The sequence below is a fragment of the Rhodopirellula sp. J20-39 genome (assembly GCF_057365095.1).
In genome coordinates this window covers 2,410,548-2,468,218 of the sequence record NZ_CP195123.1, presented here as the reverse complement: position 1 = coordinate 2,468,218, position 57,671 = coordinate 2,410,548, and the positions used below count along the sequence as shown (strand labels likewise).

Sequence of the window (57,671 nt, the reverse complement as noted above, 5' to 3'; positions counted from 1 at the left end):
CTGACGTGGACAGTTTGTCCACATAAATCGTATCCGTCGCAACTTCAAACCAGGACGAATGCACGCCGCCGGGCGTGCCGTCGCCGTCACCATCCAACGGTGTGCCATTCGCGTCGGCCATGTGTTCGATCGGGCCGCCGGGACTTGCTTCAAACGAAAGCTTCACTTCGTATTGACCGTCCGAAGTACCGTCGAAGCCCGAATCCGCAATCGCCGGATCGTACTGGTCGTTGCCTGTGCTGCTTACGCCAAAGAAGTATTCACCTGCTTCGAGTTCGACTTCCAAGAACGAATCACTTCCAAAGTAGCGATCGTTTTGGGCAATCAATTCCGATGTGCCATCGTCGTTGCGACGGAACAATCGCAACACCGTATCAAGCGTGCTGGGTTCGGCACCATTTTCGGCGAGCGTGAGTCGCTCGGCAATGGTTTCGATCTGAACAGTTCCGGCGCTGTTGAGCGCAAAACGATACAGATCAATGTCATTCGCATTGGGCGGCGAGATGCGTTGCAAAGTAACGATGTCGTGATCGCCGGGGAAGACATCGTTGGGAAGCGGCGCCCCCTGAAGCGATGGCAACTCGTACGAGTGCCCCAGTCCCAGAGCGTGGCCCACTTCGTGGAACATCACATCGGTAAAGCTATCACCAAAGAAGCGTTGGCTTTCGGTGAAATCATCTTTGTCCAAGACGACCAAATTGCCGCCACCCTTGCCGGCTACGCCGCCCGGCCCCGATGTGTCTTCAACCGTCGAAGCTTGAAGATCACCCTTGCCAATGATCAGCACTCCAGTCGCCGAACGCGAGTCGGATCGGTCATCCGTTTCAATGAACTGCACCCCCGCCAACCGCGAGTAGATTTCCAAAATCCCGCGAACAATCTGCTTTTCCGACGGGGTGATGAAGTTGTCGTACTCGATCCCCGCTTCATTCGGGAAGAACTTCGATGCAAAAGAGTAGTACCGCTGCTCAATCTCCTGCGGCGCAACCGGACCGACCCCATACAAAGTCGAAGGGAGCCCACCGAGATAGTGATTTTCGAGTTGAATTTCACGATGCCCTGGCTCGTCCAATCCGCCCGGACGTGCGGGAAGTGACACAGATCCCGCCGAGGAGATTTCAGATGCAAATTGGTAGGACGTGCTTGATCCAATGAACCCAAAGTCACCCGAAGCACCACCGCTCAAAAGGTCATCGAATGACGTCCCAATTTCACCGGTGAACGGTGGCGTCGTCGGTGTTGCGGTGAATGGCAACGTGGTATTGGAACCGATATCAAGCCGATAAATTGCTGCCGGAAGATCATTCAAGAAGGTCAGTTCAACTCGGTCTTCACCGGGATAGTACGTAACTGAATCCGGGTTCAGGACAGGAGCCGCCGCGTTGCCAGTATCGACCAAGCGATAGAAGTCAACATCCTCAACCTGGCCGGCTGGCATGGCTTGGTCGAAGTAGACATCCACCCGCTTCAGGTTCTCTTGCAATGCACCGGTCGTCTCGTCACGCGTGACGGGTTGCGGGATCACCGAGATTACTTGCGCACCGCGATCCAAACGGAACGTGGTGAATGAATTATTGCCGTCGTTAAACGCAGCGCCAGAAGTGTCGGCTAGCGGATTGGCGGTGTCACCGAAGATCTCAACCCGATAGAGGTCGTCGGGTAGAGCGATGGAAGGATCCGTCGCGTTGTGGGCTGCGATGCTGGAGGGACGCATCACGATCTTGTGCAAGTTTTCTAGCGAAGTGTCGCCTGGGTTGACGAGTCCGACGTAGCCCAGCGAGACAACAACCTCGTTGCCATCTCCAAACGTCCCGTCACCGCCCGCTCGTACTAAACGAACATTGCCGTCGATGGTCGACTCATCCAGGCTCGCGTTGCCGTTGAACAGCAGGCTGATTTCGCGAGGAGGCGTCTGTAACGTGGTGTCTTCACCGATCAGTGCGCCGGCATCCGGTCGAACGGCCAACAAGTCCGCGGCCAGCAATTCTCGTTTTTCCAACGTCTCATGGTTCAAGCGTCGTTCAGCACGCGACGGGCTCAGCATCTTGCGACGGCGAGCCTGGGCTGAACTGCGAAAACGGGAATGAGCAGAGGAGGGACGACGGGACATCTGTAGCTCTCAACGTTAGAAAAATTAGTCAGCCCAATAGGGGGACAGGCAAGGAATTCGACGAATTCACTCACACCGCCCTTATAGACACACAAGGGGCGAATTTTAGGCGAGATAGGAACCTTTAGGAACCGACAACCGGAATAATGCGCACCTTCCAAACCAACCATAATTAGGAAAAACAATTTCGATTAGAAACGATCCAGTTATTGACGGTAAAATCTCACAAAAGTTCCGCCGCGTTCTGTGAACCACCTAAAACGTGCCCCCCAGCTGCTGTTCCCATCCAGAAACGAGGCGCCCCCCCCTGAATAGCGGAACCAGGTTCGGATCTTGCCAATTGAGAGCGACATCCGTTCTCACACTCTTGGGCGGAACTTACTTGCGTTGTAGGGGTTCCACTTCACAATGGTTAACTTGTTTGAAAACGGTTGCCTCTTGCGATCCAGCTAGCATGCTGGATTCGCTGGACTTTGTGACCTATTTCCTGCGACGAATACTCGCTTCCCGCTCCCAAACCTCCTTGCCCCCATTCGCACGATGCCTGGTACCTCCCTCAATCGCTCCGCACCGTCAGCCCGCCGCATGCCCCGCCAATCTGAATCCATGCAAATCCGTCGCTGTGCTCGCCGCATGACCCAGCGTCAAAATCTCTCTACCGCCAGCCGCAGCGGGTTCACCTTGCTCGAATTGATGCTGGTTCTCTCGATTCTGGTCGTGATCGGCGGGATCGTGGTGGTCAACGTTTCGGGTGCCAAGTCGGATGCAGATATCAAGGCGACCCAAACCCAGCTCAATTCGCTGAAAAGCAACGTTGTGTACTACAAGCTCAAAATGAACGAGCTTCCAGAAACGCTCGACAACCTTCGCGATGGCCCCAGCGATTCGTCCAAGAAAGCCAAATGGGTCGACTCAATCATCGAAACGATCCCGACCGATGCGTGGGGCAACTCGTTCGACATGAGCGTCAAAGGCAACGAATTTGAGATCAAGAGTGCCGGCTTGGACGGTCAAATGAACACCGAAGACGACCTTACGGTCACAGGACGGTAAGCTTTGACAATCTCATCGCAGCGATCTGTGATGCCAGCCGAGAGATCCACGATGCCTCGCCGGACGTCGATCGTCCGCGCGAATCGCTTGTTGAAACCTCAACAGGCGACCGGCTTCACGATTATCGAGCTGTTGCTGGCGATGACGATTTTTGCCGCCGCTGCTGCGCTCGTCCTGCCCACGATCGGTGGGTTGTTGACCGATCGTCGATTGGTCCGAGCAACCGATCAAGTACGTGCGGAAATGATTCGACTACGCGTCTACGCAATGCGCAACGGACGCGTGATGAAACTGTCGACGGAATCGGCTGAAAACCAGCTTACCGTGACACCAGTCTTCTCCGCCGCTGACGCTTTACAGGCCAATGACCAGTCCGGTGCCCAGGCATCCTTGTTATCGGGAGCCGATCAAACCACCGGTGCGATCGCCGGTAACGCAGTCGACGCTCAAGAAGAGGGTTGGACAATCGAGTTGCCCGAAGGCGTTCAAATCAGCTCGATTGTGACCAGCGCTGTTGGCGGTTCCGGTGCGATTGAAGCCGCGACGATGGCAATCGGCGCGACCGGCCTGGATTCCGGCGATTCCACATCGGGGGCGGTGTACTTCTATCCCACTGGGCAAACAAGCAACGCGATATTGACCGTATCCGATTCACAATCGCCAGACGTTTACGTGGTCGTCCGTGGTTTGACCGGTGCCGTTTCCGTTGAGGGGCTCTGATCATGCAAACTTTTTTCAGTTCCCCACGCCCGACGCGAGACGGATTTTCATTGCTGGAAATGATTCTGGCAGTTGGATTGCTCGGTGCATCGCTTGGCATCTTGGCCCAGGTTGCGATGACGGGGACCGATGCGGCGATCGAAGCCGAACACCTTGCCCAGGCCAGGATGATCGCTCAAAGCCAACTCGCCGAAATTCTGGTTAGCGATCAATCGCCTCAGGCCGTCCCGCCATCGCCGACCAGTCCAATGGATTCGACATCAACAACACCCTTTGAATATCAAGTCGACGTAGTTCCCGCACCAATCGATGGCATGCTGGCGATTCGAGTTAGCGTTCAGGCGATCAACAACAACGGTGGCGCACCAACCGCGAGCTATTCCATCACCCGGTGGATGATCGATCCGCTGATGGGACTTGCCGAAGCGGCGGCCGAGGAGAAAGCGTTGCGTGAAGAACAATTGGGGCTGACCGATGCCCTCTAAATCCCATCCCTTCAAAACCGCCTTGCCCCGGAACCATCACGGTGTGCGTTGCATTCGTCTTTCACCTAGCGTGAACCGTGTCAGTAACGCATCAAGAAATCGGCCTCAACGTGTTGCATTCACGTTGCTTGAAATGTTGCTATCACTCGCAATGTGCGTTGTATTGATGGGATTGGTCAGCAGCGCGATGACGTTCTACGTCCGAGACATGGGCACAGCGGAAGCCACCTTTCGCGATTCCCAAATCGCGACGGCCGTTTTGCAGATGATCGAAGACGACGTTCGCATGTCGATCACCACGCGTCCCGTTAGTACGGACGGCCTAGCCGCAATCCTCGAGGCCGCTGCGTCGCCACTCTCGGAGCTGACCGAATCCCTCGACTCCGGTGCAGACAGCGGTATCGTTGGTGCAGAAACGCTGCCCGAAGATCCGGATCTGATCGACGACCAATCGACAACTCTGGATCTAACCGTGGGCGGAACGGTGTTGCAATCTCCAGGAATCATCGGCAGCGAAAGCCAGTTACAAGTGGACACTAGCCGCTTGCCACGTCTCGAAGAAACCGTACTGGACCCGTCGCTTTCGTCCAACGCAAACCAATTGCAAGATCGTCCCAGTGATATCAAAACGGTGACTTATTTTGTCAGCATGGCTGGTTCTGGCATGGGCACAGACCCGCTGGATCAACTCGCGTCCGATAACAACATACCGCTGAACGAAAACAAGCAAGACAACCGTCTGACCGGCGGATTGGTGCGACGCCAAATCGACCGCGTCATCCATTCGCATGCGTCGATGACCGGTGGTCTGTCGAGGCTTCAAAGTGCCGGTGAAGTCATCGCTCCCGAAGTTGCCGCGATCAACTTTGAGTATTACGACGGAGTGAATTGGCTGCCCTACTACAATTCGGATGAGTCCGGTTTCTTGCCGTTGGCCATTCGGGTGCAGTTACAAATCACTGGCGATGAGGGTGCCGAAACTCGCACGTTCACGCACGTAATCTACCTGCCGATGAGTCACCCAGAGGACGCCGAAGAAGAACTGGCCGACGAAACCGGCACAACGACGACCACCAGTGCGGAGACCAGCACCAGTGCGTTCTAAAAACAAAACCGGCTTTACATCTAAATTTGCTCTCCCGACGTCGGCATTCCGATCCAATCGTCGCCCACAACGTGGTGGCTTCTTTTTGGTGCTTGTTTTGGTCGTCCTTGCCGTTGCCACAATGGCGGTTTACTCGTTCACGGAATTGATGCTGGCGGCGGATGAGACTTCCTACTTGCAAGGGGACCTGGTTCAAACGCGTCTGAACGTCGACTCGGGTGTCGAAACCATTCGGTTGCTGTTGAGCCAACCTCGCGAATCACTCGAAGCATCCGGTGGCGTGTTCAACAACCCTTCGCTCTTGCGCGGCATTCAACTCGCTAGCGACTCATCTGACGGTTCGCAGCACTTCACCGTTGTCGCACCGGGACTGACCGAAGAGGGACGCTTGGGAGGGCTCCGGTTTGGATTGCAAAATGAATCGGCGCGACTGAACATCAACGCGTTGCTCGTCCTAGAAGAAAACTCCGAAGCGTTGAATGCTCTGACATTGCTTTCCAGTGGTTCGGTCGACGTTGGCGGGATCCTTGGAACGGGCGAAGAAACGGATGCGTCGCAAGACAGCGCATTGGGCGAAACCGAAGACATTGCGTTGACTTTGCTGATGACCTTACCGGGAATGGACGCTTCCATCGCGGACGCCATCTTGGACTGGATCGATGAAGACACCGACCCGCGACCGCTCGGATGCGAAGACGAATATTACAGCTCCCTACCGACACCGTATGCTGCCGCCAACGGACCGCTGCAAAGCGTCGAAGAACTGCTTCTGGTTCGTGGCGTGACGCCCCAATTGTTGTTTGGTGCGGACGCCAACCGCAACGGCATTCTGGATCTCGATGAGCAACAACGCACGTCCGCCAGCATCGATACGGCTGGTGCACTTGGTTGGGCGTCGTACCTAACGGTCCACGGCGCCGAAACGAATAAGACCGCCGCCGGCGACTTCCGTGTCAACGTGAATCAAGAAGACCTGGAACTTCTGTACGAAGAACTGATGATTGCGTTGGGCGATGAAACCTTTGCATCCTTCATCGTGGCCTACCGCATGTCGGGCAAGTCTTCGATCACGGATTCCGCAGCGTTCCTTAGCGGCGGTGATGAAGTCGACGCTGATGCGGCGGAAGAGGCCAATAGCAGTCCCGAGCCTCTCTTGTGGTCGGCCGAGGTAATGGAGGAATTGGATTTGACCGCCGGCGCAGGCGTGGAACTGAACCAGATCCTCGATTTGATTGATGCGGAAGTCACGATCGGCGATGGCGATAACGCGGAGACGTATTCATCACCTTTTTTCAGCGATCCAGCTTTGATGGCGGAGTACTTGCCGCTGTTAATGGACCAGCTAACCACTCAAGACACGGACGTTTTGCCGGGGCGGATTAACCTTAACGAGGCGCCCGCCGAGATCCTTTCGGGAATCACACTGGTCGACGCTGAAACCATTGCTGCGATCGTCGAAGCCCGAGGCCAAAGTGGCGGAGGCGGCATGCTCAGCGGTGATGGCTCGACCGACCGCACCCACGAAACGTGGCCGCTCACCGAAGGCATCATCACCCTGGATCAGATGCGGGCGTTGTTGCCTTTGGTAACCACGGCAGGCAGTGTTTATCGCGCCCAAATCGTCGGTTTCGATGCATCAAGCGGTCTGGCTAGTCGAGCCGAAGCGATCATCGATGCCACCACGTTGAACCCGCGAGTGGTCGCCTACCGAGACCTAACACACCTCGGCCGCGGCTTCGACATGTCGATCTTAGGCAGCCCCCTGAGTGGAAATTAGCTCTTAGCCTGTAGCCTTTCCCACTTATTCCCCCAACACATCGGCGAGGGTTCGGTCGCCGGCCGCGTCGCGTTCGGCTTGCTTCAAGTCCGCGAGCGTTCGCCAGGCATGATGGTCGTTGGTGACACGGGATTGATGAGCGAGCTCCAGCACGTCTCGAATCGCGATCATTTCCGCAGGCCGGCCAAGTGTTAGCTGATCTTCTTCGCCTGCACTGCCGCTGACCCGGCGTAAACAGCCGCTTTCGATTAATCGGTTCTCCATCTCGTGGACAACCCGGCTGGCCAACCCCAACCGATCGGCCAGCTCTTGTCGTCCGACGGAACGGCCTTCCCCAAACGCGGTTGCCACCTCCGTCATGATCGGCAACATCCAATCGGGATCACCACTCGCCGCTGCATCACGCACATCCAAGGTGCGATGCAAACGACGTCCACGCATCGTTTGCAACGTGTACGTCAACGTCAAACCGAACAAGACGATCAACCACGTTACATAGATCCAAAACAAGAACAACGGAATCAATCCCAGCGAACCGTAGAGTGCTGAATACGGAACCGCCTTGCTGACATAGATTTGGAATCCGTACTTCGCGAACTCCCAAAGCACGGCTGCAACGCCAGCCCCAATCGCGGCGGCGCGGACGGAAACGTGCGTGTTGGGCATCAAGGCAAACAGCAAGAACATCAACACCCAACCCGCCAATAACGACAATGCGTGTTGCAAGAACCACAACGGTTCGGATCCGGCCCCGATCGTGCCCGCCCAAGCAACAACTTGGCCCGACATGTACAAGCTCAACGCCAGCAATCCGCTACCCAGCGTGATGATTGACCAATGGATTGCTAAACGCAAATGAATGGGGCGTTGCCGGGGCGCATCGTAAATGATGTTAAACAAGTGCTCCGTCGAGTCCGCCAACGCGACCGCGGCATAGACGAACAACAGCAATCCGATCACTCCGATCGACGCAAAGTCCAAAGACGCGATCTGGGCGGTCACCTCGCTAAGGGTGCGGCGAATACTCGCCCGGGCCCGAATCTCCGATGCCGTTTCGTCAGCTTTATCCTGCACCGCCTCGGCCAACGCTTCATCGACTTCCGCCGCGTCCACGGTGGCTTCGCTCGTCGTGGCCGCCTCTTCCAGCTTCGCTCGATTGCTGGCGGTTATCTCCACCGCCGGTCCCGATTTGTCCTCTGTTGAATCATCCGACTGTGAGTCGGAATCTTGCGAATCGCCATCAAACGCGAGCCCTGAATCGTCCTCAAAGTCGTAATCCGCGACTTGGTCCGCTTCCGAATCGATCTCCTCGATCTGCTCACGCAAGTACTGCGTCGGAATCTCCGGCACCCCGAAAAACGAGTACAGTTGATTCTCCACTCGCGACTGGACGTCTTCCAAACCACCGACGACGCGGAACATCACCAGCCCTAACACCACGACAGGGATCAGTGAAAAGATCGTTCGGTAGGTCAGCTCCGCAGCCATACCTTCGGCGCGGTGTTGGGTCAATTGCCGGGCACAGTGGACGATCAAGTCCCAGATATATCGAAGCTGGTGTTGACGCCGTGACAGCTCCTCACGGGGGCGACGAATCGCATCGGCGACATAGTTCAACCAAGCACGCAAAATGAGTTCCTTCTTCGGTTAGAATGCTTGAGTGAAAGCCCGCGGGGGATGGTCTGATCAGTGTAGCGTGTGCAAAAGCAACCAACCACAGAAGTTCCATTCCTCGGTCTGCGTACGCCGCAGACCTACCTCACCTTAGAGTCCCGCCAACGCCAACGCGTCTTCATTTCCTACAAACGCTCCTCGCCTCCGCCAATGACCATGCCTCAAATTCAACGATCTATGACTTTTGTCGCGTTCAGTTTCTGCTTCACGATAGCGTCCATTGCGGTCGCAGAACAAACCGCTAGCCCGAGCCAAGCGACTTCCGCTGACACCGCCCAAGCTTCACCCGCGAGCCGGCTCGAACAACAACTAAACACCAAACCCAACGCATCCGATTTCCACGGGTTCACGCAAACGGACTTTGAACTCGATGGTGTGTCTTGCAAATTGGTCAGCCCCGAGTCGCCAGCCCCGACCGCACCGTGGATTTGGCGAGCCCGATTTTGGGGCCATCAACCGCAGCTTGATGTTGCGTTGTTGAATCAAGGGTGGCACGTCTGCTACTGCGACATCAGCGATTTGTTCGGCAACGATGCAGCCGTTTCACGTTGGAACAAGTTCTATGAACTGAGCCAAGAAATCGGCCTCAGCCCCAAGCCGGTTCTGGAAGGGATGAGCCGTGGAGGTTTGATCGTGTTGCGTTGGGCATCGGTCAATCCCAACCAAGTCAGCGGGATTTACGTTGACAACGCAGTCATGAACATTCGGTCGTGGCCCGGCGGGAAAGGAAAAGGAATCGGAGCCCCTCGTGCTTGGACAACCTGCTTGGCAGCCTATCAAATGACTGACCAACAAACCGAAGCAATCGACGACGGTCCACTGGATCGCTTGTCGGGATTGGCCAACGCAGGCGTCCCGATCATTGCGATGATCAACGAAGCGGATAACGTGGTCCCGCCCGCCGAAAACAGCGACCGGCTCGTCAAACGATACCGCGAACTCGGGGGCCAGATCGAAGAGATCCGCCGCCCCGGCCTCGGCCACCACCCGCATTCGCTGAAGGATCCAGCACCGCTAGTCGAGTTCGCTCAAAAAGCGATCGCCTCAAAATAGCCCTGCACTCTCACCACCACGTACGTTGCCGTGCTAGCAAGCCTTAATTCCAACGAACGGTGCCGTACTCGCACGCACCAATTTCAACGTAGGGTGCCGTGCTCGCACGCACCCAAGCCCGACGTAGGGTGCCGTGCTCGCACGCACCCAAGCCCAACGTAGGGTGCCGTGCTCGCACGCACCCAGTGATTCGCACTGGCACAACGCCCCAAAGTAGCACAGGCCCCCAACCCACAACGCCCGCTAAAAACAGCCTCTGTGCGTGCTAGCACGGCACCCTACTGTTTTTCTTTGATCGGATACGTGGGTTCGCCTGACCGATCGCGGCCCAGAGTTGCTGATCAGATATGGGGTCGGGTATCCTTTCGGGCATGGAATCAATTACGAAGAATCTGACCGATGCCCAAGCGGACGCGGTCACGCACATCGATGGACCGTTGCTAATCATCGCAGGGCCGGGCTCGGGGAAAACTCGGGTGGTGACCCACCGCATCGCCCACATGTTGCATCAGGGCGTGCGGCCGTACCAGATCGCGGCATTGACGTTCACCAACAAGGCCGCAGACGAAATGCGGATGCGAGTCAATTTGCTTGCACCCGGCCAGCCAGTTTGGATGGGCACGTTTCACCGCTTTTGTGCACAACAGCTTCGCCGCTACGCCCCGATGGTGGGGCTAAGCGAGAACTACTCGATCTACGACATGTCGGATTCCAAATCGGCAATGAAGCGGGCCATCGCCGCTGCCGGAATCTCGACTTCCCACTCCACCCCTGAACAGATTTCGTCAGCGATCTCGAAGGCCAAGAATCGGCTGATCACGCCCGAAATCATGCAGCAACAAGCCGGGCGTGCTGGCGACACGGTCGCGGCACGGGTTTATCCGGTCTATCAACAACAATTGCTACTTGCCAACGCAGTCGACTTTGACGACCTGCTGTATCACTTCGCTCGTCTGCTGCGTGAGAACCCAGAGGTGCGGGCCGAGCTGGATGCGAAGTTGAAGTACATCATGGTCGACGAATACCAGGACACGAACCTGGCACAGTACGCGATCGTGCGAGCGATGTCGGTGGACCATCCCAACTTGGCCGTCACCGGAGACCCTGACCAATCGATCTACGGTTGGCGCGGAGCCGACCTGAACAACATTCTGGATTTCGAAAAAGATTATCCGAACGTTAAGACCGTGCGTCTGGAACAAAACTACCGCAGCACACCCAATATTTTGGCCGTGGCGGACCAATTGATTCGGCACAACCGGCGACGCAAGGCCAAGGAGCTGTTTACAGAGAACCCCGACGGCGAAAACGTCATCCTGCGTCAGTACGAGGACGGTTATCAAGAGGCCGACGAGATCGCCGACGAGATTGCCGCTCAAATGATCGCGGGCAACGCCGAACCGCGTGACTTTGCAATTTTCTGTCGCATGAATGCGTTGACTCGATCACTGGAACACGCGCTTCGCAACCGTGGTCTGCCCTACCAAATCGTCAACGGGCTAGAGTTTTACCAGCGTAAAGAAGTCAAAGACTTACTCTCCTACTTACACCTGATCAACAATCCGGCCCATGACGTGGCGTTGCAACGCGTCATCAACACGCCAACTCGAGGTATCGGTGCGACCACGATTGGACGGCTACAAAGCTTTGCTGATGCGAACCACATCCCCATGCTGGAAGCCGCTCGCCGGGCCAACGAAATCGATTCGCTATCCAAGCGAGCCGTTACGATGGTCACTCGCTTCGTCACGATCTATGACCGATTGCGAAAGAAGGCCACCGCGTCGCTAGAAGACTTGCTGCGATACTTAGTGGAAGAAACTCACTACGTCGCCTACCTCGAAAAAACCGGCATCGAAAAAGAAGACCACAACCCAGTCGCTAACGTTGACGAGTTGATCTCAGCAGCGGTCGAGTTTGATCGCATGCATCCCGATGACGGATCGCTCGATGCGTTCTTGGAACAGGTTGCCTTGGTCGCCGACACAGACGCCTTCGAAGATTCCAACAACCGCGTCACGTTGATGACCTTGCACGCAGCGAAGGGGCTCGAGTTTCCTCGCGTGTTTGTGATCGCAGTGGAGGACGATCTGTTGCCACACCGCCGCAGCAAGGAAGACGACCAGCAATTGGAAGAGGAGCGTCGGTTGCTGTTTGTCGGCATCACTCGAGCGAAACAATGGTGCCAACTGAGTTACGCGAAGCGACGCAGCGTGCGGGGCGATGTTCGTCCGGTCATCCCCAGCATGTTCCTAAACGAGCTTCCACGCGCGGACATGACGGTCCAAGAATCCCGATCGGACAACGATTTTTTTGACTCGGTGGATCAGGAGTACCCGGAATCCTGGGACATTATCCAAGAGGAACCGGACGGCACGGCGGCTGGCCCCAGTGACCTGACGGCTCTGGACAAAGATCCCTTTGGCCCCGACGAGGTATTCGAAACGGGATCGGAATCTTCGACACCTTCCACGGTCGACCGTTTACCGTCGGCGTCAGTGATCCCCGATGTTTACATTGACGAGGCGAGTGAGCCCACCAAGAAGTCCAAGGCGAAGTCAAAGTCCAAGATCAAAGCTGGCTTGAAAACCGCTAGCGAAATGTTGGAATCAGGACGCACGCCGCTGAACTTGTATCAGGAAGGATCCACCGTTCGGCATCCTGAGTACGGCGAAGGCACGATCACTTCGCTCGTGGGTCGCGGGCCCAAGAAGACCGCAAAGATTCGCTTCGATGGCGACACAGGCGAACAAACTTTTAGACTCGCCTTCGCGAATCTCGAATTGGTGGATTAGAAAACTTATCACCACCCCGCTGGATTCCAGGCTTCAGCCTGTTCCACACAACTTCCGAACTGTCCGACGCCTGAGCAGCCTAAAGGCTGGACTCCAACTTTCGCTCTGGGTGCTGGAGTCCAGGCTTCAGCCTGTTCCACACAACTTCCGAACCGTCCGACGCCTGAGCAGCCTGAAGGCTGGACTCCAACGTTGCTTACGCTTCGCTTTCAGGATCCGCAACTACGACAGTCGTAGCGACTGGTTTGCGTTGACCGAGTTCCGCCATCAGTCCGAAGCCTTCCTTGATGAAGATGCCTGCGGCGACCAAAGCGGCGACGACGGCGATCAACTTCAGCATCATCAGATCGATCATGGCGACGGCAATCAGGCCACATATCAATGCGATCCCGGCGTAAGCGAACTTCAACATCGCTTGGATGCGAGTGGTATGGCTTTGCGAACGATTGCTACGCGTGATGGCACTGCGAGCGGACTCGTTGGCCAATTCACGCATCGCCGACAGGTTGCTGTTGCGTTCAGGTGCTTGAGACCGAGGTACCAAAGGCGCGTCAGGACTAATCTCTGGCTCAGGCGTCTCCACCTTATCCAACGATGCGGCAGCGGCCAGGTAGCTGCTATCCGTTTTCGTTTCAACGACGGTCTCTTTCTTCGCTACTGGTGCTGGGTTCGCAACGGGTGCTGGGGCAGCATCACTTGGCTGGCCTTGAACACGTTGCAACAAGCGGTTCATGTAGGCTTCGATGGAGTCATCATCGACAGGCTCTTCCTCAACAGCCGAAGACTCCGGTGCAGGGACCATTGGCACTTCGTCCAAGACGGGAGCGACCTCTTCCGGTTCGCAAACGACTGGCTCAACAAGCTGCGAAGCGGTTTCCATCGCGAATGCGTCAGGCTCTTCGCCGGCGGTATAAGCATCGACGGTTTTAGCCGTACCGAAGTCACCATCCTCTTCCGTTGGCTGACCGCTTTCGGAAATCATGTCGCCGTACGTCAGGCCGGAATCGGACTCTTCCTCCTTCGAATCAAAACCACCAAACGCGTTGCCCAAAGTTTGTTCTTGGTCGGTCGATACGTCGCTTCGCAATACGTCCGACAATGCCGGTGCATCGGAAGGTTGCCACTGGGCAGTTACGTTTCCAGCTAGCTCATCGCCCGCATCTTCTTCAATCCAAGAGTTAGGAGCAACCTCATCCTCTTCGACTTCCGGAGTCGGTGTCCACATTGGCATGTCTTCGTCGGCGGTTGCCAGCGAAGCTCCCACTTGGCCTTCCGGCTCCAGTTCATCCGACAATGCCGAAGCGGTGTGATCCATCAAACCCATGGGTTCACTTGGATTCTCTTTCGGTTTGTCAGACTTGACTTCCATGCCCATTTCACGAAGCAGCCGTTCGCTGAGCGATTCTTCTGCGGTGTCCATGGGTTCATCGACTGCCGATGTGCTGCTGAAGGCACCTTCGCTTAGCGAATCGTGGTAGGTCGAATCCAAGTATGGCGACTCGGACGATTTCGATTCTTCGGTGAACGCGCCGCTGGTATAAGGTGGCTCGACGGCCTGCGGTTCGTCAGCAGGATCGTTGGCCGGGATCCCGTAAGGTTCGCTAGCCGGCTGAAGACTGGCCGCGGATTCCGGCTCGAACAAACCACCAAAGGCAGGTTCTTCGGTCTCGGATTCTTGCGTTGGTTCCAATTCAGGAGAGGCGACGGAGCTAACCGGTTCGACTTCTTCGCTGGAACGCTCTTCAATGGCTTGTTCTTCGCCGACACGTTCTTCGGGAAGCAGATGGCTGCTGGATTCTTCCGGCCATTCAGGCAGGTCAGGAGTGTACTCGTCCGAGTCAACTTCGGCCAAACCTTCCGTTGCCAGCATATCGGCGTCGGCAACCGAGTCCATCGGCGTCACCGAAACATCGGCCTGATCCAGATCGCTATCGGAATCGCTAGCGACGGTATTCCATACCGGTGCTGGTTCGCTGTCTTCGACCGCATCGAAACCGTCCGCAATCTTCAAAGAAGATGCATCATCTGAAACTGCGGCGTCATCCTCAGCCACAACCGCTTCTGATTCCGCAGGAGTCGAGTAGGTGGGCCAGACGTCTTCGTCCGCGTCGAGTTCGGCAGCAACGGAAGATTCCAATGTTGCATCCGCCGACTGCGATGAGTCAGTGATCACGGCATCGTCAGTCGCAGCGACTTGGTTTTCGACGACTTCCGGTTCATCCGCAACAATGGATTCTTGCGAAACGACTGGTTCGTCGGCTGTTACCAACTCGGCATCATCCGACTCGTCTGTATCGGCGATGTGCAGCATGCTCGGTTCAGAATCATCAACCAACGCATCGAGCTTGGCTTCGGATTCGAGAGCGGCTTCGGATTCCATTTCTGGCTGTGGTTCAATCGTAGCCTCAGGCTCGATGAACGGCTCCGAATCGAGAGACGCTTCGATCTCGCCGGCGGCTTCTGCTTCCGGCGTGTCTTGTTCGGTCGAATCGACTTCCTGGTCGTCACGGATCAGCCCTAAAGCGGGGCCGGCAAGCGAGGCACCTACCGCGAAGGCAGGGCCAGCGAGGTCGTTGGATCGGCTAGCTGCTTTTTTTTTGTCCGCGATCAGTTCACGAGTCTGCTGTTCCAACAACTCGATCTTATCAAGCGTGTCGTCGTGATCACGGTTGGAACGATCGTACAAACGTCGCGTTTCAGCCGCATCATGAACGGCTTCGTCGCGTTGGCGTTTTAAGTTACCGTACTCACCGACCGCTTCATCGCGTTCGGCCTGCATTGCCTCAACATCGCGGTAAGCGTCAGCGAGTTTCTGTTCGGCGACTTCTCGTAACGATTCAGCTTCGTCGCGAGCATGTTCTGCAACCTGCCACTGATCCCGAGCTTCTTCGAGCAGTTTTTGGGCGTCTTCGTAGCGACGTTCAGCGAGTTCGTTACGACGCTGCCAGTCATCACGTTGTTCTTGGGTGGTGCTTAGCTCACGGCTAAGATCGTCTCGCAGTCCTGCGATCTCGTCGCGTTCACGCAGCGCTTGTTCGCAATTGGACAATGCGTCTTGGAGCGTTTGGTGAGCACCTTCGATTTCCACCCGAGCCGCGTCACAAGCTTTGTTGGCGACCTCACACTCGCTAAGTGCAGCGTCTTTTTGCTTGACGGCATCATCGCGTTCTTGTGTAACACCGTTTAGCTGAAGTGCGAGTCGATCGTTCTCCTCACGCAACTTGCTTAGCGTGTTTTGAGCACCAGCCAAATCAAGTGTCAGCTCGTCTACATTCCGACGCAACGATTCGACCTCGGCAGTCCATGACTGACGATCGATTTCGTGACGTTCTTCGTTGATTTGAATGGTCTCTTCCAGCTTCGCGATCGTTTCGCGAGCGGTTTGACAATCAGCATCAAGATTGACCGCCTCTTGACGAGTTTGTGCAATCTCTTCCTGCAGTTGTTGAATCTCGGCACGCAACTGCTCTTCGATGCATTCGAGCTCGTCACGCTGGATGATCGCTCGTTCACGACGTGCGTCACTGTGAGCCTTGCCATCGAGAGCTTCATCGCGTTGGCGAGCGATTTCATCTCGCTGGGCAATTGCTTCATCGCGGGCAAGAGCCAGATGATCGCACTGCGATTGATGTTCACGATTACGTTCGGCTTCCAACTGTTGCAGCACTTCTTGCTGTTGCGTCAACTGTAGAAGCTGCTCATTCAGCGAAGCGAACTTCGCCCGCATTTGCTCGACCGCGTTGGTGGCGGCGTCGGCGCGTTGGTGAGACAAGCGAAGTTGTTCTTCGCTATCGGAGATCATCTTCTGGTGAACGGCTTCCTGCTGGCGGAAGCGTTCCTGTTCTTCCAGCAATTGCTCGATCTGCCGACGGTTCATGCGGTCGCGACCGTCGAGTCGCTCTTGCTGAAGACGCAAGTGTTGACGACCGGCATCGAGTTCCTGCTCTTGCAGCTCAAGATCTTGCTGGCGTTGGATCAGGTCTTCGTAACGGCGATTGAATTCTTCTTGAACTTCAATCGCAGCCGCTTCCTGGCCACCAAGTTCTTCGTGACGTTGTTGCAAGATCTCCATTTGGCGATCCAGCCATTGACGCTGCTCGTGCAACTCACGCTCACGGCTGCTGCACCACTCGGTGCGTTTCTGGACGTCTTGCTTCAGTGAACGCCATTGCTTGGCATCCTCGTGAAAAGATCGCTCCCAATCGTCGTTTTCTCCAGCGTTTACATTTGGTTGCGCACTGGCCGGAGTGCTCACACTGGCCTGAACCGTCGCGGCAGCCGATGGCGTGGTATCGAGATCGGTAGGCTGATATTCAGTTGCCAATCCAGCATCGCTCGACGAGGTGCTGGGCAACTGGTTAGCTGCCGACTGTTTAGCTGCCGGTGGGGTAGTTGCTCGCTCGCTGGCGGATCGTTTTTCGCTAATTGGCAACGGTGAATTGCTAAGCAACTCGAACTCGTAGCTACCCAATCGCAAGCGGTCGCTGATTTCCAACGTACCTTCGGTGACACGAACATCATTGATGTACAAAGGCACCGAGTACGCACGCACCACCACTCGCTCGTGATCGCGAATTAAAACCGCGTGAAGTGGTCGCAGCGTTTCGTCTTCAAGCCGGATCGAACAACCGACGCCACTGCCAAGCGTGTATCGGGCACCGGAAAGTCGCAGACGCCGGGTGGGTTGGCCTTCGCAGCGAACTCGGAATTCCAAGCTGGTGTCTTTTTGCCACGACGAGGGTGTGCTGGCCCACTTCGCTGTATCGGTGCGATCCCTGTCGGTGCGATCCCTGTTTTCGGGGCGTTCGTTCGAGTCACGGCGTTCGCCGGAACTGCGATCCGCATTTTCCCGCTCGACGCGATTCGCATCCCAGCGACTGGCATCCAGCATGGAGGCTTGGTTCACCGCAGATGCTGTCGCCGATGGAGCGTTGAGAACATCGTCCGAAGAGTTGGGTCGCGCCGTGGTTTTCACTGCGTTGCCTATCATTGCTAGTTATTCGAAGGCGGCCAAATACCGCCGAAACGCCTGCAATCGTGGCACCCAATGTATGCACGATCACTTACACAGGTTAAATCGGTTATTCCGGTTGCAACCATGAAGAGAAGTGCCGGAAATTCTGATTAAACGGCAAAGTCTGCCCAAACTACCAACGGTTGGTCGCGGCCGACCGGTTCAGAGTTGGCGTTGGATCGGTATAGTTGCGGATCGCTGGGACGGGCTTGGACTTTCACAAAGAAGCTGGACTCGGCAATTGGACAGGACAAACAGACTCGGGAATCGAGTGAAGAGCATGGAACGCAATAAGAACGACCTTTCGAAGAAGCAGGCTACGCAAACGCCTGAAGATTCCCCGCCCCGACACCAGGCCTCGGCCGGAAGTTGGACGCCGTGGCTGGCGGCGGGAGCTTCGGTGGTGATGCTAGGGCTAACCGGTCCCAGCGGTTTGGAAATCGGTGGAATCGGCCTGAGCCGTTACCTTTGGCCGCTCGCGTTCGTGGCGTTGATACCGCTCTTTGGCATTGTCCGCAGCGAAGCCCGTGTGTGGAAACGGCCGGTTTACCTCGCATTCTTTGCCTACTATTTCGTTTCTCTGCAGGGACTTCGCTACGCTCATCCGTTGATGATTCTGCCGTTGCTGGCCTTGGCTGGCTATCTGGCGATCTACCCGCTGTGGTGCGTGGCCTGCTTGAAACGCTTTCCCGGCGTAAGCGGAAATTCGAAATGGATCGCTAACGCGTGGTGGCCCGCAGTCGTCTGGGTGGGCGGCGAGTGGATTCGCAACTACTTTGCCACCGGAATTTCCGTGCTGATGCTCGGACACACGCTGATCGACATGCCCGGACTTCTGTTGGTGCAAATCGCCGATTTGGGCGGATCGTACGCTGTCAGCTTTTTAGTCGTGATCGTCAACGCTGGACTCGCCGCAGCCTATTTCGCTTGGCGTGAAGCACGAGCGAAAGAAACGTCCGCGAACCGGCTGACGCCTCAATGGAAGTCGTCGCTTGCTCTCGCAGTAATCGCTCTCGTTTTCGCTTCAGTCTATGGCTGGGTTCGGCTCGGCGAAGAACAGAAACCTTCATCGACGACATTCTTGCTGGTCGGTCGTGACGAGCAAACGGAATATCAACAGGACATCCACCGAGAGATCGAGATCTATCAGTCTTATGCCAGGCAAACGATCCAAGCGGTGGCCGATACGGACCAGCCAATCGATGCCGTCGTGTGGCCTGAATCAATGCTCTCGGGCGGGCAACCGTGGTTGATTGCGGAACCCAATTTGGTGGTCCCGGTCCAACCAGGTGAATCGCGAGCAGGTTTCTCCGAAGCTGAGTTCCGGCGTTTGATCGAACAGAACCAGGGCGATTTCACCGCTCGATCGATCGCCTTGCAAAACGCGTTGAAGTCTCCCGGCCAAGCCGCCCCCGCAATGATCGGTGGATGCGGTATCGTTCATTATGGCGATACGCCAAAACAATTCAGCGGCGTGCTGCAAATTGATCCACAAGGACAAGTGGCGGCGACTTACGCGAAAAATCACTTGGTGATGTTTGGCGAGTACATCCCACTAATCAAATCCATCCCTTTACTAAGCGACTACGTGCCGCCCGGGTTGGGGCTTGATGCTGGAACGGGCCCGCAAGTTTTTCAAATCGGGAACCTCACGGTGCTGCCCAACTTGTGCATCGAAACCGCCGTTGAGCGAATCGCGGTGAACCATCTGGCGGAATCGTCGGAAAATCGCCCTAACGTCATCGTGACACTGACCAACGATGCCTGGTTCGACCACTCCGCCGTCGTCGATCACCACCTGCGTTGTGCGCAAATGGTCGCGATTGGATGTCGACGACCCATATTGTCATCGGCGAACGGTGGCCCAACCGCCTGGATCAACAGCACCGGACGGGTCGTGCAAAAACTGCCCTACGATCAAGCGGGCACGATTCTCGCAACGCCCAGAATCGACGAGCGAACCAGTCTCTATTCGACAATAGGATCCTGGCCCGCTGGGCTAGCCGCGATCGCATTAGTGATCGCATCGTTGAAAGCGTGGCGGTCTCGCCGTGCTATTCCCAGTTCAAACCCTGCGGCAACTGATTGAGACTTTGCGGGCCATCTTTGGTGACCACCAGCATGTCCTCAATACGAACACCGCCATCGCGACGGCCATACAGACCGGGCTCGACGGTGAACACTTCACCTTCCAGCATGGCTTCCCCGCCATGGTCCAGCAAAATCGGCTCGTGAACTTCTAAGCCGATTCCGTGCCCGGTTCCATGCTGAATGGATGGCTCATCGGTGAAAGTCCCACGGCTGGTTTTGTAACCGGCTTTGATCAGCGCCGCATCCGAAGCTTCGTGTACCGATGCAGCGGTTCGTCCGGGGAACAACTCCGCTTCCGCAGCCGCTTTGGCGGCCACAACGGCTGCATGCATCCGAAGAACCTCATCGCTGGGGGTGCCGTGCACTACCGTCCGGGTGCAGTCACCGTTGTACCGAGTCAGTTCGTCACGAGGATACAAGTCAACGATGATTGGAACGCCCGACTTCAGCGGTCCGGTACCCGAGTGATGGCAATCGGCGGAATACGGTGCGGAAGCGACGATCGCGCCATGGTTCATGGTGAAACCGCGTTCCATGAAACCTCGCATGGCGTAGTTGACCACCCGCTCGCTGGTCATCAGGCCATCGTCTTGGACCAGATAACCGTCGTCATCTACTGACGCCGTCGCAATGCGGTGGCATACTTCGAACATGATTTGTTCGGTGACGTGCTGGGCATGAGCGAGTGCTTCGATTTCGGTTTTCGTTTTCACGCGTCGGTCGCGAACGCCAAGTTCGTCGTCGTAGTCGATCGCGATTCCGGCTTTGGCGAGATGCCACGAGTAAATCAGCGGAAGCGTGCGGTCGCCGCGAACCCGGTCAATTTTTTGCTGAAGCAAACAGGTCGTCAAAGCTTGAGCAACAGCAGTTTCGCGGTCGCCACTAAGTCCAGTCGGTGGCGTGAAATCGGCCGGACAAGCAATCCGGTACGGCGGCGTGACACCCGAATCTTGGTCGTTTGCCTGCTGGTCAGCCGCCTCGATCACGCGGCCCATTTCGAGATCGCGAACGATGCGGATCGTTTCGCCCGAAGGCAGTTCAATCCAGGCGGTGGGGTCCCCCAGCGGCAATCCAATCCGGCGAAACAGGTTCGGGTTGCGGTCAGCTAAACCGGCGAACACCGTCGCGGTGGGCCGATCCGATGCGGGATCGACGGAGGAAGAAACAGATGGGTCGTTGAGTGCTAGTGATTGATGGATCATCCCTACAATTTACCTGACTGACGCGACCCTGCCGAGGCGAGGTAAACCGATACGACTTATCGAGTCGGTCAAAACGATTGACACGCGATCGCCGATTGTACGGATTGAGACCGTTGTGATCTGTGTCACGTATGAGCCTGTTGAGTGCCCCCCATGACCGCTTTCGAAACTGAATCGTTGCCGACCCGCGTTTGGCTTCAACCCTCAAAATGGTTGCGCGGCCGTAGCGGAATGCAAAGCAAATGCGTCGCGATCGCGTTGACCAGTGGACTGTGGATGGGCGGAATTTTGCCCGGCGGGTTAGGTACCAACGGAATCGCCGTCGCGGGATTTCCTGAAGTCATCGAGCGAGGCGGACGGCTTTGTGGCGTCGGTTACGGCGACGGATACCATGCCTGTCATAGCAGCGGAATGCGACCGTTGGCCAACTTACCGCCGCGAACCTATCCCGCTCGAACCGGCACGGTGAAAGAAAAAATTTACGGCTGCGAAACATGCAAGCCTCGGCCCCTGCCAGGTGTCGACCCAATTCAGGCCCGGCGTCCGGAAACTTTTTACCATCGCTTTGATCGCTATGCCGATCAGGTCAGCCACCGTGAAGCTCACCAGAATTTCAATCGTCCGGTGCAACAGCTTGTTGATCCAGAGGAGCGTTTAGCACCGATGTATTCGCAACTGGATCCGAAGGCCAACATGCGGGAATACGAGCGTTCGCGAACGGGGGACTACCATTCTCCACTGACTCACTTTAACCAGCACTCTGAACAATCAAACGACACCATGACGGCCGACGGTGAACCCGCCGCACCGCCGATCAGCGAAAAGGAACTGGAAGAGTTCCGTGAGTACCAAGAAGCCAAACGCCAACGTAAAAAGTTCGACAAGTACTTGATCGGGCCCGACCGTATTGAGCCCAATCAAATCATCGGTGGACCACCCGTTGGCACGCAGCAGCGGCGGAAAATAGACGAAGCCAAAGTCAACGAGCTGAAAGAGAAAATTCGTCGTGAATTAGCCGAAGACGCGCTCAACGACGCGAACACAAGCCAGTTCGGAAGCGACACGTTCGACATAAATCCAAGCCAAGATGCTGGCAGCGGCCCGAACGCAAGCATTGACCAAGACGAATTAATCAGCCCGAGTGACCGGAAAGCCCCATCGGTGCTGGACCTCGATGGTGACGTGCCATTGTCGATGGAAGAATTGCTTCCTCCTTTCCCGGACGACAACACACAGCCTGAATCGATCCCGGCTCCTGAGCCGACAACCAATGCGGACCTGGATCTGCTTTCGGACCCGAATGTGCCGTCGGATGATTCGCTGAAAAGCAACTGGGGCGATGATCTAGACAGCTCCGATTCCATCAAGCCACTGCCGATGCAGCAAACCCAGGTGGAAATCAACGGTCCGGTTCAGAACAACGATTTCGTCGCGTCTGATGCGACCACGCATCCCGACGGCCCCGCTCATCGCGTCGCCGAAGCACCGCGGAAGAACCGGATTCCTGAATCATGGCGATTCATCAAACAGCCTCACTGATCAACAGCAACCTCAACCGGTTTTCCCGGCGAGATCACGATGGTGGCTTCGTGCTGTTGACGCGTCAGGCCATCCACCAATGGCTGACGAGCTTGGAACATCGCATCGTCGATGTATTCCGCCCGTGCTTGACCGAGCACCATCAATAGGTCCACCGGATCGTTACCGGCTTCGCAGCGCAGCGTTCGGTGTCGGTCACTTGCGTCGTCCGAAGAGCGGATTTCTAAGACCACCGCTGCACCGTTTTGGACCAATGTTTCGATCGCCGACGCCGCGAGACTGAGCGAGTGTTCAAATTCAAGGTCAACGGGCTCCGATTCGCCGGACTCAAGATTCGCTGCATTGTTGACCACCGCATCTTCGCGTTTCGGCTTCCAATGATTCAGCCAACTTCGATTCAGCCAACGTCGCCACCATCTCTGAGGCACCCGCTGGCTATCCGGGGAAGCGGATTGCGGACGGGCATAGTCAATCACGACTCGGACTGACTTTGCAGCAGGCGTGCTGAACTCGCGCAAGATCGGCTTGCCGAGACGGGCCCATGACGAAAAGTCCCAACGTCTGACGGGCACGCCTTCACGATATTCCCGGCTACCGATGTAATGAATCTGATCGCCCTGGGCGGCCTGGGACGCCAAGCCTTTGAGGGTCAGCTCCAATTCTTGCCAGTCCGAATCCTGTTCTCGAGACAACCATTTCGGCGTCACGACAATGGATGCATTGGAGGCGACCCACTGCCGCTCGCGAAATAGATAGAACGGGAAATACGAGTCCACCAAAATCGCCGGCAGTGCATGCTGGCCGCGACGGCTGAAACGCAACGTCGGCGTGATCGGTATCTCTCCTTGCGCCGCGACATAACGACAATGCTGGGTTTGCTCCAAAATCAAATCCATCGCTGGCCAACGGCGTTGATTGACTAGCCGAGTTGGAACGGCCAGATCGCAATCGACGGGCACCGAACGAGCCGCATGCACAAAAGCCACAAATCGCGGCGCCGCGAAATAGTTGACGGCTCGTCCGACCACCAAACATGCAAAGCATGCTGCGAACATGCCTAACCAGGGATATCCCCAAACGATGTTGAGCGAAATGATCCCGATCAGGATCAGTGTGACCGATGCGGACGTTAACGATCGACGCAGGCCCCGCACCCAGCGGATTGGATTGAGCCAACGCATCACACGCGAGGACGCAACGATCAGTTTTCGGCGGGACCGTCCCATGGGAACTTGGCTGCTCTCGTATCGGCTGAGGCGTGCGTGTTGCGAAAGGATCCGATCGGTTCCCAAAAAACGAACGGGCTCCGACTTAACGACGGAACCCGAAAAACTTTAGCGAAGCGTCATCATACGGCGTCAGCATGCCCCATGTTTCCAACCGGATCCGATTTCCGATGGAATGCATCTTCAGGGCGAATCTGGATTCAACACAAAACGATACCCAGCGTCACGCAACGTCAGCAGGTGCACGGGTTCGGCGGGTGCCGGTTCGATCGTCTTACGCAACCTAGCGATAAACTGATCGACAGCCCGCGTTTGCATGTTGCCCGATGTTTCCCAAACGTTGACCAGCAATTCCGAACGACTGATTACTCGCTCCGGATTCTCGACAAAATAACGCAATAATCGCAATTCCTTGGGAGTCATCCGGACGGACTTCCCATCGACGAAAACCTGGTGAGTTTGAAAATCGACTGACACGTGGCCAAACTCAATCGAATCGACCGACTGAGAACTCAGATTGGTCTTCGCATTGGCCGACGAATTGCCGCCGTGCAGATGCTGGCCGGTTTGTTGTGAAATTTGCAGTAAGTTTTTCACTCGGCTGAGCAACTCGTCCAATTCGAACGGCTTGTTCATGTACTGATTCGCGCCGACGTCGAAACCACGCGTGCGATCTTCCGGCAATGTTCGAGCTGACAGCATTAAAATCGGCAGTGCCAGCCCTTCGCTGCGGACTCGTTGACAAACCGAGTACCCGCTCATGCCAGGCAGCATCAAATCCAGAATCATCAGATCGATGCTTTGCGGCGAATGGTCGATCAGCTTCAGTGCTGAGGGGCCATCTTCGACCAGCGAGACGCGGTAGCCCTCCGCCTCGAGGTTGTACTTGATACCGACGCCGAGATGCTGTTCATCCTCGACGACCAGAATATGCGCTCGCATTTAATTTGTTTCTCAGGACCGAAAAGCAGGAATTAAGTAGGTTACCGCGCCAACCGGACCAACGGAACGGTCTTCTGCAGTGCAACGATTCGCCACAGATTGCCCCTCGGATGCCACAGGGCTACACTAGGCGGACCCCACAACGAAGTCTCCATTTCCCGCCTCTCTGACCCGCTGCATTTGCATCAATCATGAAGCCCTCTGCCAATTTAGAATTGCAACAAGTCGATACGGCCCGCGTCCAGTGGGGTAGCGAATCGTGTGACTTACCCCTCCTCGAAGGCACGGAAGGTGAACGCGGCTTAGATATCAGTCGTCTGCGTTCGCAAACGAATCTGATTACGCTCGACGAAGGGTTTGTAAACACGGGAAGCACCCGAAGTGCGGTCACATTCCTGGACGGCGAAAAAGGGATCCTGCGGTACCGCGGATATCCCATCGAACAACTCGCCGCAAATTGCGACTTCATCGAAACCGCTTACCTGTTGATGTACGGTGAATTGCCGTCGGCGAAGGAAATTGAAACCTTCCGCTCGGGCATCCGCGAACACACGATGATCCACGAGGACATGAAGTCGTTCTACAACGGCTTCCCACGTGATGCTCACCCAATGGCCATCCTCAGCAGCGTGGTCGGCGCGTTGTCGACGTTCTATCAAGACTCGCTTGATATTACGGACCACCGGCAAGTTGAAATTTCGATCTACCGTTTGCTAGCCAAGTTGCCCACGATCGCAGCTTACGCTTACAAGAAGTCGATCGGCCAACCGTTCATGTACCCCAAGAATGACCTGGGTTACTGTGACAATTTCCTTCACATGATGTTCGCGACCCCAGCGGCGGACTACGAAGTTGATCCCGATTTCGCTGAAGCGTTGAACTTGCTGTTCATCGTGCACGCGGACCACGAACAAAACTGCAGCACCTCGACCGTGCGAATGGTCGGCAGCAGTAACGCCAACCTGTTCGCTTCGATCAGTGCTGGCATCAGTGCTCTGTGGGGTCCTCTGCACGGCGGAGCCAACGAAGCCTGTGTGAACATGCTTGAGCAAATTGCTCAGGACGGCGGCAACGTCAAGAAGTATGTCGACATGGCCAAAGACAAGGAAAACAATTTCCGTCTTATGGGCTTCGGTCACCGGGTTTACAAGAACTTTGACCCGCGAGCGACCATCATCCGAGCGTGCTGCGACAAGTTGCTCGCCAAGCTGAACCTGGACGACCCATTGTTCGAAGTCGCCCAAAAGCTGGAAGAAGTCGCTCTGAAAGACGAGTACTTCATCGAACGTCAACTTTACCCCAACGTCGACTTCTATTCCGGCGTGATCTACCGAGCGTTGGGCATCCCCGTCCAAATGTTCACAGTGCTGTTCGCGATCGGACGCTTGCCTGGATGGATCGCTCACTGGCGTGAAATGCACGCAAACCCAGCGTTCCGAATCAACCGTCCTCGTCAGCTTTACACCGGTTGCACTGAACGAGACGTGGTTCCCGTGGAAGCTCGCTAACCACGTCGCTAGCCACGGACACAAAAAAACGGCACGTCTCACCATGGAAACGTGCCGCTTGGAAATTAGACGTGAAATAGGGCCGGTCTCTCGGAGACCGGCCCTATTTCGTAAGCGATGCGAACGAATGCGATCGGTGCGTCAAGGCAATCAGTGCACCAACACGATCAATGCGCGAAGACGATCAGTGTGACGGTGCACCGCGGCGCAACTCAATTTGGTCGAACGCGTCCATATCATCGAACGACCCAATACCGATCCGCCCCTTTCCAAACGTCTTATCGTGCGTGGAAAGGAAGGGTGTTGTCATGTCATCGAAATACAGATCGATCGAACCGTGGTCGAAGTCACGCACCACTTTGACGTCATGCCAATCGTCTGACCAAGGCACCTTTTTCTCGTTCTTGGTCAACGCTAAACGTGGCTCGTCGTTGACGATAAAGATTTGGCCGCTGTGCGGGTCAGGCTTCGCCCCCGTGTGAATGTAATAGAAATGGCTTGGATCTTGGTAATTGAAAAACACACAACAATCCCGATGGTTGCCTGTGTTTTTCGTGCTCTTAACCTTGAACGTCAGCACGAAGCTTTCTAGCTCGACATCTTTAATCAATGCGATGTGCAGTGGACTGCGTACCTTCGGTGAGTACTCACTTTCCCGCTGGGTGATTGCGAGGCTTTTACCGAGACCGTGTTCTTGGATCGCCCATGATTTTGGGTCGACGATTTCCCACCGCTCGGTGCCGTTCTCGAAATCTTCTTCGAAAACAACGGGATACTGAGCTTCGGAAGTCGCCGCCTCGTCAGCGAAAGCAACCGGGGCAAATCCGAGAATGCCTGCCAGCGGAACCGCGGCGAAGGTGGAAACCAGTGGGGCGAAAATGCGAAAGTGTTTCGAACGCATGGATACCATTCAAAAGTGGGGAGGGGAGATTGGGAATGCAAAATTGAAAATGCAAACGGGCAGGTGCACTGGCGGCTGATCTTTCCGACTGCTCGACCGATTGGGTCCAGCGATGTCGATTCAGTTCCGTTCGGGTGCCTAAGACGACACCCGGTCAGTACGCAGGTGACATTTATACCTAAGTGCGAGACTCCACGTATCGGATTCCAGCCGCCTGACTATATTAACTGCGACGATCACTGGGATGGCGACCACCGGGGGCTCTCAGCAGTGTCTTTGCGTCGATTCCCTCGCTTTGCTACCCTTGGCTTCCCTGATTCACTTGGGTTGCCAAGCGGTCTGAAGCGTCCGCTGGGTGCCCGAGCGGCAGCCTGATTCCTGCGACGACCTACTTTGTGTTAGCCAAAAGGCTGGCCTCCAACGGTCGAAAGCCACTTCCTTCACCTGTTCAAGCTACCCCCCTGCTTGGCCAGTTGTTCTTGTTTTCAATTGAGACCCTCGATGCCTGCCAATCCGCCGTACGACCTCATCGCGGCTTGCGCCTTCGGACTCGAAGCGATCGTCAAACGCGAACTCGCGGCCCTGGGGATCGAAGCCACGATCGGCGAATCCGGCCGAGTGCATTTCCAAGGCGACTTTACAACCATCGCCAAGGCGAACTTGTGGCTGCGTTGTGCCGACCGAGTCCTGGTCCGTATCGCTGAATTCCCCGCCGCCGATTTCGACGCATTGTTCGAAACGACCAAAGCCATTTCGTGGGGACAATGGATCCCAGTCGATGGCGAATTTCCCGTCACCGGTCGCAGCGTCAAATCGACTTTGACCAGCGTTCCGGCGTGCCAGCGGGCGGTCAAGCGAGCCGTTGTTGATGCCCTGCAACGCGATCACGCGACAACCGAGCTTCCCGAAACGGGATCGCAAGTCAAAGTCGACATCGCAATTTTAAAAGATGTCGCCACGCTTACACTGGACACAACCGGTCGCAGCCTGCACCGCCGCGGCTACCGCACGGATATTTCATCGGCGCCGCTAAAGGAAACACTGGCCGCGGCGATGGTTAGTCTTTCGTATTGGCGTCGCGATCGCCCGCTCTTGGATCCGTTTTGTGGCAGTGGCACGATCCCAATCGAAGCCGCGATGATGGGCCGCAATATCGCCCCGGGCCAAAACCGAAACTTTGCATTCGAAGCCTGGCCGGACGTTTCGCCCGAGATTCTTTTCAGTCTACGCAGCGAAGCACTGCAAGGCGTGCTGGAACCGCTGCCGCAACGATTGCTGGGGACCGATATTGATCCGCGTATCTTGCGTGCCGCCCGAGACAACGCCGAACGCGCCGGCGTCGCCGCCGACGTTCATTTCGAACCAGGCGACGTTCGGGACTTACAAAGCAAACGTCGCTTCGGTTGCTTGATCACCAACCCACCTTACGGGATGCGGTTGGGACGAGACTGGGAAATTGAAGAACTGTATGCGTCGCTCCCGCAAGTTTTGCGTCACCTGCCGACTTGGTCGTTCTATTTCCTAACGGCATTTGGCGGCTTCGAAAACTCATTCGGCCGCAAAGCAGACCGTCGGCGGAAACTATACAACGGGCGTATCGAATGCACCTACTTCCAATTCCAAGGCCCCAAACCGGTCGCATCGGCCCCGGTCGTAAAAGATCCAGAAGCAGCAACCTCGGAAGCAAACACGCCGGACTTAGCCGCGTCTGAACCATTCTCGACACCGCCAATCACGGTGACGCCGCCGGCCGCTGAACCGATCGAAGTGACACCATCTGCATCTGTACCGCCGGTCCAGACTGCTGAAGAAGCTCAAATCGAGCCAGTTTCCAGCGAGGCAACTCCCCGCGAGAAATCGTCCAGCGAAAGACCTTCTAGCGAAGCTATCGCAAGCAGAGCGGTCACAACCGAACCGCCCGCTCCCAATTCCCCTTGGGCGAAGGCGGCGGCAAATATCACGAACTCCAGTGAAACAAGTGCTAACGCGACCGATGCCACCCCAACCGAAACCGGCGGGAGCAACAGCAGCAGCGAATCCAGCACAGACACGCCCAACGCTGACACAGCCAGTACAGAAATAGCCAGCGCCCCGGTCCCGCAACCGAAGGCTGCGCCGCAACCGGCACAGTACATACACGCCGTTGGCGAGGCCGCATTCGGAGCGTTGACCGACAAGGCTCAACATCAAGCGGAACTGTTTGCAACCCGACTTAAAAAGCGAGCCAAACACCTCCGCCGCTGGCCCACCAAACGCGGCATCACCTGTTTCCGGTTGTACGAGCGAGACGTACCGGAAATCCCGCTGGTGGTTGATCAGTATGAAAACCATCTGCACCTGAGCGAGTTTGAGCGACCGCACGATCGCGATCCCGCCCAACATGCCAACTGGCTCGACCTGATGGCCCGCACCGCCGGCGAGGCTCTCAATGTGCCCAAGCAAAACGTTTACCTGAAGAAACGGATTCGCCAACGCGGAAAAACCCAGCACCAAAAGGTCGACGAAACCGAACAGCGGATCCCAGTCCAAGAGGGCGGTTTGACCTTCTTGGTCAACCTGGCCGACTATGTCGATACCGGTTTGTTTTTAGATCACCGCGTCACGCGTTCGATGGTGCGTGATCAAGCCGCCGGAAAAAATTTCCTGAACCTGTTTTCCTACACCGGTTCGTTCACGACCTACGCCGCCAGCGGTGGTGCCGCTTCGACGACAAGCGTCGACCTGTCGGCGAACTATTCCCAGTGGGCTCAAGAAAACCTGCAAGCCAACAAGCTCGATGGTCCGCAGCATCAATTCGTCACGATGGATATCAGCGAGTTCATCCGCCGGCACAAACCGGGCGAGATCTATGACCTCGTGGTTTGCGATCCGCCAACGTTTTCCAATTCCAAGCGGACCGACCAAGACTGGAACGTGCAAACCGATGCCATTCCGCTGTTGTTGGATGTGATGAAATTGGTGAAGCCAGGCGGCGTGATCTTTTTCTCGACCAACTTCCGCCGCTTCAAGATGGACGCCGATGCATTAGCGGCCGCGGAAGTCCGCGAGATCTCAAGCCAGACCGTCCCGGAAGATTACCGCAATCGCCGCATCCACCGATGCTGGCGAATCGTGAAGTAAGTTTTCGGCAACCGCGCTCGCTGCTGTACGCACAGTTGCCAAAGCCACCATCAACGCACAGAGCGACCATCAATGCTAACGGTAGGTGCGTAGCGTGAGGTTCTTGTAGCGAACGACCATCGGTGGGCCCTGGTGAAGTTGCAATGCAATCACGCCAGCGTCGCGAGCCTTGCCGGTTTCCATGTCGTTGATCTTGACCATCATGGTTTCGTTGATGAACTGCTCAAGTTGGCCACCGCGAGCAACGATGCGGTAGTCATTCCATTCGCCCGAATGAATGGTTGCGGCCATCTCTTCATGCGGCGCGAACGTCTCAACTTCCTTGGTGCCATCTTCCTTGATCGTGACGTGCTGGCCCCGCTTGCAAAGGATTCCGCGTCCTCGTTCTTCGTACAGGATGCCTGCGAATTTGTTGGTGGTGTCGATGTCCGCTTGATAGCCTTTGACGATGAACTTCTCTTCGTCGACCACTTCACTGCGGTACTGAATTCCGGAATTACCACTTTCGATTTTGAACTGCAGCGTCAACTCGAAATCGCCTTCGGTTGGCTCATCTAAGATCAAAAATGTGTTTTGCTTGATCGGATCGTCCTTGCTAGTCCGGCCCACGATCATGCCATCTTCAACCGACCAAAGGTCCTCGCGACCACGCCATCCGTCCAGAGATTTCCCGTCGAACAAGACCTTCACTTCGCCACCCTGAAGTGAGGCGACTGGCTTATCCGCATTGGCGGGAACCGTGCAAAGCAGAGATACAGACAACAGGAAAAGCGTACGAAGGATTCGTGGCGTGGCGTTCATGGTTGTTCCAGGAGGGAAGGGCTAATGCGGGGTGGCTAGTTTAGCAGGAAATTTTGGCAACTGAATACTTCCCAGCGAAGTCTTAATACGCCGCTTCAACTGACCAATGCCACTCGCACGTCGCAAACATTAGTGCCGGTGGGCCCGGTCATCAGCAGCCCCCCTGTTTGCTCGAAAAAGGAGTATGCATCGTTGCGATCGAGATAGTCCTGGGGATCCAGCCGCAACTCTTTCGCCGCCGCGTGAACTTGCCCATCAACCCACGCCCCAGCCGCATCGGTAGGGCCGTCTTCCCCGTCCGTCCCGCCGGACAAGATCGCCAGCTGATCCCATTCTTGATCGGTCAAGTCCATCGTCAGCAAATGTGCGTAAGCGGCAAGCACCAGTTGCTGGTTCCGGCCGCCACGCCCACGAGTCCCGGCTTCGGCGAGATGCACCACCGGTTCTCCTCCTGTAATTAAAGCATCGTGGCGGTGCTGTTGCGGATCGCTGCGTAGCATCGCCACAGCCATATCGGCTAGATGCTGCCCAACAGATTCCGCCGTCCCTTCACTCGATCGCGCACACTGCATGATGTGGTTGTAACCGAGCGATTCGGCTCGGATCCCGCCGGCATCCACAGCGACCGCGTTATTGCCCAAAACCAACGTCACGGCCTTTTCAGTCAGCGTGTCTTGGCAACCGGAGCTTTCGCTTTCACCATGCAGGTGTTCGTAAACCGACGCAGGCAACGTTTGATCGGGATCAAATTTCTTCAGCAAGTTCAGTGCGTCGGTCACGGTTGACGTGTCCGGCACAGTGGGGCCGGACGCGATCAAGTCCAGCGGATCGCCCAACACATCCGACAAAATTAGAGAGATCATCGGTGCCGCCTGGCACGCCAGTGCCAGCCGGCCACCCTTGACCGCACTGAGGTGCTTGCGAACGGTGTTCAGTTCCGTAATGTCCGCACCACCGGAGCTGAGATGCCGAATTACGGTCAACAGGTTGTCCAGCGACAGGTTCCCAGCGGGTCGAACAAGTAAAGCGCTACCTCCGCCAGAAATCAGCACGACGACCAAGTCACGCGGCCCCGCGTTGCGGACCAATTCAAGAATCCGATCGGTCCCCTGGATCGCCGCTGGCGTCGGCTCGTTGACGCCCATCGGCCGGGCTGCGTGCAGCTTCACACCGTCAGGCCAATCCAGATTTTCAGGAACAGAATCGCATCCCGCAGGCACGTTCACATGACCAATCCACTCCAGATCGGGATTCGCGTCTGAGCGATTGGGGAGACCGCCTGAGGACATCCACTCCGTTCGATCGGCTTGATATCGCTCGATCATGCCGATCGCCATCGCCCCGGACGCCTTCCCGGCTCCGACCAAAACAATCCGATCCACATCCGATCGCTGGACCATTTGGTCGCCGATTCGAATGGCATCAGCATCAAAACTCACATTTTCTCGCATCAAAGCTTCGCCTCGGACCGAGTCCACGGCGGCACCAAAAATGGCCTGAGCGTGTATTGTCAGTTGATTTGGCATGAATGCAGGTCTGGCAGTCGGTCGGAAAGGGACGGTCTAGCTTCCGCGGCCATTCGCGGGCCGCTCGAGCGATACTATACATATTTGAGGGACCGACTATTTTGTTGCATGCGATGATTATTCCGGTGACGTTTCGCCCGGCACGGCCACAAGCCGGCCCATCGGGCGATTCGTGAAACGAACGAGGAAAACGCTCTCGATCACAACAATGGGTTGATTCTTGAGGGCAATTGCTCCGGCATTCCCGGTCGCCCCAATTCCTCAGCCACGTTTCGCCGACCGCAGATTGCGTTATCGCCGCATCGCTTATTCGTTCTCCATCCCCACATTCTGGTCCAACGTGTCCGCCACCAACGCCCCCACCGTTGAACCCGCCGCGCCGAACCGACGCGGACGGCTGATTGCCAGCCTGCTGATCGCCGCTCATATGGCCGCCGTGATCGCTCCGCCCTTAGCATTTCAGTGCCGCGGTGTCCGCGGGCTCTCGCCTTCGGTCGCTTCGATCATGAATTCCCTGGCCGTCTATTCTCAAATGCTGTACCTGGATCGAGGCTACGCATTTTTCGCTCCCGATCCTGGCCCGAGCCACCTCTTTGACGTCACCGTTGGGGATAGCCCCCGCGACGCGTCAATCGATTCCAGCGAAGCGTCAACGGATTCCGGCGAAACTCCAACGCAACCACCTATTGCAACCAACACGCCTACGCGGCGGGTACCGAACCTGGACGACCAGTGGCCACGACTTTTGTATCACCGGCACTTTATGCTGGCCGAGTTCTTGCATGATGCCTACCAACCGGCCTTGCCACCCGAAGCCGCGACCTTGGTGGGCCCCGATTTGTCAGCCAGCGAACTGCAAGCATGGCGTTTAGGCCGACAGCGATACGAACAGATTCTCAATTCGATGATCCAGCATGTCGCAGCCGAAGAGGGCGGACAGCCAGTTCGCATCGAGCGGGTCGAACATGTCATCCCAGACTTCGTTGGCTTCTCCACCGCTGGCAATGCGCTGAACGATCCATCCACCTACATCCCACTCAACGACATTCCGATCACTTTGGACACACTCCTCGGCGCGCGGCCTCAAGCATTGCCGCAACCCGGATTGGCGCAACCTGATCCCGAGGCTAGCGAACCGGTTCCCGTGCCGGATGGCGAAAAGGTGAACCAGGATCGCCAACCCAACGACGCCACACAAGAAGAAGTAACGGAAGAAATCGACGAGGCAGAGACAGACACTGAAAAATCAGACGTTACCGAAAAACCAGACGTCAACGAAGAGTCGGGCGTCACAGCGACCAGCGAGGTGACCTCATGATCGCTGCCATCAAAGAACAACTCGGTCAGGGTGTCGATGCACTCGTCGATGCTTGGGACTGGTTTTGGTTCACACCCCGCCACGTCGACACGCTCGCCGTGCTGCGAATCTTGACCGGAGCGATGCTGCTGTACTCGCACTTGGTTCTCGCGATTGACCTAAGTTCGTTCCTCGGAACCGAAGCCTGGATCAACAACGAAACCGCTCGCGCCCTTCACAATGGAACCTTTGGCGAATCCACTGCCGCATGGTCGTACTTGTGGTACATCGACAGCCCGATGTTCATTTGGCTGCACCACATTCTTGCGATCGTTGCGTCGGCCGCTTTCATGGTCGGGTTTCTAACCCGGATCAGTGGGCCGCTGGCGTGGTTCCTGCAACTGATGATCTTGCATCGTTTGCTAGGTAGCCTGTTCGGGCTGGACCAAATTGTCACGTACTGTGCGATGTACTTGGCGTTCACGCCTTGCGGTGCCGTCTTTTCAGTCGACGCTTGGTTGCGACAACGCCGCGATGAAGCTCGCAAGTTAAACAACAACGAAAAAAGCAGCAAAGCAACTGACAAATCAACCGGTGAGTCATCCAGTTGGCTGTTCCCGGCCGACGTGCCAAGCACCGCCGCCAACGTGGCGACACGCATGTTGCAGCTGCACCTTTGCGTGATCTATTTGTTCGGCGGACTCGCTAAAGGCCGCGGCCAATTGTGGTGGGATGGTACCGCGTTCTGGTATGCCATCGGCAACTACGAATACCAGTCCATCGACGTCACGTTCCTATCGGAATACCCGACCTTCTTCACCGGGCTGACCCACATCACCCTGTTCTGGGAAATCTTTTACTGTGCATTGATTTGGCCCAAGCTAACACGTCCGCTCACGATCGCGATGGCCGTCGCGGTGCACGGCGGGATCGCCTTGTTTCTTGGCATGGCAACCTTTGGACTGATGATGATCGCCGCCAACGGCATTTTCTTGAGCCCTTGGATTTTTCGAAAATGGCGTGGGCTGAAACCGGATCTACAGTCCGCAACGCAGGCCACTGGCCAACTTCCGCACCGCACCGCTGCAAGCGGAGTCTCGGGCAGCACCGGAGTCTCAGGCAGCACCGGCGTCTCGGGTTCCAGTTCGTCGCAACCGAGCGAAGAAGAGCTACAACGAATTGCGAACCTCGAAAAGGCCGAGGTCGCGTTCAAGAAACGCTACGTCAAACTAAAACGGCGTGAAGCCAAGGTGGAAGAACGCAACGAGAGAATTCGGGCAACGAAAGCCAAACTACGTCAAAAGTTGCAAGACGGCACCCTCACCGCCGCCGATAGCCAACTCGATCACTTAGACGACGACGCCAGCGACCGGTTACAAGATGGCGAGTCGGGGATCGATCTAAACCTATCCGACCCTGATTTTTTGAACCCCGATGGCGGCAACAGCTGATCCGTGGAAACAAGCTAGTTTCCGTTTTGGCGAGGCAGTTCCCTCGTAGGCTTTGCTGCAGGTATGGGTTCGCTGATATAGTGACAAGCCCCTTCCGCGCGATCGCCTGCTTCCCCACCTGCGTTCGCCTGACTTGGCCCCTCCGCTAGATGAGTTGTTTGCATGGTAACGCCTCCCCCACTTCCCAACGAATCCAGCAACAACGCTGCACTCAATCCTGGCAATAATCCAAACGACGAAGCCGCTCTTGCCAGCGATGTGGAAGCCGCCGCCGCTTTGATCCAAAGCATCAATCAAGTCAAGCAACAAGTTAGCCGCGTCGTCGTCGGCCAAGACGAAGTCGTGGAGCAGCTACTAATCGCGATCCTCGCTCGCGGTCATTGTCTTTTGGAAGGGGTTCCTGGTTTAGCGAAGACATTGATGGTGCGAACACTGGCATCGTCAATGAGCCTGGACTTTCGCCGCATCCAATTCACGCCGGACTTGATGCCGGGCGACATTACGGGCACCGACATCATCCAAGAGGACCACGAAACCGGTCGCCGGGAAATGGTCTTCCGCAAAGGACCAATCTTCACGCAGATGCTGTTGGCCGATGAGATCAACCGTACGCCGCCCAAGACACAAGCGGCACTGCTAGAAGCGATGCAGGAACACGAGGTCACCGCCGGCGGCCAAACCTTCCCGCTCGCCGAACCGTTCTTTGTACTCGCAACCCAAAACCCCATTGAACAAGAAGGCACCTACCCGCTGCCCGAAGCCCAACGAGACCGGTTCCTGTTTCATGTCGTTGTCTCTTACCCCAGCCGGGATGAAGAGTCCGAAATCATCGACCGGACAACCTCAGGCCAACCGCTCGACGTGCAGCACGTGGTGACTGGCGAGCAAATCGTGCAGTTCCAATCGCTCGTCCGCCGCGTTCCTCTGCCACCACACGTCAAAGAATGGGTGATCGACTTGGTGCGAGACGCTCGCCCCAACCAACCCGAAGCCAAAGACTGGGTGCGTGAATGGATCCAGTGGGGACCTGGCCCGCGAGCCAGCCAACAACTGGTCCTGGCGGCGAAAGCCCGAGCACTGCTGTACGGCCGCACTCACGTGTCGATCGATGACGTGCTGGCACTCGCCTTGCCAGTGCTGCGCCACCGCATCGTGCCAACGTTCGCTGCCGAAGCGGATGGCGTTGAGGTGCAAGACCTGATCAGTCGCCTGATTAAAGAACACGCCGTTGCACCGGCCAGCATTCTCTAAAATGCCGGCTCTTACACTGAAAAACCCGCACTCAATACGAGTGCAGTGACAACGTTGATCGCTAAAGAGAAACGGTTGCCGGCGCGACGCATCGGCCGGCAACGTTAGGGCTAAGCCGGCTTAGCTATAGAAGCACAAGTACGCGGTCGGCTCTTTGATTTGAACCTGAAACTTGACGTTTGCTTCGACTTCAAACTGTTGGCCAGTCGCGAAAGTTTCAAACGAATCACTACCAGGCAACTTGGCGGCAATCGCGCCGCTGACGACCTTCATCAATTCGTGCTCACTGGTACCGAATTCGTATTCGCCGACCGCCATCACGCCGGATGTAACGCGACCTTCGGAGTTTTCGAATCCAATTGATTTGACTTTACCGTCGAAATATTCATTCACTTGCATGGATATGCCTGCAGGGTTTTGTAAAGGTGTATGGATTGAGATTCAAAGTCGAAGCGATCTTACTCGCCCGACTCAGGCTCGATACCAAAATCGCGAATCGTGGTCAGGGTGTGAAGCTTCAGTCCCTTTTCGGCAAACGCAGCCTCGCCCCCGGCCAAACGGTCGATGATGGCCAGCACATAAAGCACGTTCAGCCCGAATGCCTGAGCAGCCTCGACAGCCTTGATTGCACTGCCACCGCTGGTGATCACGTCTTCGACGATCACAACATTTTGTCCAGCGGTAACAGGGCCTTCGACCTGTTGTCCCATGCCGTGGCCCTTGGGTTCTTTGCGGACCATGAACCCTGACAATTCAATGTCTTCCATGCCAGCCAGCGTGACGATCGACGCCGTGATCGGATCGGCACCAATTGCCATCCCACCGACGGCGTCAGGGATTCCTGCATTAGCTGCATTGGTGGAAATGAAGTCCAGCATCGCTCGCCCAACCAAGCCGGCACCCTTGGGGTGTAGCGTCACGCGGCGGCAATCCAGGTAGTAGTTCGCTGTCTTTCCACTGGCGAGAGTGAAGGTTCCGCGTTGAAGAGCTTCACGCTCCATCAATTCAATTAAAGGCGTTCGGTCAGCCGAAGCAGTCATGGCAGGTACTCGCGAAAATGCGAACTAATGGGGGAGGACGATGTCGTCAAACGACGCCCCGTTTTAATATCACAAACCGGTCAGTTCAGGCACCCGGCAGCCGGTTACTTTCCGGGCGGAGGGGCAGGGCCACAGGGCCACAGGACCACAGGACCACAGGACTAAGGGCTAAGGGCTAAGGGCTAAGGGCTAAGGGCTAAGGGCTAAGGGCTAAGAGGCAGGCCAAATGCGTGGCCGGCGTCCACTTCTTGGATCATCGCTTCGAACTGTTCCGCATTGAGTGCTTCGTCGACATAACCTTTCGCGCCCACCGAAGCCGCCGCTGATCGACAGGACTCGGGCAACTGACTCGCCAATAGCACCCACTTCGTGAAAGGGTGTCGGGCGACCAACAACGATAACTCCCTAAACATCGTCGGCACCGGAACGCTTGAAGCCATCCCGAACAAGCCCACTCGGGCCCCAGACACTGAACCAATTGCCCCCAACTCCGCCCCACTGGCCACGACTTCCCGAACCTGAATCACCGTCGAAGTCGACCACAGGTAATGCAGCCCCAACCGATACACCGTGCAGGGATGTACCAAGGAGACCGATATCCGATTCGGCTGGCGTTTTTTCACAGGCAAACATTCGGCCGGAGACAAGGACGACGACGAGGGTGCAACCGGCGAGACTGAATGCGAGTCTAGCGGGGCTGCCGACTCCGAAACTAAGTCGGCATCAGGGATGAGCCCACCTCCGACACGTGGACTCACCCCTGATTCACCGATCCTAGAGTCTGACTCTCCGGTGCCAGACTCCTTCAGACTGAATTCTCTCAGTGCATATTCTTTTAAGTAGTGAATTTCCAGCGGCGTCATCATCCGGCCAGACGGAACTTCCGGCCATGACGAGCGGTTAGTTACCCGCAATCGACGATTTTGATGTGAGCCCGGTTTGGAAGGAGCATCCAAGGACACCCCAAGCACAGAATTTGTGGGGCAAACAGTCGATTTTGCAGAGGAATTCATCGGGAACCAGCTAGTTTGAAACCATTGGAGTACCCGGCAACGCGAATGACCTTGGCGGCCACACCCCCTCTACCTTGCCGGTATATTTGTTCAGTTCAATTGCATGCCCGAGTAAGTGTTTGCACCGCTTTGGCGCAATGCATGTAAGAATGGCGAAGATGCGGGGGTTGTTTTGACAGCTCGATTCCGTTTTTTCCGATTCAGACGGTTAACCGTAGGGCTAGCAATTCCAGCAGTCGATCGCTACTCTTTGGGACCGACTCGTCGGGCTCCCCGTTTCCAATTCAATCCCTCGAACACTCTTTTTGACCATGTATGCCATCTTTGTTGACGGTGGACGCCAGTACCGCGTTGAGCCAGGTATGGAAATCGATGTTGATTTCCGTGAAATTGCTGAAGGTGAAAGCCTTCAGTTCGGTACCGTTTTGGCAGTTGGTGGCGACGACGGGCTCAAGCTCGGCACGCCCACTTTAAACGGCGTTTCGGTGAACGCTTCGGTTCTGGGAACTAAGATGGACAAAAAGATTTACGTCCAGAAGTTCCGTCGCCGTAAGCACAGCAAGAAACGAACTGGGCACCGTCAAAGCAACACACGCGTGCGTATCGAAGAAATCGCTGGCGTTTGACTCTCGTAGAATGGTAGCCAATGCCTCACTTGGACCTTGCCGATTTTGAACTGGGCGCAGTTCTTGGTGTGGGGACCGTTGGCACGATCTATAACGGCAAAGTCCGTGTCGACCGAGAGGTATCTCCGGCGGCGTGGGCTCTAGCCGGCGAAGATATCGCGATCAAAAAGCTGCACCCGTCCGTTAGCTCGGACGAGTTGATCCAGGCGAGATTTCGCCGCGAGATGCTCATTCTGGAACGCCTGCAGCACCCAAACATCATCGGCTACTTCGGCGGCGGAAGTCACGAAGACCAATTGTTCTATGTGATGGAACGGGTCGACGGCGGAACCATCAAGGACCTGATCGAATCCACCGGTGCGTTTTCATGGCCGATGGTCGTGGACGTGGCTCGCCAGGTCAGCTCCGCTTTACAGTGCGCTCACAACCACAGCGTCATCCACCGCGATTTGAAACCGGGCAACCTGTTCCTGACTCGGGACGCCCAAGTCAAACTCGGCGACTTTGGCATCGCACGTGACCTGCACTCGTCGGACCTAACCAACCAAGGCCTGACCGTCGGCACGCACGCCTACATGGCACCGGAACAAATCACGGGCGACGCGTCCATCTCCGGCAAAGCGGATTTGTATGCTCTGGGATGCTGCCTGTTTGAAATGCTGAGCGGTCGCAAGGTGTTCCTGGGCGAGAACTTTGCCCAGTTGTTCGAACAACACCTGCGTTCGAAGCCACCGCTGATCAGCACGTTGGTGGGCGATGTCCCCAAAGAACTCGACGCGATCATCGACCAGTGCTTGGCGAAGTCGCCTGAAGATCGACCGTTCAATGCTCGGGCAATCCAAGGCGTGATGCTAGAGATCGGCGAGAACTACAACCTTGCCCAAACGCTCGGACTCGAAGACGCCGAACAAGACCCAGCCCATCCCACCGGTCCGCGTGCTCTGCGTGACGTGGGTGCCAGCCAGGCAACAGAAAAGGGACGCTTGATGCTTGAAAAACAAATTCAAGCTCGACTCGGCGGCATCCCTCGCGAGCCCATCCCGATGTGGCGGCTCGCCATCATCTTTGCCGTCATCGTGATTGCGATCCTAATCGCGATGCTGGCCACTCAAGCGGCTTAGCCCCGACTCGGCGATCAGGCCACGCTCGGCGATCAGGCTTTCGAAGGGCCAATCCCCGCAAAGTATCGGGACCGCAGCCGGTTACAAAACAGCTATCTTCCCGCGATTCTTGCTTCTGCGACCCGGCAGAGTCCCCCGCGATCCCTACGACAAGCCTGTAGCACCTCTCAACTCAGCTTTTCCCGCTCTCGCAGCCGTTGCCACCCACGACAGGGGAGTGCAAAACAGCAGTAAAGTGCTATCCTGGCTCACCAACTCAACCACCACAGGGTACTCGCGAGCGTTTGTAGTCTTGCGCCTTGGTGTTTGATTCCCACCTAGGACAACCTTCGCATGTCTTTCACTCGACGTACCGCACTCACACTGGCCTTTTTAGCAAGTCTTACCATGTCCCATAGCTCGCTGACTCAATCCGCGTCTGCTCAAGAAAATGAAGCCGGCACCGACGACTCCGTCGGCTACTTCCTAGGATTTTCGGTTGGACAATCTTTCGCCCAACAAGGCTTCGAGGCCGGTGACTTCACTGCCGAAGGCATGCAAAAAGGACTCGCCGACGCACTCGCTGGCAAGGTTCCTGGACTGACCCAAGACGAACTCACCGAAGTCCAAGGCAAGATCCAAGCCATGCTTCAAAAACGCCAAGCCGCGGCCAACGCTGAAGTTGAAAAGCAGGCCATCATGAATCAAGAAAAGAGCGACGTCTGGATGACGCAAAACGCGACCGCGGAAGGCGTCAAAACGCTCGACAAGGGCATCCAATACAAAGTCATCACCGAAGGTGACGGCAGTTCACCCGGTGCCGAAGACACCGTTTCGGTTCACTACACCGGCAAGCTGACCAACGGCGAAGTCTTCGACAGCAGCGTTCAACGCGGCGAACCTGCCCAATTCCCCGTCAATCGCGTGATCCAAGGCTGGCAGTTGGCCCTACAAAAGATGAAGGTCGGATCAAAGTGGATGCTCTACATCCCACCGGCGATGGCATACGGCGCCGATGGTGCTCCACCTAAGATCGGCCCCAACGAAGTGCTCGTCTTTGAAGTTGAGTTGTTGGAAATTCTGTAGGCACCCGACCTCCTCGGTTTACCGACCTGGTTTGAGCATCTCGCTCGAACCGGTCGCCCAGTCAGACAAGCAGCCCCAGCCCATCGCGGGCTTGACCTCGTTGCCGCTGACCCGGCCGCCGCCGCCCATCGATCCAGCACCGCTCGTCAATCAGCACCGCTCGCAAACGCGGGCGTGCCGAAAAAGACCGACTGCCCCCAAACACAACGCGCCCCTGTCATGGCTGAAAAGCCTTACCAACATTCGCTACTTCGCCAAGCTTTCCCGAAGTCGCCTTGACCGCAAAATCGCTCCGGCGATACCCTTTGCGGCTTGGTAATGACCCCTTCTTGCTATCCCTTTCAACCCTTTCCGTAGCAGCCTCCCTTGAGATCGCTGCCGCATCACGGATGTTTTTAGGCTTCTCTGATGAGTTCGAGTCCGTTCGAGATTTTTCGACGCAACCTCAAACCACTGATGGTTTTGTTGACGTTGCTGGCACTTTTTTCCTTCGTTGTCCTGCCCGCGCTGGACACCTATTTGCGACGAGGAGGCGGGATCAATGCCGACCCCGTGGCCGCAACGTTTGACGGCGTTGAATTGACCCGTGGCCATGTTGCACGCACCACCCAAAACCACGCCTCGGTTGTCCGCTTCCTAAGCGAACTGGCAACCCAGACGATGGACAAGGGCGGCATGCCGCAAACACCCGGTTTCCAGTACGACGAACAAAATCAACAGATCCGATCACTCGGGATCGATACCAATCCAAGCGAAGAAGCCACCATTAACACGCTCCGCTTTTACAGCGAAGCAAAGAAGGCGGGCTTCGAATTGGATGACACTGCCGTCCGCAACTGGCTGGCTCGATACGTCGATGGCACGATGACCGATGGCGAAATCATCGCCTTGCTGATGCGAAGCAGCGGCAATCAACTCGGCCAACAACACCTCTACGAACAACTTCGCATGCACTTGCTGGCGGACTTGTACCAACGCGGCGCACTTGTCGGTTTGACCAACGGGCAAATCCCTGTAGTCACTCCTTTGGGCCAATGGGAAAACTTCCTGAAGACCAATCAACAAGCTTCCGTAGATGCCTACGGTGTCCTGGTCAGCGAGTACCTCGACAAGACCAACGAAAGCCCCAGCCAATCGGAGATCAAAGAGGTCTACGAAGAAGGCAAGAACCGAATCAATTACCCCAACGACCTTTCGCCGGATCCGCGATTCCGTCGCCCCGATTCCGCCAAGGTGGAGTACGTTTCGGCGGACTTGAACAAGTTCCTGGAAATCGAAAAGGCGAAACTCACCGAAGAACAACTTCGTGCCGAATACGAACGACGCTTGGCCGGTGGAGATTTCCAATTGCCAGTCGAACCGGCGTTGGGCGAAGAAGAACTTGCGGAAGCCAGCAAGCAACTCGAAGCCGCAATCAAGGAAGCCTCAGCTCAAGACAAAGCTGAAATGGAGGCCGAAGCCGCTGAAGCAGAAGCCAAGGCTGACGGAGCCGATACTGAAACGACCACTGAAACCGAAGCGGAAGCTGAGCCAGCAACCGAAGATTCTTCCATGAACGTTGGCGACCAGTCAGCGGTTCGCTTGGTGATGTTCCAAGACGAAGAAGCCCCAGCCGCTGAAGACGCGGCCGAAGCAGTCGAAGAAGCTGCCAAGGATGCAAAGGAAGCGGTTGAAGAAGCAACGGAAGAAACTCCTGCAGAAGAACCAGCATCCGAAGAGCCTGCTCAAACAGCCGACTCGGAAGAAATGGCTGCTGAGGAAACTCCCGCGGAGGAAGCTCCTGCCGAAGAGAAGGCTGCAGAGGAAACTCCCGAAGAAGCCGAAGGCGACAAAACGCCCGAAGCTGCTGAGACGAGTGAACCGGAAATGACATCTCCGGCCGCAACTGAGCCTGCATCGGAAGAAGCAGCCGAAACCGACGAAGCGGAATCCGACAGCCTCGACCTGGACGATGAACCAGCTCCGACGAAGCCACAAACTTTTGAAGAGGTTCGTGACCAAATCGCAACCGAATTGGCTTCGCAACCAGCTCGCCGGGCACTGGATCTTGCGGTTACCGAAGCGAACAAACGCATGCGTCGCTACTTCAGCGAAAAAGCGGTTCACGAGAGCAATGTTTCCGTTGGCGTGCAAACCGAAGAAGACGCTCCGGAACGTCTCGACCTGAAGGCGATGGCAGAAGAACTCGGCCTTGGCTACGGCAAGACCGACGAACTGATCAACCGCGTGACCGCTGCTGAGATCGCTCCCGGCACCTCGTTCGGGCTTGGTGCCAACTTCAATCGCCGTGGACCTCCGTTCAACGCGATCTTGTTCGGTGCTCAAATGCAAGACGGATCGCTGATCCCACCACAAGCGCTGTACTCACCGATGCGGACCGTCGACCTGGAAGCGGCCGTAACCTACATCACGTGGAAGACGGAAGACGTTGAATCGTACCTTCCGGAACTGGATGAAGTCCGCGACGAAGTGATCAACGTGATTCGTACCCGCGAAGCTCGCACGCTCGCCCGTGCCGCTGCCGAGGAACTGGCGAAAGCCGCTTCGGTCGAAGGAAAGACGCTCGCCGACGTGGTACCGGAATCGCAAAAGGAAAACCTGATCACTGGCGTCGGCCCATTCTCTTGGCTTGATCAAGTAGGGTTCATGGAAACCGTTGTCGCCAACGTTCCTGAACTTGATGCGGTCGGTGAAGAGTTCATGCGAGCCGTGTTCTCGTCCCAAGTTGGCGAGCACGCAGTCGCCTCCAACGATCCCCAAAGCGTGTTCTACGTTGTGACTCCAACCGAGTTTCAACCGGACGTTGAAACGCTTCGTGAGCAGTTCCGCCAACCGCAACAACGGTTCATGGCTCAATTGCTTGGTAACGGAGACGCTCGTAACATCGTTCGCGGGTTCTATGAATCCGTCGACGAGCGAACCGGCTTCGAGATGAACATTGCCAACGACGAGTAGTCGTTAAAAATTCAGCAATCCCCGTCACGCTTCAAGTGTGGCGGGGATTTTTTTTGGACTGACTCAGCGACTAGTTCGAAGTGCCCGGCATCCACACTTCACCGATGCCGCCAATACTGCGGTCACCACGCCGAACTTGCCAAAGCATTGGATTCGCTTCCTGGCTTATCCCCGCTAACACCGTGTACGGACTACGCAAGTCAACCGGCTCAGAAAAACGGGCCTCGGGCAGATCAACCGCTCGGTCGAGAATTAAGGTTCCACGCCGCATCCCGTAACCAACGTTCTCGCCCACGTTACCGCCCACACGAATCGTGCCCGCGATCTGCCACGACGCCAGTCCGTTCCCCGCATCGCCTTGAACCTCGATCTCACCGCGACGCATTCGGTGACCAGCCAGATCCCCGGCGTTACCCTGAACGGAAATCCGGCCACCATTCATGCCAACGCCGCGAGTCCCCAACGCAGCACCCAGGGCGTCACCAGCGTTTCCTAGCACGGTAATCTGTCCACCGGTCATACACGATCCACAATGATGACCGACGCTGCCTTCAATCCATAAATGCCCAAACCGATGCTGATGCCCCAGGCAATCCAATTGCGATGTATTGCCTTCAACTCGCAACTCCGGCGTGGAAGCACTTCCTGCAACCCGAACGTCAAACACATCGCCAACGCAATTCTCCAGTGCATTACAACCGGAGAACGAGACTAGCGGGCGGCGGCAAATCTCATCAACCGAAGACTCGCACCATTCGTCTAGCCGAATACTGGAACAGTCGACCTGGAAATCGACATCATCACGAAGCTGAATCTCGATTCTGGTCATCATGCACCTCCATTCAAAACATCATGCAATTGAAAGTGGTGCCGCCCAAGCTTACCGCCGTAATTCCCCGCTGACACACCAGTCAGCCCGGCGTCCCCCACCGACATGCATGCCGCTCGGATTCCTGCGTTCATCGCACTGGCAATCGAATCGGTATCGATGCCATCAAGGACCACCTCCAAAACCGCTTCGGTGCCCTCCGGAAGTTGCGTGTCCACCAGATTACGAAGCGTTGGGCAGAAGGCCTCATTCGTCGAGGCGAACAACGCGGGATACTTCGAACCGACCTTCGAACCACTTCGCGTCGCACCACCGGGAAAGGGTGCGATCACACCGGGCAATGGCCGAATCGCGTCAACCGCTGCACGACACGCTTGAGAAACCGCCTTCATGGACCGTCCGAACAAGATAAAATTGCCTCCGCCGATCGCGTCGATGCGAGCCACATCGTGTTCGCACACAAACTCGCCATCCATGACGGGAATTCGCCAATAACGCACCGCTTGCTCTACTTCGTTCTGGTTCAGGTCACGCCGTGTTTGATGAATGACCTTGCTGATTTGCATGCCATCGCCGAAGTAGCGAAGCGTCTTGCCAAGCGGGACTCGCTTGGAATGCACGTCCGAGCCACCGACGATTCCCGCGTAGGCCGCCGTCGTGGGACACGTTAAAAGGCATTGACCGGCCCGTCGCGGGATTTGCTTTTCGAGCTCTTTACCTGACACAGCGAACGCCAAGATCGCCGCCCCTGGACGCCCGTCCGGCGTGACATTGGGCGATAACTCTTGTTCCACCGCGATCTCGATTCCACACGCAATCACACTGGTCCCGAAACCACACATCGCTGCGCACGCATCGCGGCACCACTGGCGATCGTCCGCAGTGACGATCAACCGAGTCGCCTTCATATCGAACGCTTCCGCAAAAGTCGCTTCGATCGGAACCCCGGATAGCCGCAAGGAAGCTTCACTCATACCGATTCTCCTTTTGCAGAATCGGAATCGCCTGCGAGTCGCATCCCACTGGCCGCCAATCGACTGCCGATAACCTCCGGCATTTCGTCTTCATGAATCCACAATCGATCAAACTGGAACGTGCCACTGGTCGCGTAACGATGACGAAAATCAGCAAGGTGTTTCCGGTCAATCTCCACATGCTCATTCGCCAAACCAGCGGCCAAGGTATGATCCTGCGGTTCCGTTCCCGGTTCGATCACGCTGACACCTTCCCGACGCACCAATCGGCCTGATTTGAAAACCAACTTGGGCTGGCGGAACATCGCCTCGACGTTGTCTTGCGATTGATAGATCACCACATCCGCAACTCCGCCGGGGTCAAGCGTGCCACGATCCTGCAAACCGAGGATCGCTGCCGGAGCCTTTCGAGTCATCGTGGCAATATCGTCCAGCGAATACTCACGGCTAATACCGCTCAGCGAACTGCTGGCCGCCGCATCCGCATGAATTTCAGCCAACGCCGTTTCTCGCAATGATTTATCCGATAGCAGTGCGAGCAAATGCGGATAGGCCGTAAACGGAGCCCCGTTGGGATGATCTGTTGTCAAAAAAACACGCGACGGGTCGTCGACCATCAAGAACAGTTCGAGCCCGATCGCCCACTGCAGCGAATTCACAAACTCCTTGCGGCGATAGCGAAATGGAACCACACCACACCCGGCTTCCAATTCAATGTCCACCAGCACCGACTTCCTCGGCTTAGCGTGAGCACTGTTGGCGTGCTGGTGCATCGCATCGGCACTGATCGTGACGGTTTGACCGAACATGACTTGGCCCACGTCAATGGTCACATTGGGATGCTCCCGCATCGCCGCAACCAATTTTTCCGATGCAGACGAAAACTTGTACGGCCCCTCCGTCCCATAGCAGTGGAATTGCGCGTGGGTCAGATGAATCGGATAGCCATCAGCGGCTTTGATCGTCGCCAGCGTGGACTCGATATTGCCCGGCACACCAAGATTGCTGCAGTGCACGTGCAGTGGATGGGCGAGACCAATTTCATGTACCGCTCGGCACAGCGTGCGAATGATCTTGCCGGGCGTGAGATTGTAATGCGGGTGGGGCGTGTCGACGTCAAAAGTTCGTTTATTGAACTTGAACGCGTTGATTCCGCCTGGGTTGACTACTTTAACGGCAATGCAGCGAGTGGCCGTTACCATCCAAGCGACATACGCGTTAATGATCTCCTGCGGAACACCCTCGGAGATCATCTGCAACAACACATCGTCGTTGCCAAGCAAACAATAGCCGCCCGTGTCCAGCCCGCGCACATCGGCCATCTCCGCATGCGCCGAACGCGCGTTGCAGGGAATCACCGCCGGTTCCAAACAAGTCGTGTAACCCATATCGAGATACCGCTGGGCCGTGACTGCTGCGGACGGCAAGAACGCGGACTCAGCGGGTGAAAGATCTCCGATTCCCGCACCACCGGCTTCTCGCCAAGGTGGCATCTGATCTCGCAACAACATCCGAGCGAGCGTGAGCTTTCCGCCGCCGATATGCGTGTGCAAATCAATGCCACCCGCCATCGCCAGGCATCCGGTGGCGTCGAATTCACGATCAGCCGCGGTCCCTTGCGGCGGGGCTTCGATCAATCGGTCGCCACGCATCCAAATATCGTGATTGGCATCCGCTTTGAAATTAGCGGTGCCGCCAGAACGCCCCTCGCTCGAAATCTTCGCACCGGGATCGATCCGTCGACAGCCGTGAATTCGGGTCAGCATCAGTTCAAGCGAGGGAAACGGTAGGCGGTCGACGCAAGGTCGTGGCAGCCGAGGGTTCGTCTGCACCACGATTATCACACAGATTGCAGCGGAAGGCCACGCGTGACTTCACGACAGATAACAGCACGATGCATAACTTCAAACGACGCTGCGGCATCGAACAACGCTGCGACCTGACACACACGTCGCTACATGCGAGTGCTAGTGCCTTTGGTCAACGCCATGAAGGCTGATTCCAGATCGAGTTCCTCTTCTGCAAATCGCTTCAGGTTGATTCCGTTCTCGATCAACAGCTTCGGCAGCACGCTGTAGTCATCCGTATCGCTATTCAGAATCACACGCACGGCATCGTCGCCAGGGGCAGTCGATTTCACCAACGGATGCCCAGCGAACAAATCTTCGATCGCCTGCATTTGGTCACGTTGACTCGGCTGGATGATCAAAACCGTATGCTCGCGAACCATCCGAATCACTTCGGTAACCTTCGCGTTTTGCTTCAGCTCACCGCGATCAATGATGCCCACTTTGTTACACACGTCGGCCAACTCAGGAAGAATGTGGCTACTAACAATCACGGTTTTCCCCATCTCACCAAGCCGGCGAAGCAGGTTCCGCATTTCAATCCGGGCACGTGGGTCCAAGCCCGACAACGGCTCGTCGAGCAACAAAACCTGTGGATCATGCAGCAGTGTTCGGGCAAGTCCCAATCGTTGCGTTTGTCCTCGCGAAAGCGTGTTCGCGAACGCGTCCCGCTTGAAATCCAAGTCGACGATTTCCAGCATCTCGTTGACGCGTTTACGACGTGCTTCGCCGGAGATGCGATACGCCGCGGCGAAGAACTCCAGGTACTCAACCACGGTCATGTCGTCATAGACGCCAAAAAAGTCAGGCATGTAACCTACCAACCGGCGAATCTCCTTGGGCTGGGTATGCACACTGTGGTTGCACACATAAGCCTCGCCCCAACTGGGCTCCAACAGCGTTGCAATGATTCGCATGGTCGTCGTTTTGCCTGCACCATTAGGGCCAATGAAACCAAACAGGTCACCGGCTTCCAGGTCCAAGTCGATCGACTTGATGGCAAACGCATCGCCATACTTCTTGGTCAGGTCAACAGTCTTAATCACGACGGAGCACTTCAGACAAAACGAAATACGAAAACGAAAAAGCAATCAAAATATTAGCGTCGAACTTCTTCGACAGGCATCAGCAAACGCACCCATGACAAAGCCGAACCCGACATAGATTCGGCCAATCCAGAATCAGCGAGAGCACCTTCGCGCGAGGAACCACCAGCGACACTGGCATCGATCGACGTCCAAGGCTGGGCAACGCGTCCAATCAACATGCAACGATCGTCGGTCAACAAATCGCTGAGATCCAGTTCACCCAGCACTTCATTACGAAGCCCAGTGTAACGGGTGCCTCCCACCGCACTGTGGAACATCAGCATTTCCGCCAACCGCTTGGGCTGATCCGTTTGCGTCACGTCCCAGTTTTCTCCTTCGGACGAACTTTCCAAGGCACGTTGCCGAGCTAATTGCCATCGGAAGTTCTTCTGGCGAAGCCGGTCAACATCTTCGATCGTCGAACCAGCGGGAAAACGAGTGGGCAGCAGATACACCCAGTTCTGGTAGACCAACATGGCGTCAAGCAAATCAACGTCCAATGGATTGGTGAGTTTTCCTTGCAGCAATTCAGATCCACCGCGTCGCCGCATCGCTTTGGCTTCCACGTTTAGATCGAACTGCATCGAAAGAGCCAGCGACTTACTTCCGCGAGGTGCAATTTCAAGTGACTCGATTCGGCTCTCGACACCATGCGTTGAGCTTGACGAAGCATTGCTCCCGGCGGGAGTGATCACGTCGACTTCGATCGCATCACTCCAGGCGTCAATTTGAATTCCACCCATCGATTGGTTCGGTGCACCGAAGGGAGCAAGGTTTCGGTATGCGACCTCGTTAGTGATCGACTTCAGCGATTCGCTCGGCTCTGCACTGACGGCAAGCCGCTGCGCGGTATGCGAATAGACAAAAGACCAACGAAACAACCGCCCCGTTTTCGTCGACGAATCCACGTCCAGCACTTCCATCGAATTTGCCGTTAGTCGTTCCGCTTTCGAGTCGGCTTGCGAAACCATTTTCCCCGCATCAGTTGAGCTTGCGGAAGGCGACGAACTGGCCGTCTCCGTTTGGGGTTGCGCCGCGATGACCAAGCCAATCGACATCACAATGGCAACGATCGGAAACGTCAGCCAACCAAGCAACGAATTCCCCAGCACACGTCGCACCACAAAGTAATCCAGCGGAGCGACCAAAACGATCAACCCGACAATCACGAAAGCGATCATCGAAAAACTCAAACGCCGCTTAACCGAAAACTGGTCCAACGATCGCCGCACCTGGCCCGACAAGTCCGAAAAGCCACTCAGTCGGATACTGCTACTGACATCGCCTCGCTCCTGTCCCAGCTTTTCGTTGGTCAGCTTGGTCACCATATCAAACCGCTCCGGCCATTCCAAAAACGGAGCCTGATCCAAATCAGCAGCCACGACCGTGATCTTCCCAAACCCAGCGACATAGCGACTCGCCAGAGGCAAACTGATACGGCGGGCCGTTCGACCCGCGATCAGCGTTTCGCCAATTTGTGATGTTCGTTTGCCCGAAAGTGAACTGACTTTGGGCAAGCGAATCCCATCAAAGCCCGCTAAACGAGTTTGACTGTTCGTGTACGTTTCCATCCCGGACGGATCAAGCTGCACCACCGAAGCCGAAGCCACTGATTCGGGCAGCAGTTCGGCCAACCACGGTGCCGCTTTCAACGTTGCAGGCGTCGACTTCCCAAGCGTCACCAAGACTCGACCACCCGCCTTCACCCAATTGGCCAAAGCTCCGGTCTGGGCTTCCGAAAGCTGCGAAAGCACATCGGCTCCACGGCTCGTAATCAAGATCAAATTCACACCTGAAAGCCCCAACACATTGTCAGGCATCATTTCGGGCTTGGTGATTTGGGTGACCGCAACGGATGCATCTCGATCGAGAAGTTCGTTGGCTCCGATCGTGTCGATCCCCAGCGTGTCACCGAAAGCCAATACCCAAGGCATGCCCAACGGAATCATGGCCGGGCCGTCTTCCGGGGCACCAGTTTCAGGAAAACGGGTTCTCACCAAGACGTTGCCGGATTCCGGTGTCGCATACAATGACTCATTACCGGATGCTGAGTGGTTTGCGGATGGAACAACCGCGATCACCAACGGCGCCGCTTCGGTTCCAGGAACACAATATCCAATCGGGCCGGACGCGCTGTCTTGCCGGTAGTTGACCGTGACACCGTCGCCATCGGAAGTTTGCAAAACGAGTTGCTCGACGATCGGCTTGGATGCTTCCGCGTTGTCGACAACCTTGCCTTGTTCCGCTTTCAATTTTGCATTGACCGCCTCGCTGACATGGATCGCCGTCCAATGTCCAGCACGGTAGTGGCCGTTGATTCCGATCCAGTGCTTGGATATCTCGCTGGCTTCCGCGGTAGCCACGGAGTCGTCTTGTGCATTTCCGGACTGAGCGTTCTCGGACTGGGCGTTCTCGGGCTGAGTTGGCTTAGCTTCGGAGGCTCCATCTTCAGCACACGCAGTTCGATTTGGTGAGCTGATTGCCAACGCAAGCAACATGATCAGCGAGAACGCACCCCAGCGACTTAGCCCATTCCGGCAAGACGCCTCCTGTTCAATTTGAAGCGATCTCATGGTTTCTCGTCCAAGCTGCATGTGCATTCGAACTTCCCACACCCTGGACACCCGTTACCGTATTTGGCCGCCAGTGCATCAGCAAGATTCACATCGGCGACATTGGCGATCGTGAATAGCCAAGCGATCACGTCCGCGAATTCTTCCTTCAAATTCTCACGATCATCGCCTCGCAATGCCGAGGCGAGTTCACCGACCTCTTCCATCAACCACATGAATGTCCCGTCCACACCGCGGGCCACGTCTTTGTCGTAATACATCCGATGGATGTGTTGCTGAAGGTCTTCGATTGAAAGACCTTTGCCAGAAACCGAGTCGGTCATCTAGAGGGTGGGGGGTTGATTGCAGAGAAGTGGGAAAGCGCCGTGGGGCAACGAGCCGGTATTGTGATATTCTAACCATATGAGCCACGCGTACGAGGCGGCAGGCTGATAACCTAGTAAAGTCTGCCCCCCCAAAGTTGGTGCTTGACTGCTGTGGCATTTCTGATGCGATGGCTTTCCTGATGTTCCGGCATATCTGACCCTGTTCCGGCATTTCTGACCCGCCATTCATTTCCTTTTTCGCTTTTCGTTGCACTTCACCGTTCATGGCCGATCCTTCGCTGAACAGTTACCCATTTTATTGCCCCCGGTTTTGGCACGGGATGCGGCCGGTTGCATGGTGGAAGTTGTTAAAGTCAGGACAATTTTCGGTCAGCCCGTCGCGTTGGCCGATGGCAGCAATCATCACGTCGGCGACCGTTTGGAACACTTTGCTGACTTGGATCCAAAACATCCTCTTTCGGCGGCGACTGCGTGAAGCCGAACTGCACGGCCCGCCGGTATTCATCATCGGGCACTGGCGAAGCGGTACGACGCTGTTGCACGAATTGATCGTTCGCGACGAGCGATTCAGTAGCCCGTCGACCTACCAATGCTTTGCACCTTCGCACTTTTTGCTGACGCAGTGGTTCTTTCGCACTTTCTTCGGTTGGTTGCTGCCTGGAAAGCGTCCGATGGACAACATGGACGCCGGATGGGATCGGCCTCAAGAAGATGAGTTCGCATTGGTTAATCTCGGCCAACCTTCGCCCTATCGGCGCATCGCGTTTCCCAAACAAGGTGCCGTCGACATGGAATACCTCGACCTGGAAAACATATCCGACGAAGCCCGCCAAAGCTGGCTGCAAACGCTGCAGGATTTCATGCTTCGTGTGAGCGTGTCGACCGCTCGACCGCTGGTTATCAAGAGCCCAACCCACACCGGCCGAGTGAAGTATTTGGCAAAGGCATTCCCGCAAGCCAAGTTCATTCACATCAGCCGTGACCCGCGATCTCTTTTCCCGAGTACTTGTCGTTTGTGGCGTAGCCTCGACGCTGTTCAAGGACTGCAAGCCGTACCCGGTGACGCAGCTTCCTACTCGCCAGCCGAAGCGGAGAAGATGGACGAATACGTCCTGACATGTCTCGAACAGATGTACGCCGCGTTTCATGCCAATCGCGATCAAATCGCGGACCATCACTTGGTTGACATTCGCTACGAAGACCTAATTGCTGATCCCGTCGCAACACTTCAAAAAGTCTACGAGAACTTACGGCTAGCGGACTTCGAAACCGTCCGTGAAGAAATTCAAACGTGGGCCGATACCGAACATCAAGCCTACCAAACGAACTCGCATCGACTTTCACCCGAAGACGAACAACGCCTGCACCAGCGTTGGGGTGAATACTTCACTCGCTATGGCTACTAAGCCAATCAGTACAAAGCACGACGAATAAACATTTGCCGCCCGAAATTTCGGGTGTACGGCAAGACACTTCCGTTCTCCGCATCGATGACTTCCCTATCCTTCGCCATGAAAAACACCTGCTACCTTTTCAAATCATTTCCGTTTCTCGTTTTGGCGTTCCTGATCGCGTTTTCTGGCTGCTCGTCGAAGAGTCCAACCGCATCCACCGATGCGGACGACGCCGCGGAAACAGCGGAACTTGCTGACGCCGACACCAAAGAATCCAACGAAACGCCGTTCGTCTTCGAAGCCCAAGTGTACGAGGCCTCAGCCGAACAACTGCTGGCCGCTCGTCTGCCTATCGAAGAGACCACCGAAGGCTGGATCCGCTTGTTCGACGGTCACACCTTGTTTGGATGGGTGATTGCCGGGGAAGCAAACTGGCAAGTCAAAGACGAAACCCTTCACGCCAACGAAGGCAAACCGTGCTTATTGATGACAACAACCCAATGGGCGGACTTTGAACTGGAACTGGAATACCTCGCCGACGACGACACGAATTCCGGCGTTTTTGTGCGATCCAATTTGGATCCCAAAAGTGCCAAGACCGAATGCTACGAAATCAACATCGCGTCATCGAAGGATCCCTTCCCAACCGGAAGCGTCGTGCAACGTAAAAAGGGCGAACCGGTCACCGTGGAATCGGACGAGTGGCAAACCATGAACATCGTTTGCGACGGCGAACGGTTGGTCGTCAAAGTGAACGATGAAGTGACGTGCGAAATGGATGACGCCTCGTCGCCTCGGCTTGGCTACATCGGTTTGCAATTTCGCTTTGGCGAGATCAGCTTTCGCAACATCCGATTGCGGCCCATCGGCCTGGAAAACCTGATCGATGCGGACCTCGCAAATTGGAAGCAGTACGACGATATGGACGGCGAGTTCCTTGTCGATGACAACGAAAACCTGGTCGTCGATGGAGGGAAACAGCAACTGGAATCCAAAGAAACTTATGGCGATTTCACACTGCTTGCGGATTACCAAATGGATGACCCAAAATCCAATTCCGGTCTCTTCTTTCGCGCTATCCCCGGCGACATCATGATGGGCTACGAATGCCAGGTCAGCAACGAAACCAAAGACAACAACCCGTTGCTACCGGCGGATTGCGGTGCCGGTGGCATTTTCCGACGTCAAGACGCACGAATCGTGGCGGGTGAACCGAAACGCTGGAATTCGATCCTGCTGACCGCGGATGGATCGCATTTCGCCGCGTGGGTCAACGGATTGCAGGTCAGCGACATCTACGACGACCGCGAGCCGCACGAAAATCCTCGCAAAGGACTGCGGCTTGAACCGGGTACGATCATCGTCCAAGGTCACGACCCAACCACGCAAGCGAAGTTCCGAAAACTATCCATCGTGAACACGCCTATTGTCACGGCTGAACCAGCAACCGACCAATAGCATCGAAACGAAATTGGCGTCGAACGAAATTGGCGTCGACGGAGTTTTCAGCTTTGTCGCTGGTGGAACCCATTGGCGAATTTCGCAGCGTGAGACGCGATGGTTTGTCTCGCTAAGAACTGGACGGGATCAAATTGTCCGCAAACCCAACATCGTCAACCATGTCACGCTACGCGGCGACGGGGCTACTCGCCTTGCTAGCGGCAACCTTTCGGCTTTGGCTGCCATCGGAATGGACCGGCACGTCGCTGTATCCGAGCGTGCCCATGTTGAGTTTGCCTAGCGTCTGCATCACTGCCATCAATCTCTTCGTGATGCCTGTCATGCTCGTTGCCGTACTGATATTGCTGGCGTTTAATCGCGAAGGGCGTCCACGACTCCGGTGCATCGCATGGTCTCTTATTGCATTGGCATTGGCGATGGCGTTTGTCGCTGACCAGCATCGGCTGCAACCTTGGGCGTACCAGATGGCGTTGTATGCGGTGTTGTTTGTCTTGGTACCAACGTCACGAGTGGTTGGCTACCTGCGAGTGCTGACGATCAGCATCTACGCTTTTAGCTCGCTAGGAAAGTTCGACTATCAATTCCTACACACCGTCGGACAAGACTTCCTGCAGACCGCGATGGGCTTTGTTGGCGTTCAGGTTGAGAACTGGGATGACTCAATCCGAACCAAACTGGCTGCGGGTTTCCCCGCTTTCGAACTGCTGACGGCGATCATGCTGGCGATCCCCCATACGCGGCGATTCGGCGGCGTCCTCGCAATCGCAATGCACGTGGGCTTGCTGATTCTGCTGTCCCCCTGGGCGATGGCACATAGCGCCGGCGTATTGATTTGGAATCTGTTTCTGGCTGGACAGGCCTATCTGCTGTTCTGTCAGCCGCGTCCGCTCAATGAAAAGGTGTCTATTGCTGCGACAGATTCGGCCTTAAATGAACAATCGAATCCGTTGCCGATAACCGACGTTCAGCCTTGGCGGACACGGCTAGCCGGCGGGTTAGTTGCCCTGGCGATCATCCTGCCACCGACCGAACGACGTGGACGGCAAGACGCAGACCGCTGGCATTGGGACCACTGGCTTTCATGGGCGTTGTATTCGCCGCATAACAGTCGGGTGCATGCAGAGGTTCATCGAAACACGTTTAGCAAAATGCCGTCTCCGCTTCGAAAGGTCGTCTTGGATGATCGCGATGGTGACGGCTGGCATTCGCTAGACCTCGATCAATGGTCGCTGACCACTCGCGGGGTCCCCATCTTGCCGCAAGCTCGATATCAACTGCTGTTAGCTGGCGAACTAGCTCGAGCAAATGATTGGAACCGTCAGATTCGCTGCGTTCTCAAGTCTGCATCGGACCGATTTGATGGCACTCGGCGTGAAACCTGGCTACCAGACCTGCGGGCGATGCAGGAAGCGGAAAGCGAATTCTGGCTTTCCGAAGTCCACGACACAGACTCCGGCGAGGGTCAATAGGCAGTTTTTCCCTGATCGCCTACGATATCCAGCAAATTCGCCCCAAGTTGTCCTTGCCCCAATCGTCTCCGCCCGTTCGCCCGTCTCCGACCCGCTATGTCACTTTCGCCCGAATCGTTGCTGCTCGTTTACTGCGTGTTCATTATTTTGGCATCGGTGACCGGCGGGCAAATGTCGAAGCTGTTTCGGATGACCCACCTGCGAACCCAACTCTTAATGAGCGGCGTTGGCGGATTAATGCTGGGCATCGCGATGCTGCATCTCTTGCCCCACGCCAGTGAAGTGCTGGGATCATCGTCCAAAACGGGAACCGCCGCGTTGGCCGGATTGATCACGATGTTCTTGCTGGTCCGCCTTTTTCACACTCACGACCACGGTGTAGTTGGAGATCACGACAACGATCATTCGCACCACGGTTGCGGACATACCCACGAACACAACCATGATCACGAAGACGAAGCCCACCAACACGAGCGAACGCCGGCACTAAAGAAGGGCTTTAGCTGGGCAGGAATGTTTTTTGGGCTCGCTCTGCACACGATCATCGACGGCGTAGCACTCGCCAGTAGCGTGATTGCGGACGCGCATCATGGTGCGTGGTTAGGCCTCGCCGGACTGGGAACTTTCCTGGCTGTGGCTCTGCACAAGCCGCTTGATGCATTCGCCATTACATCTGTCATGGGCAAACAAGGCTGGTCGATCCGCTCGCAAAGTATTGCCAACGGACTGTTTTCGGTCGCCTGCCCGCTCGGTGCCTTGATGATGTACTTCGGTGCCACGCGTTTTGCTGAAAGCAATGAAATCCTCGGTTGGGGCTTAGCCATTTCCGCTGGCTTCTTTATCTGCATCGCGTTGGCTGACCTGCTACCTGAAGTCGCCTTCCACGATCACGACCGAGGCAAACTCACCTTCGCCTTGTTGTTAGGTGTCGCCATCGCGGTTGGTATCGAAAGCCTGCCCGGCCATCAACACATGGACCATGAAGGTCACGAGCACGCCTATCCAGGAATCATGCAAAACGAAACTGACACCATTTCAGTCACGCCGCAAAACGAAGCAGCAACCGATAGCGAAATCACGACTGAAGATAGTTCACAAAAGCCGTAGATAATTCGCGAAGCTTACTCTCGCTCAACATCCGCGTTTGGCATAGTAGCTTGATACAGCGACTGAATTTCGTCAGCCCGAAGGGCTCGCTTATAAACGGCCAAGCCGCCAAGGACGCCACCAAACCCTTCATGATGCGTCG

At 56.1% G+C, this 57,671-nt stretch carries 41 protein-coding genes (2 of these 41 cut by a window edge); 22 read left to right on the top strand and 19 right to left on the bottom strand.

All coding sequences use genetic code 11. The features are described 5' to 3' along the window. Positions 1 to 2,110, bottom strand: partial view of a dockerin type I domain-containing protein gene (locus ACR3ZL_RS08945; protein WP_486173388.1) — the start only. 17,951 nt of this gene lie to the left of the window's left edge; 2,110 of the gene's 20,061 nt are visible here — the first part of the coding sequence; the start codon lies at positions 2,108 to 2,110; its stop codon lies off the left edge, out of view. Between the two features lie 606 nt (positions 2,111 to 2,716). Between ACR3ZL_RS08945 and ACR3ZL_RS08940 the strand changes: the two genes are divergently transcribed. Genes ACR3ZL_RS08940 through ACR3ZL_RS08920 form a run of 5 tightly spaced genes read left to right on the top strand, consistent with a single transcriptional unit; the run spans position 2,717 to position 7,250 of the window. Then, complete coding sequence (locus ACR3ZL_RS08940) at positions 2,717 to 3,163, top strand: type II secretion system protein GspG (protein WP_473648303.1); 447 nt, start codon at positions 2,717 to 2,719, stop codon at positions 3,161 to 3,163. Between the two features lie 51 nt (positions 3,164 to 3,214). Next, positions 3,215 to 3,883: a pilus assembly FimT family protein gene (locus ACR3ZL_RS08935; RefSeq protein ID WP_473648202.1), complete on the top strand. Its 669-nt coding sequence runs from the start codon at positions 3,215 to 3,217 to the stop codon at positions 3,881 to 3,883. 2 nt (positions 3,884 to 3,885) lie between these two features. Next, a complete protein-coding gene (locus tag ACR3ZL_RS08930) occupies positions 3,886 to 4,368 on the top strand; it encodes a prepilin-type cleavage/methylation domain-containing protein (protein WP_473648203.1) in 483 nt (160 codons plus the stop codon). Next, the gene (locus tag ACR3ZL_RS08925; RefSeq protein ID WP_473648204.1) at positions 4,358 to 5,473 is read left to right on the top strand and encodes a PulJ/GspJ family protein; all 1,116 of its coding nucleotides are present in this window, start codon (positions 4,358 to 4,360) and stop codon (positions 5,471 to 5,473) included. The genes ACR3ZL_RS08930 and ACR3ZL_RS08925 overlap by 11 nt, the downstream gene beginning before the upstream one ends. Further along, positions 5,463 to 7,250 carry a type II secretion system protein GspK gene (locus ACR3ZL_RS08920; RefSeq protein WP_473648205.1) on the top strand — a complete coding sequence of 596 codons (1,788 nt, stop codon included), beginning with the start codon at positions 5,463 to 5,465 and terminating at the stop codon, positions 7,248 to 7,250. The genes ACR3ZL_RS08925 and ACR3ZL_RS08920 overlap by 11 nt, the downstream gene beginning before the upstream one ends. Before the next feature lie 24 nt (positions 7,251 to 7,274). Here ACR3ZL_RS08920 and ACR3ZL_RS08915 read toward each other — a convergent pair whose 3' ends face one another. Continuing rightward, positions 7,275 to 8,879: a YihY/virulence factor BrkB family protein gene (locus ACR3ZL_RS08915; protein ID WP_473648206.1), complete on the bottom strand. Its 1,605-nt coding sequence runs from the start codon at positions 8,877 to 8,879 to the stop codon at positions 7,275 to 7,277. A 222-nt stretch (positions 8,880 to 9,101) separates the two neighbouring features. On the opposite strand from ACR3ZL_RS08915, the gene ACR3ZL_RS08910 reads away from it, so the two are divergent. Beyond that, a complete protein-coding gene (locus ACR3ZL_RS08910; RefSeq protein WP_473648207.1) occupies positions 9,102 to 9,977 on the top strand; it encodes an alpha/beta fold hydrolase in 876 nt (291 codons plus the stop codon). A gap of 371 nt (positions 9,978 to 10,348) precedes the next feature. After that, positions 10,349 to 12,772 carry an ATP-dependent helicase gene (locus tag ACR3ZL_RS08905; RefSeq protein WP_486173387.1) on the top strand — a complete coding sequence of 808 codons (2,424 nt, stop codon included), beginning with the start codon at positions 10,349 to 10,351 and terminating at the stop codon, positions 12,770 to 12,772. Between the two features lie 196 nt (positions 12,773 to 12,968). Here ACR3ZL_RS08905 and ACR3ZL_RS08900 read toward each other — a convergent pair whose 3' ends face one another. Continuing rightward, positions 12,969 to 17,747 (bottom strand): FHA domain-containing protein, encoded by a 4,779-nt coding sequence (locus ACR3ZL_RS08900; protein WP_486173386.1) that lies wholly within the window; start codon positions 17,745 to 17,747, stop codon positions 12,969 to 12,971. A 319-nt stretch (positions 17,748 to 18,066) separates the two neighbouring features. Here ACR3ZL_RS08900 and lnt point away from each other — a divergent pair, with 319 nt between their 5' ends. Next, on the top strand, positions 18,067 to 19,875 hold the full coding sequence (lnt, locus tag ACR3ZL_RS08895; protein ID WP_473648212.1) for an apolipoprotein N-acyltransferase: 1,809 nt from the start codon (positions 18,067 to 18,069) through the stop codon (positions 19,873 to 19,875). On the opposite strand, the gene ACR3ZL_RS08890 is transcribed toward lnt, so the two are convergent. Beyond that, a complete protein-coding gene (locus ACR3ZL_RS08890) occupies positions 19,841 to 21,079 on the bottom strand; it encodes a M24 family metallopeptidase (protein ID WP_473648213.1) in 1,239 nt (412 codons plus the stop codon). The genes lnt and ACR3ZL_RS08890 overlap by 35 nt on opposite strands. Positions 21,080 to 21,232: 153 nt before the next feature. Here ACR3ZL_RS08890 and ACR3ZL_RS08885 point away from each other — a divergent pair, with 153 nt between their 5' ends. Further along, on the top strand, positions 21,233 to 22,618 hold the full coding sequence (locus tag ACR3ZL_RS08885; RefSeq protein ID WP_473648214.1) for a hypothetical protein: 1,386 nt from the start codon (positions 21,233 to 21,235) through the stop codon (positions 22,616 to 22,618). Here ACR3ZL_RS08885 and ACR3ZL_RS08880 read toward each other — a convergent pair. Both ACR3ZL_RS08880 and ACR3ZL_RS08875 read right to left on the bottom strand, forming a co-directional pair. Continuing rightward, the gene (locus ACR3ZL_RS08880; RefSeq protein ID WP_473648215.1) at positions 22,612 to 23,844 is read right to left on the bottom strand and encodes a DUF58 domain-containing protein; all 1,233 of its coding nucleotides are present in this window, start codon (positions 23,842 to 23,844) and stop codon (positions 22,612 to 22,614) included. The two genes, ACR3ZL_RS08885 and ACR3ZL_RS08880, sit on opposite strands and share 7 nt — an antisense overlap. A 183-nt stretch (positions 23,845 to 24,027) precedes the next feature. Continuing rightward, positions 24,028 to 24,786 carry a response regulator transcription factor gene (locus ACR3ZL_RS08875; RefSeq protein WP_473648216.1) on the bottom strand — a complete coding sequence of 253 codons (759 nt, stop codon included), beginning with the start codon at positions 24,784 to 24,786 and terminating at the stop codon, positions 24,028 to 24,030. Between the two features lie 191 nt (positions 24,787 to 24,977). Here ACR3ZL_RS08875 and ACR3ZL_RS08870 point away from each other — a divergent pair, with 191 nt between their 5' ends. Continuing rightward, a complete protein-coding gene (locus tag ACR3ZL_RS08870) occupies positions 24,978 to 26,294 on the top strand; it encodes a citrate synthase (protein WP_473648217.1) in 1,317 nt (438 codons plus the stop codon). 184 nt (positions 26,295 to 26,478) lie between these two features. Here the strand turns inward: ACR3ZL_RS08870 and ACR3ZL_RS08865 are convergent, their stop codons facing one another. After that, on the bottom strand, positions 26,479 to 27,195 hold the full coding sequence (locus ACR3ZL_RS08865; protein WP_473648218.1) for a hypothetical protein: 717 nt from the start codon (positions 27,193 to 27,195) through the stop codon (positions 26,479 to 26,481). Positions 27,196 to 27,696: 501 nt separating this feature from the next. Here ACR3ZL_RS08865 and ACR3ZL_RS08860 point away from each other — a divergent pair. After that, the gene (locus tag ACR3ZL_RS08860) at positions 27,697 to 30,315 is read left to right on the top strand and encodes a class I SAM-dependent methyltransferase (RefSeq protein ID WP_486173385.1); all 2,619 of its coding nucleotides are present in this window, start codon (positions 27,697 to 27,699) and stop codon (positions 30,313 to 30,315) included. A 75-nt stretch (positions 30,316 to 30,390) separates the two neighbouring features. Here the strand turns inward: ACR3ZL_RS08860 and ACR3ZL_RS08855 are convergent, their stop codons facing one another. Together ACR3ZL_RS08855 and ACR3ZL_RS08850 are read right to left on the bottom strand one after the other, a co-directional pair. After that, positions 30,391 to 31,116, bottom strand: a complete 726-nt coding sequence (locus ACR3ZL_RS08855) for a 3-keto-disaccharide hydrolase (RefSeq protein WP_473648221.1) — start codon at positions 31,114 to 31,116, stop codon at positions 30,391 to 30,393. Positions 31,117 to 31,211: 95 nt separating this feature from the next. Beyond that, on the bottom strand, positions 31,212 to 32,642 hold the full coding sequence (locus tag ACR3ZL_RS08850) for a glycerate kinase type-2 family protein (protein WP_473648222.1): 1,431 nt from the start codon (positions 32,640 to 32,642) through the stop codon (positions 31,212 to 31,214). A gap of 340 nt (positions 32,643 to 32,982) precedes the next feature. Between ACR3ZL_RS08850 and ACR3ZL_RS08845 the strand changes: the two genes are divergently transcribed. From ACR3ZL_RS08845 to ACR3ZL_RS08835, 3 genes are all read left to right on the top strand, one after another. After that, a complete protein-coding gene (locus ACR3ZL_RS08845) occupies positions 32,983 to 33,960 on the top strand; it encodes a hypothetical protein (RefSeq protein WP_486173384.1) in 978 nt (325 codons plus the stop codon). Beyond that, a complete protein-coding gene (locus ACR3ZL_RS08840; protein WP_473648225.1) occupies positions 33,957 to 35,390 on the top strand; it encodes an HTTM domain-containing protein in 1,434 nt (477 codons plus the stop codon). Before ACR3ZL_RS08845 ends, ACR3ZL_RS08840 begins: the two co-directional genes overlap by 4 nt. A 162-nt stretch (positions 35,391 to 35,552) precedes the next feature. Next, positions 35,553 to 36,641 (top strand): AAA family ATPase, encoded by a 1,089-nt coding sequence (locus ACR3ZL_RS08835; protein WP_473648226.1) that lies wholly within the window; start codon positions 35,553 to 35,555, stop codon positions 36,639 to 36,641. A 120-nt stretch (positions 36,642 to 36,761) separates the two neighbouring features. Here ACR3ZL_RS08835 and ppnP read toward each other — a convergent pair whose 3' ends face one another. The 3 genes from ppnP to ACR3ZL_RS08820 all read right to left on the bottom strand — a co-directional run bounded on the left by ppnP (position 36,762) and on the right by ACR3ZL_RS08820 (position 38,268). Next, positions 36,762 to 37,040, bottom strand: a complete 279-nt coding sequence (gene ppnP, locus ACR3ZL_RS08830; RefSeq protein ID WP_473648227.1) for a pyrimidine/purine nucleoside phosphorylase — start codon at positions 37,038 to 37,040, stop codon at positions 36,762 to 36,764. Positions 37,041 to 37,099: 59 nt separating this feature from the next. Further along, positions 37,100 to 37,681, bottom strand: a complete 582-nt coding sequence (gene pyrE, locus ACR3ZL_RS08825; protein ID WP_473648228.1) for an orotate phosphoribosyltransferase — start codon at positions 37,679 to 37,681, stop codon at positions 37,100 to 37,102. Between the two features lie 203 nt (positions 37,682 to 37,884). Then, on the bottom strand, positions 37,885 to 38,268 hold the full coding sequence (locus tag ACR3ZL_RS08820) for a hypothetical protein (protein ID WP_473648229.1): 384 nt from the start codon (positions 38,266 to 38,268) through the stop codon (positions 37,885 to 37,887). 737 nt (positions 38,269 to 39,005) lie between these two features. On the opposite strand from ACR3ZL_RS08820, the gene rplU reads away from it, so the two are divergent. The 4 genes from rplU to ACR3ZL_RS08800 all read left to right on the top strand — a co-directional run bounded on the left by rplU (position 39,006) and on the right by ACR3ZL_RS08800 (position 44,461). Next, entirely contained in the window at positions 39,006 to 39,320 is a 315-nt protein-coding gene (gene rplU, locus ACR3ZL_RS08815; protein ID WP_473648230.1) for a 50S ribosomal protein L21, read from the top strand. A 20-nt stretch (positions 39,321 to 39,340) separates the two neighbouring features. Beyond that, complete coding sequence (locus ACR3ZL_RS08810) at positions 39,341 to 40,441, top strand: serine/threonine protein kinase (protein WP_473648231.1); 1,101 nt, start codon at positions 39,341 to 39,343, stop codon at positions 40,439 to 40,441. A gap of 387 nt (positions 40,442 to 40,828) precedes the next feature. After that, positions 40,829 to 41,506, top strand: coding sequence for a BamJ family beta-barrel-assembly machinery protein (bamJ, locus tag ACR3ZL_RS08805; protein ID WP_473648232.1), 678 nt, complete (start codon positions 40,829 to 40,831; stop codon positions 41,504 to 41,506). A gap of 408 nt (positions 41,507 to 41,914) precedes the next feature. Then, positions 41,915 to 44,461: a hypothetical protein gene (locus ACR3ZL_RS08800; RefSeq protein ID WP_473648234.1), complete on the top strand. Its 2,547-nt coding sequence runs from the start codon at positions 41,915 to 41,917 to the stop codon at positions 44,459 to 44,461. A 70-nt stretch (positions 44,462 to 44,531) separates the two neighbouring features. Here the strand turns inward: ACR3ZL_RS08800 and ACR3ZL_RS08795 are convergent, their stop codons facing one another. The 6 genes from ACR3ZL_RS08795 to ACR3ZL_RS08770 form a co-directional block, all read right to left on the bottom strand. Continuing rightward, entirely contained in the window at positions 44,532 to 45,293 is a 762-nt protein-coding gene (locus ACR3ZL_RS08795) for a formylmethanofuran dehydrogenase subunit C (protein WP_473648235.1), read from the bottom strand. After that, on the bottom strand, positions 45,290 to 46,264 hold the full coding sequence (gene fhcD / locus ACR3ZL_RS08790) for a formylmethanofuran--tetrahydromethanopterin N-formyltransferase (RefSeq protein WP_473648236.1): 975 nt from the start codon (positions 46,262 to 46,264) through the stop codon (positions 45,290 to 45,292). Before fhcD ends, ACR3ZL_RS08795 begins: the two co-directional genes overlap by 4 nt. Further along, positions 46,261 to 48,030 (bottom strand): formylmethanofuran dehydrogenase subunit A, encoded by a 1,770-nt coding sequence (locus ACR3ZL_RS08785; RefSeq protein ID WP_473648237.1) that lies wholly within the window; start codon positions 48,028 to 48,030, stop codon positions 46,261 to 46,263. Before ACR3ZL_RS08785 ends, fhcD begins: the two co-directional genes overlap by 4 nt. A gap of 188 nt (positions 48,031 to 48,218) precedes the next feature. Further along, positions 48,219 to 49,157 carry an ABC transporter ATP-binding protein gene (locus tag ACR3ZL_RS08780; RefSeq protein WP_473648238.1) on the bottom strand — a complete coding sequence of 313 codons (939 nt, stop codon included), beginning with the start codon at positions 49,155 to 49,157 and terminating at the stop codon, positions 48,219 to 48,221. A 53-nt stretch (positions 49,158 to 49,210) separates the two neighbouring features. Further along, a complete protein-coding gene (locus ACR3ZL_RS08775; protein WP_473648239.1) occupies positions 49,211 to 51,772 on the bottom strand; it encodes a hypothetical protein in 2,562 nt (853 codons plus the stop codon). Beyond that, positions 51,769 to 52,095 (bottom strand): MazG nucleotide pyrophosphohydrolase domain-containing protein, encoded by a 327-nt coding sequence (locus ACR3ZL_RS08770; protein WP_473648241.1) that lies wholly within the window; start codon positions 52,093 to 52,095, stop codon positions 51,769 to 51,771. The genes ACR3ZL_RS08775 and ACR3ZL_RS08770 overlap by 4 nt, the downstream gene beginning before the upstream one ends. Positions 52,096 to 52,361: 266 nt before the next feature. On the opposite strand from ACR3ZL_RS08770, the gene ACR3ZL_RS08765 reads away from it, so the two are divergent. From ACR3ZL_RS08765 to ACR3ZL_RS08750, 4 genes are all read left to right on the top strand, one after another. After that, positions 52,362 to 53,504 carry a sulfotransferase family protein gene (locus ACR3ZL_RS08765; RefSeq protein ID WP_473648242.1) on the top strand — a complete coding sequence of 381 codons (1,143 nt, stop codon included), beginning with the start codon at positions 52,362 to 52,364 and terminating at the stop codon, positions 53,502 to 53,504. A 105-nt stretch (positions 53,505 to 53,609) separates the two neighbouring features. Continuing rightward, positions 53,610 to 54,950 carry a 3-keto-disaccharide hydrolase gene (locus ACR3ZL_RS08760; protein WP_486173383.1) on the top strand — a complete coding sequence of 447 codons (1,341 nt, stop codon included), beginning with the start codon at positions 53,610 to 53,612 and terminating at the stop codon, positions 54,948 to 54,950. 161 nt (positions 54,951 to 55,111) lie between these two features. Continuing rightward, positions 55,112 to 56,422, top strand: coding sequence for a hypothetical protein (locus ACR3ZL_RS08755; protein WP_473648245.1), 1,311 nt, complete (start codon positions 55,112 to 55,114; stop codon positions 56,420 to 56,422). Positions 56,423 to 56,518: 96 nt separating this feature from the next. Beyond that, the gene (locus tag ACR3ZL_RS08750) at positions 56,519 to 57,529 is read left to right on the top strand and encodes a ZIP family metal transporter (protein ID WP_473648246.1); all 1,011 of its coding nucleotides are present in this window, start codon (positions 56,519 to 56,521) and stop codon (positions 57,527 to 57,529) included. Between the two features lie 14 nt (positions 57,530 to 57,543). Here ACR3ZL_RS08750 and ACR3ZL_RS08745 read toward each other — a convergent pair whose 3' ends face one another. Continuing rightward, positions 57,544 to 57,671: the 3' portion of a LamG-like jellyroll fold domain-containing protein gene (locus ACR3ZL_RS08745; RefSeq protein ID WP_473648247.1), read on the bottom strand. 931 nt of this gene lie beyond the right edge of the window; 128 of the gene's 1,059 nt are visible here — the last part of the coding sequence; its start codon lies beyond the right edge, outside the window; its stop codon occupies positions 57,544 to 57,546.

Bases quoted from the DNA above. Each gene is read 5' to 3' on its own strand.
- ACR3ZL_RS08940 (WP_473648303.1), top strand. From the start codon at position 2,717: ATGCAAATCCGTCGCTGTGCTCGCCGCATGACCCAGCGTCAAAATCTC.
- ACR3ZL_RS08935 (WP_473648202.1), top strand. From the start codon at position 3,215: ATGCCTCGCCGGACGTCGATCGTCCGCGCGAATCGCTTGTTGAAACCT.
- ACR3ZL_RS08930 (WP_473648203.1), top strand. From the start codon at position 3,886: ATGCAAACTTTTTTCAGTTCCCCACGCCCGACGCGAGACGGATTTTCA.
- ACR3ZL_RS08925 (WP_473648204.1), top strand. From the start codon at position 4,358: ATGCCCTCTAAATCCCATCCCTTCAAAACCGCCTTGCCCCGGAACCAT.
- ACR3ZL_RS08910 (WP_473648207.1), top strand. From the start codon at position 9,102: ATGACTTTTGTCGCGTTCAGTTTCTGCTTCACGATAGCGTCCATTGCG.
- ACR3ZL_RS08905 (WP_486173387.1), top strand. From the start codon at position 10,349: ATGGAATCAATTACGAAGAATCTGACCGATGCCCAAGCGGACGCGGTC.
- lnt (WP_473648212.1), top strand. From the start codon at position 18,067: ATGGAACGCAATAAGAACGACCTTTCGAAGAAGCAGGCTACGCAAACG.
- ACR3ZL_RS08890 (WP_473648213.1), bottom strand. From the start codon at position 21,079: ATGATCCATCAATCACTAGCACTCAACGACCCATCTGTTTCTTCCTCC.
- ACR3ZL_RS08885 (WP_473648214.1), top strand. From the start codon at position 21,233: ATGACCGCTTTCGAAACTGAATCGTTGCCGACCCGCGTTTGGCTTCAA.
- ACR3ZL_RS08880 (WP_473648215.1), bottom strand. From the start codon at position 23,844: ATGGGACGGTCCCGCCGAAAACTGATCGTTGCGTCCTCGCGTGTGATG.
- ACR3ZL_RS08875 (WP_473648216.1), bottom strand. From the start codon at position 24,786: ATGCGAGCGCATATTCTGGTCGTCGAGGATGAACAGCATCTCGGCGTC.
- ACR3ZL_RS08870 (WP_473648217.1), top strand. From the start codon at position 24,978: ATGAAGCCCTCTGCCAATTTAGAATTGCAACAAGTCGATACGGCCCGC.
- ACR3ZL_RS08865 (WP_473648218.1), bottom strand. From the start codon at position 27,195: ATGCGTTCGAAACACTTTCGCATTTTCGCCCCACTGGTTTCCACCTTC.
- ACR3ZL_RS08860 (WP_486173385.1), top strand. From the start codon at position 27,697: ATGCCTGCCAATCCGCCGTACGACCTCATCGCGGCTTGCGCCTTCGGA.
- ACR3ZL_RS08855 (WP_473648221.1), bottom strand. From the start codon at position 31,116: ATGAACGCCACGCCACGAATCCTTCGTACGCTTTTCCTGTTGTCTGTA.
- ACR3ZL_RS08850 (WP_473648222.1), bottom strand. From the start codon at position 32,642: ATGCCAAATCAACTGACAATACACGCTCAGGCCATTTTTGGTGCCGCC.
- ACR3ZL_RS08840 (WP_473648225.1), top strand. From the start codon at position 33,957: ATGATCGCTGCCATCAAAGAACAACTCGGTCAGGGTGTCGATGCACTC.
- ACR3ZL_RS08835 (WP_473648226.1), top strand. From the start codon at position 35,553: ATGGTAACGCCTCCCCCACTTCCCAACGAATCCAGCAACAACGCTGCA.
- ppnP (WP_473648227.1), bottom strand. From the start codon at position 37,040: ATGCAAGTGAATGAATATTTCGACGGTAAAGTCAAATCAATTGGATTC.
- pyrE (WP_473648228.1), bottom strand. From the start codon at position 37,681: ATGACTGCTTCGGCTGACCGAACGCCTTTAATTGAATTGATGGAGCGT.
- rplU (WP_473648230.1), top strand. From the start codon at position 39,006: ATGTATGCCATCTTTGTTGACGGTGGACGCCAGTACCGCGTTGAGCCA.
- ACR3ZL_RS08810 (WP_473648231.1), top strand. From the start codon at position 39,341: ATGCCTCACTTGGACCTTGCCGATTTTGAACTGGGCGCAGTTCTTGGT.
- bamJ (WP_473648232.1), top strand. From the start codon at position 40,829: ATGTCCCATAGCTCGCTGACTCAATCCGCGTCTGCTCAAGAAAATGAA.
- ACR3ZL_RS08800 (WP_473648234.1), top strand. From the start codon at position 41,915: ATGAGTTCGAGTCCGTTCGAGATTTTTCGACGCAACCTCAAACCACTG.
- ACR3ZL_RS08795 (WP_473648235.1), bottom strand. From the start codon at position 45,293: ATGATGACCAGAATCGAGATTCAGCTTCGTGATGATGTCGATTTCCAG.
- fhcD (WP_473648236.1), bottom strand. From the start codon at position 46,264: ATGAGTGAAGCTTCCTTGCGGCTATCCGGGGTTCCGATCGAAGCGACT.
- ACR3ZL_RS08785 (WP_473648237.1), bottom strand. From the start codon at position 48,030: ATGCTGACCCGAATTCACGGCTGTCGACGGATCGATCCCGGTGCGAAG.
- ACR3ZL_RS08775 (WP_473648239.1), bottom strand. From the start codon at position 51,772: ATGAGATCGCTTCAAATTGAACAGGAGGCGTCTTGCCGGAATGGGCTA.
- ACR3ZL_RS08770 (WP_473648241.1), bottom strand. From the start codon at position 52,095: ATGACCGACTCGGTTTCTGGCAAAGGTCTTTCAATCGAAGACCTTCAG.
- ACR3ZL_RS08765 (WP_473648242.1), top strand. From the start codon at position 52,362: ATGGCCGATCCTTCGCTGAACAGTTACCCATTTTATTGCCCCCGGTTT.
- ACR3ZL_RS08760 (WP_486173383.1), top strand. From the start codon at position 53,610: ATGAAAAACACCTGCTACCTTTTCAAATCATTTCCGTTTCTCGTTTTG.
- ACR3ZL_RS08755 (WP_473648245.1), top strand. From the start codon at position 55,112: ATGTCACGCTACGCGGCGACGGGGCTACTCGCCTTGCTAGCGGCAACC.
- ACR3ZL_RS08750 (WP_473648246.1), top strand. From the start codon at position 56,519: ATGTCACTTTCGCCCGAATCGTTGCTGCTCGTTTACTGCGTGTTCATT.